Raw genomic sequence first — 57,279 nt, 5'->3', positions numbered from 1 at the left:
GGGTCAAGCACTTGCAGTGTATTGTTAATAGAATCAAAGCCTTGAACGCTGTGCTTCAAGTAAAGCTTCATGCCGAGTTTTTTCAGTTCGTCATGTACAGGCTGCGTCAGTTCGGCGTCGTAGGCCGGCAGGATGCGATACTGAGCCTCGACCACGCTGACCTCGGCACCGAGCTTGCGATAGGCAATCCCCAGCTCCAGACCGATGTAACCGCCACCGACCACGATCAGCCGTTTCGGCACGGAGGTCGGCGCCAGGGCTTCGGTGGAGGAGATGATCGGGCCGCCAATCGGCAGCATCGGCAGGTTCACGCTTTTCGAGCCGGTGGCCAGCACCAGGTGCTCGCACTGAATGCGCGTGTCGCCGACTTCTACGGTTTTACCATCGATAACTTTCGCAAAACCTTGAATGACCTGGACTTTGTTCTTTTTCAGCAATGCCGACACGCCGGTGGTCAGGCGATCAACGATGCCGTCCTTCCACTCGACACTCTTGCTGATATCGAGCGTCGGCGCCGACACGCTGATGCCCAGCGCCGAGTGCTGGCTGTGGTGCTGCGTCTGGTGAAACTGTTCGGCGACGTGGATCAACGCCTTCGACGGAATGCAGCCGATGTTCAGGCAAGTGCCGCCCAGTGATTCGCCTTCGACCAGAATGGTCGAGATGCCCAGCTGACCGGCACGAATCGCCGTCACATAACCGCCGGGGCCGCCGCCGATGATCAGCAGCGTGGTGTTTAAAGTCTGCATGCCTTACTCCACAAACAGGGTGGCGGGTTGTTCGAGCAAACCACGGATGGCCTGGATGAATTGCGCCGCATCCATGCCATCGACCACGCGGTGATCGAAGGAGCTGGAGAGGTTCATCATCTTGCGAATCACGATCTGGCCTTTGACGACCATCGGGCGTTCGACGATTTTGTTGACCCCGACAATCGCCACTTCCGGCAGGTTCAGCACCGGGGTGCTGACGATGCCGCCCAAGGCGCCGAGGCTGGTCAGGGTGATGGTCGAACCGGACAGCTCATCGCGGCTGGCCTTGCCATTACGGGCAGCGGTAGCGAGGCGAGAAATTTCCTGAGCGCTGTCCCACAGGCTACGGGTTTCGGCGTGACGGACCACCGGCACCATCAAACCGATGTCGGCTTGCGTGGCGACGCCGACATGCACCGCGCCGAGGCGGGTGATGACCTGGGCTTCGTCGTCGTAACGGGCGTTGATCTGCGGAAAGTCGCGCAGGGCGACGACCAGGGCGCGGACCAGGAACGGCAGCAAGGTCAGCTTGCCGCGGGTCGCGCCGTGTTTTTCGTTCAGATGAGCGCGCAGTTCTTCCACGGCAGTGACGTCGATTTCTTCGACGTAACTGAAGTGAGCGGCGCGCTGAGTGGCGTCCTGCATGCGCTGGGCAATCTTGCGGCGCATGCCGATGACCGGGATTTGTTCTTCGTCGTTACGCTGGGCGTAAGCGGCGGCAGCGGTCGATTGCGGCTGTTGACCCTGGGCCAGATAGGTGTCGAGGTCTTCGTGCAGCACCCGACCGGCAGGGCCGGTGCCACGCACCAGACGCAACTGGATGCCGAGGTCCAGCGCATGTTTGCGTACAGCCGGGGAGGCCAGCGGACGCTCATCAGCTTCGCGGGCGACCATCGGGCCTTGGCAAACGGCAGCTCGCGGCGCTGCAGCAGCAACCGGTTTGCTTTCAACAGCGGCGGCAACTTTTGGTGCAGCAACCGGCGCTTCTTTAACAGGTGCAGGCTGAGCCGACTCTTTAACGTTGCCCGCGCCTTCGACTTCAATGCTGATCAGGATGCTGCCAACCGCCATGACTTCGCCGGGCACACCGCCCAGCGCAATCACCTTGCCGTTCACCGGCGAAGGGATGTCGACCATCGCCTTGTCGGTCATGACATCGGCGAGTACCTGATCTTCGACGACCATGTCGCCGACTTTGACGTGCCAAACCGACAGTTCAACTTCTGCAATGCCTTCACCAATGTCCGGCATTTTAATAACGTGCGTGCCCATTCAGACCTCCATAACCCGATGCAAAGCCGCGCCCACTCGGGACGGACCAGGGAAATACGCCCACTCTTGTGCGTGCGGGTAGGGAGTGTCCCAACCGGTGACGCGCTCGATAGGCGCTTCCAGGTAGTGGAAGCAGTGCTCTTGCACCAGGGCGACCAGTTCGGCGCCGAAACCGCAGGTGCGGGTCGCTTCGTGAACGATCACGCAACGGCCGGTTTTCTTCACCGACTTGACGATGGTGTCCAGGTCCAGCGGCCACAGGCTGCGCAGGTCGATGACTTCAGCGTCGATGCCGGTTTCTTCTGCCGCGACTTGCGACACGTAAACGGTGGTGCCGTACGTCAGGATGGTCACGTCCTTGCCCGGACGGGTAATGGCGGCGACGTCCAGCGGCACGGTGTAGTAACCGTCCGGCACTTGTGCGGCCGGGTGTTTCGACCACGGGGTTACCGGACGTTCGTGGTGACCGTCGAACGGGCCGTTGTACAGGCGTTTTGGCTCGAGGAAGATCACCGGGTCATCGTTTTCGATGGAGGCGATCAGCAAGCCTTTGGCGTCGTAAGGGTTGGACGGCATCACCGTGCGCAAGCCGCAGACCTGGGTGAACATCGCCTCGATGCTCTGGCTGTGGGTCTGGCCGCCGTAGATGCCGCCGCCGCAAGGCATGCGCAGGGTCATCGGTGCGGTGAACTCGCCGGCCGAGCGGTAACGCAGGCGGGCGGCTTCGGAAATGATCTGGTCTGACGCCGGGTAGACATAATCGGCGAACTGGATCTCGGCCACCGGACGCAGGCCGTAGGCGCCCATGCCCACGGCGACACCGACGATGCCGCTTTCGGAAATTGGTGCGTCGAACACCCGGGAAGTGCCGTACTTGTTCTGCAGGCCTTCGGTGCAACGGAACACGCCGCCGAAGTAGCCGACGTCCTGGCCAAACACCACGACGTTGTCGTCACGCTCAAGCATCACATCCATGGCCGAGCGCAGGGCCTGGATCATGGTCATGGTGGTCGTGGTCATGGCGGTTTCCAACTCGATTTTGTTGTTGTGATCGTTCATGTCAGATCCCCAACTCTTGACGCTGGCGCTTCAAGTGCTCCGGCATCTCTTTATAGACGTCTTCGAACATGGTCGCGGCGCTTGGAATCTGGCCGCCGGCGAGGGTGCCGTACTGTTCGGCTTCTTTTTGCGCGGCGATCACTTCTGCTTCGAGTTCGGCGCTGACGGCGACGTGTTCCTCTTCGGACCACTGACCGATTTTCACCAGGTGCTGCTTCAGGCGCGCAATCGGGTCGCCCAGCGGGAAGTAACTCCAGTCGTCGGCAGGACGGTATTTGGATGGATCATCGGACGTCGAGTGCGGGCCGGCGCGGTAGGTGACCCATTCGATCATGGTCGGGCCGAGGTTGCGGCGCGCACGTTCGGCGGCCCAGGCAGAGGCGGCGTAGACCGCGACGAAATCGTTGCCATCGACCCGCAGGGAGGCAATGCCGCAACCGACGCCACGACCGGCAAACGTGGTCGCTTCACCCCCGGCAATCGCCTGGAACGTGGAGATCGCCCACTGGTTGTTGACCACGTTGAGGATCACTGGCGCACGGTAAACGTGGGCGAAGGTGAGGGCGGTGTGGAAGTCGGATTCAGCGGTAGCGCCGTCGCCGATCCAGGCCGAGGCGATTTTGGTGTCGCCCTTGATCGCCGACGCCATGCCCCAGCCCACACCCTGTACGAACTGAGTGGCAAGGTTGCCGGAAATGGTGAAGAAACCGAAGTCTTTGACCGAATACATGATCGGCAGCTGACGTCCCTTGAGCGGATCACGCTCGTTGGACAGCAGCTGGCAGATCAGGTCCACCAGCGGCACGTCTCGCGCCATCAGAATGCTTTGCTGGCGGTACGTCGGGAAGCACATGTCATCGACGTTCAGTGCCAGGGCCTGGCCGCTGCCGATGGCTTCTTCGCCAAGGCTCTGCATGTAGAACGACATTTTTTTCTGACGCTGGGCGACCACCATGCGGTTGTCATAGATCCGCGTCTTGAGCATGGCACGCATGCCTTTACGCAGGATCTCGACCGGAACGCCTTCGGCCCATGGACCGAGGGCATTGCCCTCGTCATCGAGCACACGAATCAGGCCCTTGGCCAGATCAGCGGTGTCGGCCGGTTCAACGTCGATTGGGGGTTTGCGCACCGTGCCGGCGTCGGTCAGACGCAGGTAGGAGAAGTCGGTTTTGCAGCCAGGACGGCCCGATGGTTCGGGAACGTGCAGTTGCAGCGGTTCGTACGCTTGGTTCATGGCTTCTACGCTCGATCTTGTGAATTTCTTGTAGTGAGCTGACCGTCATTCTTCGATGAAAGAAATCTTGTCCTACAACAATCATAGGCCGGCCCAAGAAGAATATTTCTCTCTGTTTCGTTGCGCTGGAGATCATTTGAGGATAAAAAATCTGCATAAACATAAAAAACAGGTGGTTTTGTCTCATGCGCAAACTGGACCGTACCGATATCGGCATTTTGAACAGCCTTCAGGAGAACGCGCGCATCACCAACGCCGACCTGGCACGCTCGGTCAACCTGTCGCCGACGCCGTGCTTCAACCGGGTCAAGGCGATGGAAGAATTGGGCCTGATTCGTGAGCAAGTGACCCTGCTGGATGCCGAGCTGCTGGGGCTGCACGTCAACGTGTTCATTCACGTCAGCCTGGAAAAACAGGTGGAGGAGGCGTTGCAGCATTTCGAAGAAGCGATCTCGGATCGCCCGGAAGTGATGGAGTGCTATTTGATGGCCGGCGACCCGGACTATTTGATCCGGGTGCTGGTGCCGACCATTCAGTCGCTGGAGCGCTTCATGATGGACTTTTTGACCAAGGTGCCCGGCGTGGCGAATATCCGCTCGAGCTTTGCGCTCAAGCAGGTGCGCTATAAAACCGCGCTGCCGTTGCCGGCCAACGGCCTGACCCTCAACAACTAAACGCAAAACCCCTGTAGCAGCTGTCGTTGTGGCGAGGGGATTTATCCCCGTTCGGCTGCGAAGCAGTCGTGAATTCAGACAACGCGGTGCATCAGATAGACCGTGCGCTCAGGTTTTACGACTGCTTCGCAGCCGAACGGGGATAAATCCCCTCGCCACTATGCGGTGCTCGACAGCTGCTACGAGGTGGAAGTCAGAGTTTATTCAGAGGGATTTTGAGGTAGGTCACGCCATTGTTCTCGGCCGGCGGCAAATTCCCTGCCCGCACATTCACCTGAATCGCCGGCAGCAACAGCGTCGGCATGCCCAACCCCGCATCGCGCCGGGTGCGCATGTCGACGAACGCGGCTTCGACAATCCCGTCATGAATGTGAATATTGCTTTTGCGCTGCTCGCCCACCGTGCTCATGCACTGAGGTTCGCGGCCCGCAGGCGGGTAATCGTGGCAGACATAGAGTCGAACGCTTGCAGGGAAAGCCAGCAGTTTACGGATCGAGGCGAACATCTGGTTGGCGTTGCCGCCGGGAAAGTCGCAGCGCGCGGTGCCCACGTCCGGCATGAACAGTGTATCGCCCACCAGAATCACATCGCTGTCGATCAGATAAGCCATGTCCGCTGGCGTGTGGCCGGGAACATGCAGGGCCGTAGCCTTGAGGTTGCCGATCCTGAATGATTCGTCCGGCGCGAACAAATGGTCGAACTGTGAACCGTCACTGCGAAATTCCGGCTCAAGGTTGAACAGGGTCTTGAACACCCCCTGAACCTTGCTGATGGATTCGCCGATAGCAATCTTCCCACCCAGTTCCCGACGCAAATACGGTGCGGCGGACAGGTGATCGGCATGGGCATGGGTTTCCAGCAGCCATTGCACTTGCAATTGATGTTGGCGAACGAAGGCGATGATCTTGTCGGCCTGAGCGGTGCCGGTTCGCCCGGCGGCGGGGTCGTAATCGAGCACCGGGTCGACGATGGCGCAGTGCCCGCCATCGTGCTCGTAGATGACGTAGCTGTAGGTCGACGAGGCAGGGTCTAAAAAAGCTTCAATCAAGGCGGGCATGGTGGCCGTTTCTTTCTGGACAAGTCATGAGGGTAGTTTCATTTTCCCTGCGCTGACCAGCCCGCATCAATTCAATTAATGAAAAAAGCTGCGCGGGCTCTATCCTGTCAGTCATCGATACCGGGCGCTCCCGGCTTTTTTGCAGATCACGAGTGTTTTATGTTGCTGGCGAGTTTCTTTGGCGTGGTGATGGGGTTGGTACTGGGTTTGACCGGCGCCGGTGGCGGCATTCTTGCGGTGCCGGCCTTGGTGTTGGGGCTGGGTTTGACCATGACCCAGGCTGCACCGGTCGCACTCTTTGCTGTGGGCAGTGCGGCGGCTGTCGGCGCCATTGACGGGTTGCGCCATGGTCTGGTGCGTTATCGCGCAGCCTTGCTGATCGCCCTGCTGGGGGCGGTTTTTTCGCCGGTCGGCATCTACTTCGCCCATCAGTTGCCGGAAAAAATCCTGATGATCCTGTTCAGCCTGCTGATGGTCATGGTGGCCTGGCGGATGCTGCGTCGTGAGCGACAGGAAGAGGGACCAAGCGACCACGGCCACGCCAACTGGGGCCAGAAGAACTGCATGCTCGATCAGCAGACCGGGCGCTTTTCCTGGACCGCCAAGTGCACCGCGACCCTCGCAGCGCTGGGCGCGGTGACCGGTGTGGTCTCCGGGCTGCTCGGGGTAGGCGGCGGCTTCCTGATCGTCCCGGCGTTCAAGCAGCTGACCGATGTGCAGATGCGCGGAATCGTCGCCACTTCCTTGATGGTCATCAGCCTGATTTCCGCCATCGGCGTGATCGGCGCGTTTCAGGCCGGGGTGCGAATCGACGGTCTGGGCGTGGCGTTTATCGTCGCAAGCATCGTCGGCATGATCATTGGCCGAAGACTTTGCGCGCGAGTACCGGCCCGGGGATTGCAGATCGGCTTCGCCAGCATCTGTGTCGTGGTCGCCGCTTACATGCTGTTTAGAGCGGGCGTCTAGCAAGTACCGGTTCCTGTGGAGGCCAGTCCGTTCCACAGGCGTACACCTTAAGTTCCGGGCCTCGTCGACGGACGGTCTTACACCGAACTTGTCGCGCATCACCTGCCACCCCAAAGCACTTCAAAACCGCCTCCAAGGCAGCGTATGACGCCGCCGGTCAGCTTTCGATAATCGCCTCCGACATTCAGTCCCCCGCTGCGGAGCGCGTCATGCACAACAATAAGAACATCAAGCATCGTTTCTTGCCGGCCTTCATCGCCAGCCTGTCGACCCTCGGTTTGAGCTCGATGGCCGAAGCCGAGATCGTGCTGTACGACAAGGACCAGACCACGTTTTCCACCGATGGCTACATCAACGCCTTCTATGTGAACAGCGATGTGGACCGTGCCGGCGACCAGTTCGACCGGAAACAGGCGCGGGTCAAAATGGGTTTTCTGCCCAACTACCTGGGCTTCAACATGAGCAAGCAGGTCGATGACCTCAAGCTCGGCGCCCGGTCCTCCTTCTGGGTGACCATCAACGACAGCGAAACCAACGGCACCGACACCGCCATCGACGTGCGGCAGTTCTACGGCACGGTGGCCAACCCGGAGTGGGGCGAAGTGCTGATCGGCAAGGACTTCGGTCTGTTTGCCCGTTCCAACATCCTGCTGGATGAAATGCTCGCCGGTTACGGACAGGTCAGCGATACCCTGGGGCTGGTGGACGGTGGCGGGGTGTCGTTCGGCAACATCGGCACGGGTTATCCGTACCCGTTCCCGACGTCGCAGATTACCTACCGCACGCCGGTTATGGAGGGTTTGCGGGTGGCCGTGGGGATCATGGACCCGGTGGACACCAACGACAGCAGCCCGACAGGCAAGGCTTACCAAGAAAACCCGCGTACCGAAAGCGAGATCACCTATCAGTTCGACCTCGCCGGGGCGAAGATCTACAGCTGGGTCAACGGCAGCTACCAGACGTCGGACAATACCGATTCCACCGTCGAGTCCGTCACCTCCAAAGGCGTCGGCTATGGCGTGCAGGCGAAAATGGGCGGTTTGTCCCTCACCGGCTCCGGCTTCCAGGCCAAAGGCATCAACCCGTTCTTCACCAACAACGCCGGCGAACCGACCCTGCGCAACGTCGACAGTGACGGTTACCTGCTGCAGGGCTCCTACAAACTGGGCAAGAACCGGTTGGCCTTGTCTTACGGCAAGACCAACGACGACGGCAATGGCGTGGTCGGCAGCGGCGCGGACTACGAAACGCGCGGCGTTGCGCTGTTCCATGACGTCAACGACAACCTCAAACTGGTGGCCGAGTACAACCAGTTCGCAATCAACGGCCACGACACCAATGCCCAGGACGAAGACACCGACACCTTTGCGGTGGGGGCGGTGCTGACCTGGTAACCCTGTAGCGACGCAGATCCCTGTGGTGAGGGGACTTGTCCCCGTTGGGTCGCGAAGCGGCCCCCTTCGGTTGCGCATCAACCGCAGGGGCCTGCTGCGCAGTCCAACGGGGACAAGTCCCCTCGCCACAAAAGCTCCAGCCATGCAATCGTGCAAATCCCGTTCTCATCCCATCGAAGCGGCTACCCGCTACCCAAGTAGCATACGTAGCCGCTCACAGGCTTCGTACACTCGAACCTCATACATGCGCACCTGCGGGAGGCGACGATGCAGCAGGTCCAGAGTGAAGGTGTGGTCAGTGCAATGTCCCAGGCCACCGATGCCCAGCAAGTGGCGCAGGAGCTGGCGCGACAACTGTTGCACCCGCACTTGGGCTTCGTGCTGTTCTTCTGTTCCGCCGAGTACGACTTGCAGGCTCTGGGCCAGGCCTTGCAACAAAGCTTCGGTGGCATTCGCCTGGTGGGTTGCACCAGCGCCGGGGAAATCACGCCCCTTGGCTACGGCCGCAATTGCGTGACCGCGGTCGGATTCGACCACCGACATTTTTCCATCGACGCCGAACTGATCTCCGAGATGGAGCGCTTCAGCCTGATCGACGCCCAGCAAATGGTCGAACGACTGGTCAGTGGCTGTCGCAGCAACACCCTCGCGCCGATCAAGGGCAACAGCTTTGCGTTGACCCTGCTCGATGGTTTGTCCAGTCGTGAAGAAATGGTCCTCGCAGCTCTGAGTGCGGCGCTGGGCGACATCCCGCATTTCGGCGGTTCGGCCGGCGACGACAATTACCTGACCCACACCCACGTCTTTTTTAATGGCGAGTTCCACAGCGGTGCGGCGGTGGTGGTGCTGGTCAACACCTGGCTGGACTTCGAGGTGTTCACCACTCATCACATCCTGCCAAGGGCAGAAAAACTGGTGGTCACCGGGGCCGACAGCGCCTCGCGCCGGGTTTTCGAACTCAATGCCGAGCCGGCCGCCGAGGAGTACGCCCGACACATCGGCGTGCCGGTGGCTGAGCTCGATCATCGGATCTTCGCCGCGCACCCTTTGGCCGTGCGGATCAACGATCAGTATTACGTGCGGGCGATCCAGCAGGTTCACCCGGACCTGAGCCTGAGTTTCTACTGCGCGGTGGAAAACGGCATCGTCCTCACCGTCATGACGCCCGGCCCGATGCTGCCGAATCTGCAAACCCTGTTCGAAGGCTTGCAGGAGCGCCTCGGCGATCTGTTGCTGACCATCGGCTGCGACTGCTTTCTCAGGCGTCTTGAGCTGGAAGACGGCGGCAGTCTGGAGCAGATCGGAACGTTTTTGCGTGACCAGCGGGTGATGGGTTTCAACACCTACGGAGAACAGTTCAATGGCATGCACATCAACCAAACCTTCACCGGGGTTGCCATTGCCCGAGACCGGTCCCCTGGACACCGCTGAGCTTCAGGCACAGATCGCCAGCCTGCAGCGCGACAACCACAAACTGCAGCGCATCAATGGCGCCCTGATCGAGCGGATCGAGTCCGGCATCACCCGCGGCAATGACCCCTACGCGGCGTTCCAGCATTCGGTGGTGCTGGCCGAGCAGGTGCGTGAGCGCACCGACGCGTTGAATCAGGCCATGGCCGAACTCAAGTCGGGCAATCACTTGCTCAGCGAGGCACGCCTGCGCGCGGAAACCGCGCATCAGCATTTGATCGATGCGATCGAGAGCATTTCCGATGCGTTTGTGCTGTTCGATGCGGACCAACGAATCGTCTTGTTCAACAGCCGTTTCAAGGCGTTCTGGGGCAACAGCCGGGTGCGGATCAACGCCGGCATGCGCCTGGCCGAGGTCAAGCGGCTGATGTCCGCCACCGGGCTGTTCACTGAAGAACCGCGCGGGCATGCCGACGAAAACCTGCTCTATCGCCTGCAGGACGGTCGCTGGTTGCAAGTCAGCGAACGACCCACCCAGGAAGGCGGGCGGGTGATCCTGTTCACCGACATTACCGACGTCAAACTCAGCGAAACCGTGCGCCGCGAGCAGGCGGTGGCGCAGAAATCGCATTTGTTGCAACGGGCGGTCGACAACCTGTCTCAAGGCGTGGCCATGGTCAACGCCGAGGGCATTCTGGAGTTGTGGAACCGGCGTTTCCTCGAACTCAGTGGCTTGGCCCCAGTGGCGGCCCATCGTCCGTTTGCCGAAGTGATCGGCGACAGCGAGTTGAACCTGCTGACCCCGGCCAGTCGGGATCTAAACGGGCGGCACGTGCAGGAATGCGAGCAGCGTCTCTACGATGGCCGGGTGCTGGAAATCCGCACCCATCCGTTGCCCACCGGCGGTTTCGTCAACACCTTCACCGACATCACCGAACGTTACCAGCACGCCGAAGCGCTGAGCGAAAGCGAGCGCTGGATTCGCCTGATCACCGACCATGTGCCGGCGCTGATTGCCTACCTGAATGCCGATCTGGTCTACGAGTTCACCAACAAGGTGTATGAAGAATGGTACTGCTGGCCTCGGGGCGTGATGCTTGGGCAGAGCCTGCGCGAAGTCCACAGCGAACAGCATTACCAGCGCCTGGAAGCCTACGTGGCCCGGGCCCTGGCCGGTGAGAGCGTGACGTTCGAGTTCGCCGAAACCAACATCAACAGCCAGGAGCGCTACATGCTGCGTTCCTACGTACCCAATCGCCTGGCCACCGGGGAAGTGGTGGGGATTTTCGTGTTGATCCGCGACATCACCGAACGCCGTCGCACCGCTGAAGCGCTGCACCAGGCCTATCAGAATCTTGAGTTGCGGGTGCGCGAACGGACGGCGGAACTGACTACGCTCAATGACCAGCTGCTGCGCGAGATCGATGAGCGTCGGCGGGCGGAATCGCGCCTGCGTGAAGCCAAACTCGAGGCCGAACAGGCCAACCTGTCAAAGACCAAGTTTCTCGCTGCCGTCAGTCATGACCTGCTGCAACCACTCAACGCCGCGCGGTTGTTTACCAGCGCGTTGCTCGAACGGCGGGAGCCGGTGGCCAATGCGATTTTGGTGCGTAATGTCAGCAACTCCCTGGAAGACGTGGAGAGCCTGCTGGGTACGCTGGTCGATATCTCAAAACTGGATGCCGGGGTGATCAAGGCCGACATTGCGCCGTTTGCCCTGAGCGAATTGCTGGAAAACCTTGCGGCCGAGTACACCCAGGTGGCTCGCAGTGAGGGCCTGGAGCTGCATTTCATCCCTTGTTCCGCACTGGTACGCAGTGACATTCAATTACTGGCGCGGATCCTTCGAAATCTGTTGAGCAACGCCATTCGCTACACCTACAGCGGTCGCGTGGTGCTCGGTTGCCGGCGTCATCACCAGCGCCTGTCGATTGAGGTCTGGGACAGTGGCATGGGGATCGCCGAAAACCGTCTGGAAGAGATTTTTCAGGAATTCAAACGCGGTGATGTGCAGCGTCCTGATCAGGATCGCGGTTTGGGCCTGGGGCTGGCGATCGTGGAAAAGATTGCCGGGATTCTCGGTCACCGCATTCACGTGCGTTCTTGGCCGGGCAAGGGCTCGATGTTCTCGGTCGAAGTGCCGCTCAGCGCCACGGCACCCAAGGCGCTGCCGAGTCTGCTGATGAGTGAACCGATGCTTGAACGTCTGCGTGGGGCGCGGGTGTGGGTGCTGGACAACGACGCGGCCATTTGCGCCGGCATGCGCACGTTGCTCGAAGGGTGGGGGTGTCTGGTGGTCACGGCACTGTCGGAGCAGGACCTGGCGCGGCAAGTGGACAACTATCACGAAGAAGCCGATTTGCTGATCGCTGACTATCACCTGAATGACGATCAGAACGGCGTCGATGCCGTGGCCCGGATCAACGCCCGACGCGGCTCGGCGATTCCGGCGATGATGATTACTGCTAATTACAGCAACGAGCTGAAGCAGCAGATCCGCGAACTGGGGCACACCCTGATGCACAAACCGGTGCGGCCGATGAAGCTCAAGACCGCGATGAGTCATTTGCTCGGCAGGCCTTGAGGCGTCTGGTGTGTTCACTGGCCCCTTCGCGAGCAAGCCCGCTCCCACAATTGACCGAGTTCACTCAGATCCAATGTGGGAGCGGGCTTGCTCGCGAAAGGGGCGACTCGGTCTCAACGCCGTAAATACGATCCGAAATCTATGTCGCCGGCACTCAAAATCGCCTGCACCCGGTTGTGCACATTGAGTTTGCGCAGGATTGCCGAGACATGCGCCTTGACCGTGGTTTCAGCGATTTCCAGGGTGTAGGCGATCTGTTTGTTCGACTCGCCCTTGGTCATGCGTTCGAGCACCAGCAACTGCTTGCGGGTCAAGGCCTGGAGCAGTTCCGGCGGAAAGCTCGGGGCATCGTTCATGCGCCTTGTGCCGCATTTTTGCGTGCGGATGATGTCCGGCGGCAAGTAGACATTGCCGTTGAGGATCTGCTGGATGGCTTCGGTCATTTGCACCCGTGGCGAGGATTTGGTGATGAAACCCACTGCACCATAAGTGATGGCTTGCAGCACGATTTGTTTGTCCTGTTCGGCCGAGACGATCACCACCGGTATGGTCGGCGCCTCGTTGCGCAGGTTGATCAGGCCATTGAGGCCGTGCATGCCGGGCATGTTCAGGTCGAGCAGGATCAGGTCCAGGTCGTCGTGTTCCTGCGTCAGCACCAGGGCGCTGTCCAGGTCGGCGGTTTCCATCACTTCGCTGCCGGGGAAACCGTCGCTGATGACGTTATGAATGGCTTCGCGAAACAGCGGGTGATCGTCGGCAATCAGAATTTTGTACATAGCCTTTCACCTCATTATTTTGTTCAGGGTGTGGCAACAACTCGCACGCGTAAAGGTCAGGGGAAGGGCTCGGGCTGGGCGGGCGATACGGGCAGGTTGGCGGTCTGCCAGGCGTCCAGGCCGTCGCGATACCAATACAGAGTCTTATAGCCCATGGCGGCGGCGCGCTTCACGGCGTTCCAGCTCAGCCAGCAATCGGAGCGGCAGTAGAAGACCAGCGGTTGCGCGAGATCACCTGCGGTCAATGTGTTCAGCTTACGCGCAAAATAGTCCTGCCAGTCGGGCGTCAGGTCACCGTCGCCGGTATTGGCCAGCCAATGGCTGCCGGGGAGGTTTTCGTGGGGCTGGTCCTCGATGAAACGTCCTTGCAACCATTGGCGGCGGTAGACGTCGATCAGCACCGGACGCGGTGTCTGGGTCAGCAGGGTTTGCAGGGCGGCGGTATCAATGATGCCGGCGCCTTGTACTTGATTCGGGGTCGGGCTGCGGTACAGACCGATGCGATAGCCGTCGGCGGAGAACAGCGGTGTTTCGGCCTGCGCGACGCCCAGCAACAGGCTCAGCGATAGCGCGGCGAGAGAAGGGCGTAGCAGACGACGTCGGGCACGCGGCATGGGGTTCAATCCTTATAGTTATGAACCTATTACATGCCAGTCTCGGTGCGATTGGAATGCGACGATAGACAGGAAAACCAGTACTAAAGTAGTAATTTCACCCTGTTCAACACAAATCCCCTGTGGGAGCACTGTGTTGCTAGTTGGTTTTGCGCAGGGCAGCGTGTTGCGGGTTGAAGGTGAACACGGCGAGCAGCGCGAATACCAGTGTCAGCCCGATGCACACCGCCAGCGCCAACGGATTGAAGCGTTCATACAGGGCAAACCGCACCAGTTCCACCGCATGGGTGAACGGGTTCAACGCGCACAACCAGTACAGCCACTCACTGGATTCGCGCATCTTCCACAGCGGATACAGCGCCGATGACAGGAAAAACAGCGGGAAGATCACGAAATTCATCACCCCGGCAAAGTTCTCCAGCTGACGGATCGCGTTCGACAGCAACAGGCCCAACGCGCTGAGCATCAACGCCACCAGCAGCAACGCCGGCAAGGCGATCAACAGCCCCATGGCGGGTGGTTGCACGCCGTACACCCAGGCAATCGCCAGAAAGGCATACACCTGCAACAGCGAGATCAACGAGGTGGCCAACAGTTTGCTGCACAGCAGGAAAGTCCGGGGCAGGGGACTGGTCAGCAACACACGCATGCTGCCCATTTCGCGGTCGTAGACCATCGACAGCGAACCTTGCATGCCGTTGAACAGCAGGATCATGCAAGCCAGCCCGGGGATGATGTAAACCTCATACGGAATGTAGGTGTCGTAGGGCTCGATGATCGCGATCCCGAGTGCGGCGCGAAAACCGGCGGCGAACACCAGCAGCCACAACAACGGCCGCACCAGCGCACTGAGAAACCGCGTGCGTTGCAACACAAAGCGCAGCCATTCACGCAGCACGATGCCGCTGAAACATTGCCAGTAGGCATTCATTGGGCGGCTCCTGAAGTCGTCAGTCGAGAGAAGGCCGAGCCGAGGTCGCCGCCGTGTTCCAGGCTCAGGGCGTCCGCCTGTCCGCTGGCGACCAGCCGACCCTGATGAAGGATTAACAAGTCGTCGCTGGGCTGTACTTCATCGAGTAAGTGAGTGGTCCAAAGCACGCTGATGCCTTGCTCGAGGCACAGGCTGCGGATGTGTTGATTGAGTGCCAGACGACTGGCCGGGTCGAGGCCGACGCTGGCCTCGTCGAGCAGCAGCAGGCGCGGTTCATGCAACAACGCTCGGGCGATTTCCACCCGGCGACGGTGGCCGCCATTGAGTTCGCGAACCCGCTCGCGACGGCGTTCGGTCAAGGCCAGACGAGCCAGTTCGGCGTCGACCCGCAGGCCGGTCTGGCGCCGGGACATCCCATGCAGCGCGGCGTGATAACGCAGGTTTTGCTCGACGCTGAGGTCCAGGTCCAGCGTGCTTTGCTGAAACACCACACCCAATTGCTTGAGCGCCGGACGCGCCGCGTTGCGCAACGAACAGCCTCCGACCCGGATGTCACCGCGCTGCACATCGTAGAGTCGAGTGAGCAGGGCGATCAGCGTCGATTTGCCCGCGCCGTTCGGCCCCAGCAGCGCCGCGAAACGGCCGGGTGCCAGGCTGAAACTCACCTGACGCAACGCCTCTTTCGCACCATAAGCGAAACTCAGCTCGCTGACTTCGAGTGCGTTCATGGCGTCACCACCACGCCCCACGGATAGCGCCCGACCTTGATCGATCGGGTGACCTTGAGGTTGTCGACATCGATCACCGATACATCGCCGCTGACGCCGTTGGTGGCCAGCAATTGTTTTTGATCCGGGGTAAACGACATCTGCCAGACCCGTCGTCCAACCAGCAGATAATCAAGAATCTCGAAGGTCTTGGCGTCGATCACCGCCACATGATTGGCCGGGCCGAGGGCGACGAAACCGTACTTGCCGTCGGCGCTGAGCTTGATCCCCACCGGTTGGACTTTGTCCGGGTGCACGCCCTTGATCTGGAAGGTCAGGGTCTTGAGGGTCTTGCGGGTGGCGACGTCAAGAATCGTCACCGTGCCGCCAATTTCCGCCGACGCCCAGAGCTTTGAGCCATCCGGCGTGAACTCGACGAAACGCGGCCGCTGATCCACCAGGGTGCTGTCGGCCAGGGTCTGGGTGCTGGTGTCGATCCAGTGCAGCATGTTGGTGGTTTCGCTGGTGTTCACCGCCCACTTGCCGTCGGGGCTGACGGCCATGCCTTCGGGTTCGACGCCGACGTTGATCTGGCTCAGCACCTTGGAGGTTTCGGTGTCGATCACTGTCACCAGCGCATCGTCTTCGTTGGAAACGTACAGCCAGCGATTATTCGGGTGCAGGGCGAATTGTTCAGGATCCTTGCCCGAGGGCAGTTCCTTGATGATCTTGCGCGTGGCGATGTCCATCACCTGGACCCGGTCCGAGTCGCTGGCGCAGATGTACAGCAGCCTATTGTCGTGGGACAGCAGCAGACCGCGCGGGCGCTGGCCGACGGGCAGGGTGTCGGTGACTTGCAGGGTCTGCAGGTCGATCAGGCTGAGGCTGTTGTCCTTTTCGTTGGAGACCCAGGCGGTGCTGGCCGCGGCGTGCCCGGCGGCGAGCAGCAGGGCGCAAGAGAGCAGGGTGCGGCGCATGGCGGATTCCTTTTTTGTAATTGTTGTGGAGGTGGGATCAGGGAAAGCGGCAGCTGACCTCGGGCTTGTCGTAACCGAGGCTGTCCATCTCGTTGAAGGGGTGCAGGAAGCCGTCTTGCGGCGACGTGCTGACTAGCGCCCGTGGCTGCACGATGGGAATGGGTTGGCGCAACTGGCCGTTCCACGGCCGATAACTGAGCTTGCGACCCTTGAAGCCGTCCAGCGGTAATTGATCGCTGATTTCAAGCGTACGGATCGCCATCGCATCGACCTGACGCAGTTTGCTCACGGCACTGGCAATGCTGCGCACCGCGATCCAGGCCGCGAAATCGCGGTCATTCATCCAGCGCCCGGTCAGGGCTTCGAAGCGTTTCTGCAACTGGGCGGCGCCGTAGGTTTCCACGGTTTTGTGCCAGCCCACCGGGGTCAGCCCCTGCGTGCCGGCGACCGGCCGTGGGTACCAGGTCTGGTAGGGCACGTATTCGCCGAAATCACCGCGCTCATCCGCCACCAGCACCACGTCGTACTCAGCGGTTTGGGTGAACAGCGGCATGTCGGCCTGGGCGCTGCGACGCTGATCGTTGTCGAAACTCCAGGCTTTTTCCGCGACCAGTTTCAGGCCGAAGCGTTTGGCCGCGCGGCGCAGGGCGGCGGCATAGGCTTGATCGTCCGGGGTCGGGCCGACGATCAGCAGCGCCCGTTGCCATTTGCGCACCACCAGAAATTGCGCCAAAGCATCGGCGAGCATCGCCCGACTCGGCAGGCTGTGCAGCACGTTCGGCAGGCAATCGGTGGTGCGCAGGCTGTCGTCGGGGCTGCCGGCGTTGAACAGCAAGCTGTCGGGCAGCACGGCGCTGAGCCGGCGCAGGCTGGCGGCCGGTGCGTTGACGACAAACAGACGCAGACCTTGTTCATGTTGAGCCTTGGCCGCTTCGACCAGGGCATCCGGATTGTCGACGTTGGCGCTCACCAGGCTGTAGCTCTGGTTGAGGAAACGCCCGGTGCTGTTGCTGTCAGTGATCGCCAGTTCGGCGCCACGCAACCCGGCATCGACCGGCTCGGGAATGACGTTCGACAGCAACGGGCCCGGATCAGGGCGATAGCCCAGGTAACCGATCTGCACCTGCAACGGCGCGTCCGCAGCCTGGCTCTGGGTCGCCAGCCCGGCGGCGCAGGCAATCGCCAACAGGTAGATCAGGGCGTAAGGGGCAAGCTGGCGCATAAGGCACTCCATTACAGGTAGCGCCAGCATAGGAACGCTGTGAGGCAGAAGGAAATATGCAGAAAGTACCAGTGAGCCAGTACCAAGGTAGTAAATCGCCCCGCGCCGTTGCTGGTTTTGCCCGCGACACCGGGGCGATGATCGTTCCCACGCACTTCCCTTACGGCACCTGATTCAGGTGTGCGCCACAAGCCCTACTACCAAGGAACTAGGCGGCGGCCACCAAAGCAGCATGGGGCTTGTGCGAAGCCCTTCCTAAGATGGGTGCCATAGCCTCTTCAAAGAGGTTTTGCGTGCAATCAAGAGGGCATAACAATGACAACAAAACGCAACGCCTTACTCGTTGCTGGTCTGCTGGCCGGCTTTATCAGCGCAGGTTCCGTCTGGGCTCACGGCAACGTGGTCCCCCAGGCTGTCGCCACCCCGGGCCTGACTCCGATCAAGGACGCTGGCGTACCGGTCGATGCCGATGGTTGGGCATCGGTGAACCCTTACCGCACTTCGCCGGAACATGATAAGGCCCTGGAAATCGGCTCCTCGGCGTACAACCAGAACTGTGCGGCCTGCCATGGCCTGGAAGCCAAATCCGGCGGTATCGCCCCCGATTTGCGCATGCTCGATGTCGCTGATGCCGGTGATGAGTGGTTCGTCGAACGCGTGCGCCACGGCGCCGTGCGTGACGGCCGGGTCTACATGCCGAAGATGGCCGACTACCTGAGCCAGGAAGCTTTGTGGGCGGTACGCACTTACCTGGACAGTGTTCACGTCGAGGAATAACCCATGCGCCTGCTCGCTGTGTTGATCAGTGCTGTGTTGCTGTGCTGCCAGGCAGTGCAGGCGCAGGTCCGTACCTATGACGAAATGATCGCCGCCAGGGAACTGAAAGTGGCGGTCTACAAGGACTTCGCCCCCTACAGTTTTGAAGACGCCGGCCAGGCCCGTGGCGTTGATGTCGAACTCGCCGAAGCGTTGGCCAAGGCTCTCGGCGTGCGCCTGACGTTGATTTGGGCACCCGCCGGCGAGAAGCTCGACGATGACCTGCGCGATTACATCTGGCGCGCCAGTCAGTTGCACGATCTGCAACTGGCCGACCTGATGATGCGCGTGCCGTACGACCGCGACTACGCGCAGAAACGCAATGAACTGGGTGAGCTGGAAAACGGCCATGTGGTGATGTTCGGGCCGTACCAGAACGAACAATGGCAGGTCGCCTATGATCGCCGTCGCCTGGACAAGGTCGGTAGCGTCGCGGTGTTCGAGCACCACCCGATCGGCGTCGAAGTCGATAGCGTGCCGTCGTTCTACCTGACCTCGGTGTTCAGCGGCATGCTCGCCGCCAAAACCCATCACTACCCCGGGGTGCCCCAGGCATTTGCCGCCATGAAGGCCGGTGAAGTCGACGCGGTCATGGCCATGCGCGGCGAGATCGATTGGCAAGTGCATGAAGCGGCGGACCCGCAAGTGGCGCTGGCGGAAAACGCCTACCCGAACATGGGCAAGCAGCTGTGGGAGATCGGCATGGCGGTGCATGAAAGCAACCGTCAACTGGCCTATGCCGTGGAAGAGGCGCTGGAAGCCTTGATCCGTGAGGGCGCTGTCAAAACCATTTATGGCCATTACGGCCTGCGCTATGACGTGCCCGAGATGTATCAATAGTGAACTGGCGAGCGAGTTGTCTGTTGGCCTGTTGGTTACCCATCGCCGCGCACGCCGTGGACATCGACCCGGGCAAAGACCCGGTGCCCTCGGTGATGTGGGCCTTCTATCACAAGCAGATGCTCGGCGATGCGCCGTTCGTGTTCGACGATCGGGTCAAGCTGCTGGCGCCGCCGTTCGCCGAAGACGCCCGGCAAGTGCCGCTGGAAATCGACGCGCGAGCGTTCAAGGGCGAGGTGGTGAAAATCCTCGCCTGGGCTGAACTCAACCCTTTGCCGAAAATTGTCGATTTCCAGCCGCTGGACCGCGTGCTGCCCTGGCTGTCGATCCGTATCCGTATCGAACAGGCCACGCCGTTGCGCGCGGCAGTGCTGACCCGTGACGGGCTGTGGCATGTCGGCTCGACGTTGATCGATGCAGCGGGCGGCGGTTGCACGGCGCCGAGTGTGGTGCGCACTCAGCCGGGCTGGGAAGACCACATCGGCGAAGTGCTGGGCGGTCGTTATCCCCGTGGCGAATTCAGTCGCGTGCGCTTGCAGGTGGCGCACCCGATGGACAACGGCATGGTCAGCGGCATTCCGGAATTCTTCATCAACCATGCCGAACTGCGGGATCAGAACGATCAGCTGTTGGCCCGTCTTGAGTTGTTTCCCGCCGTTAGCGAAAACCCCAACCTGGCCTTTGATATAGAAGGGGCAGGGCAGACGCGTCTGATACTGCGCGACAACAGCGGCAATCAATTCGATGCGGCCATACCCTGACCCAAAGGAGCGCGTGATGCGCTGGATACTGCTGCTGTTCATGAGTTTGAGCCTGCCGGTTCTGGCCGAGCTCGACTACTCACTCAAGCCCCGGCAGATCGCCGAAGACACCTGGCTGCTGGAAGGCAGCACCGACAATTTTGCCAAGACCAATGGCGGCAACATCGTCAACACCGCGTTCATCGTCACCGAACAGGGTGTGGTGGTGATCGACACCGGGCCGTCGAAACGCTACGGCGAAGCGATGCGCAAGGCGATTGCCTCGATCACCGATAAACCGGTGATCGAGGTGCTGCTGACTCATCATCATCCTGATCATGTACTCGGCAACCAGGCCTTCAGTGATGTGCCGATCGGTGCGCTGGCCGGCACCACCGAGCTGTTGCAGCAGCAGGGCGACGCCATGGCCGAGAACATGTATCGCCTGGTGGGCGACTGGATGCGCGGCACCGAAGTGGTGTTGCCGACCCGCACGCTGACGCCTGGCGTGCAAAGTTTTGGGAATCACGATTTTCGTCTGTTGGGCCTGGGTGGGCACACGGGCGCGGATCTGGCTATTCTCGACCAGAAAACCGGTGTTCTGTTTGCCGGGGATCTGGTGTTTTACCAACGGGCGCTGACCACGCCCAACAGTCCGGGGTTGGCAGTGTGGCTGGCGGACATCGCCACCCTTCAAGGCCTGCCGTGGACGCTGATCGTTCCCGGCCATGGACCTGTGGCCAGCGATCAGCAGCCGTTCGAGCAAATGCGCGACTACCTCGGCTGGCTCGACCAGTTGATGCGCGATGGCGCCGCCAACGGTAGTGATATGGCCGAAATGATCCGCAGCCCCATTCCCGAACGGTTTGCCGGGATCACTCTGAGCCGCTACGAGTTGATCCGCAGCGTCAGCCATTTGTACCCGCATTACGAGCGCGCACAAATGCCCCGTGTCGATTCCGCCGCGAGCAAATGATCAACACAAATCCCCTGTGGGAGCGGGCTTGCTCGCGAAGGCGGTGTATCAGCCGACATCATTGTTGAATGTGAAGGCCCCTTCGCGAGCAATCCCGCTCCCACATTAGATCACTGTCGATCACGAATTTCGGTGTCCATCTCCTCCGACCCGGTACTAAGGAACTAGCAATCTCAGCACTGCGGGCAATTGTTCCAAGGGCGGCGGCGCCCAAGAATCTGCACCAGACCGGGAAAATTTCCCGGGTATAACAAAAACTGCAGAGGTAGCCGTCATGACCCAACCCGCACGTCGCCAACCCTTCGTCTTGAGCGTGCTGCTCAGTGCCATGCTGTTGTCTGGCTCGGCATTGGCCGGCGTCACTGATAAAGACATCCTCCAGGACCCCAAGAACCCGGAGCAGATCGTCACCAACGGTCTGGGCGTCCAGGGTCAACGCTACAGTCCGCTGGATACGCTCAACGTCAACAACGTGAAGGACTTGCGGCCGGTCTGGGCGTTCTCCTTCGGCGGTGAAAAACAACGCGGTCAGCAAGCACAGCCGATGATCAAGGACGGCGTGATGTACATGACCGGTTCCTACTCGCGGGTGTTTGCGGTGGACGCACGCACCGGCAAGAAGCTCTGGCAATACGATGCGCGCCTGCCCGATGACATCCGCCCTTGCTGTGACGTGATCAACCGTGGTGTCGCGCTGTACGGCGACCTGGTGATCTTCGGCACCCTCGACGCCAAGCTCGTGGCCCTGAACAAAGACACCGGCAAAGTCGTCTGGAGCAAGAAAGTTGCCGACCACAAGGAAGGCTATTCGATCAGTGCCGCGCCGTTGGTAATCAACGGCAAACTGATCACCGGTGTCGCCGGCGGCGAGTTCGGGGTGGTTGGCAAAATCGAAGCCTACGACCCGAAAAACGGCGACCTGCTGTGGACCCGGCCAACCGTCGAAGGCCACATGGGCTACACCTACAAGGACGGCAAAGCGGTAGAGAACGGCATCTCCGGCGGCGAAGCCGGCAAGACCTGGCCCGGCGATCTCTGGAAAACCGGCGGCGCCGCCCCTTGGCTTGGCGGTTACTACGACCCGGAAACCAATCTGCTGCTGTTCGGCACCGGCAACCCGGCGCCGTGGAACTCGCATTTGCGTCCTGGCGATAACCTCTACTCGTCGTCGCGTCTGGCGCTCAACCCGGACGACGGCACTATCAAGTGGCACTTCCAGAGCACGCCTCATGACGGCTGGGACTATGACGGCGTAAACGAGCTGGTCTCGTTCAACTACACCGAAGGCGGCAAAGAGATCAAAGCCGCCGCGACCGCTGACCGTAACGGCTTCTTCTACGTGCTGGACCGCACCAATGGCAAATTCATTCGCGGCTTCCCGTTCGTGGACAAAATCACCTGGGCTACCGGCCTGGATAAAGACGGTCGGCCGATCTACAACGAAGCCAGCCGCCCAGGCGCGCCCGGCACCGAAGCCAAAGGCAGTTCGGTATTCGTAGCACCGGCATTCCTCGGCGCGAAAAACTGGATGCCGATGGCCTACAACAAGGACACCGGACTGTTCTACGTGCCGTCCAACGAATGGGGCATGGACATCTGGAACGAAGGCATCGCCTACAAGAAAGGCGCGGCGTTCCTCGGTGCCGGTTTCACCATCAAGCCATTGAATGAAGACTACATCGGCGTGCTGCGCGCCATTGACCCGAAAACCGGCAAGGAAGTCTGGCGCCACAAGAACTTCGCGCCGCTGTGGGGCGGAGTGCTGACCACCAAGGGCAACCTGGTGTTCACCGGCACGCCGGAAGGTTTCCTCCAAGCGTTCAATGCCAAGACTGGCGAGAAAGTCTGGGAATTCCAGACCGGCTCCGGCGTACTCGGCTCGCCTGTGACCTGGGAAATGGACGGCGAACAATACGTCTCGGTGCTGTCCGGTTGGGGCGGTGCTGTTCCTTTGTGGGGCGGCGAAGTGGCCAAGCGCATCAAGGACTTCAACCAGGGCGGCATGCTCTGGACGTTCAAGCTGCCGAAAGACCTGGTCGCCAAGCACTAACCCCAGTCCACCACATAACCCTGTGGGAGCGAGCCTTTGTGGCGAGGGGGCTTGCCCCCGTTGGACTGCGCAGCAGTCCCATTTTTTGGGGCCGCTCCGCGACCCGACGGGGGCAAGCCCCCTCGCCACACAAGCTCGCTCCTTCAAGGGGATTTGCCACATAGATGTGGGCAAATCTACTACCAAATAACGAGAGTCCTCCTGCCAACGGCGCATTCGTCTGACGCGCAGGGCTCTCTACTATCGGTTCATCGCCTGTTTGCCCGACAGGCATCGACCCAGACAGAGGCCCACCATGATCTACGCACAACCCGGCACACCTGGCGCCGTCGTTACCTTCAAACCGCGCTACGGCAATTTCATCGGCGGCGAGTTCGTCGCCCCGGTCAATGGTGAGTACTTCACCAATTCTTCGCCGGTCACCGGCGAAGTGATCGCCGAGTTTCCGCGCTCCAGCGCCGCCGACATCGAAAAAGCCCTCGACGCAGCGCATGCCGCCGCCGATGCCTGGGGCAAAACCTCGGCGCAGGACCGCTCTCTGGTGCTGCTGAAAATCGCCGACCGCATCGAGCAGAACCTGGAAATCCTCGCCGTCACCGAAACCTGGGACAACGGCAAAGCCGTGCGCGAAACCCTCAACGCCGACGTGCCGCTGGCCGCCGACCATTTCCGTTACTTCGCCGGTTGCATCCGTGCTCAAGAGGGCGGTGCCGCCGAGATCAACGAGCTGACCACGGCCTATCACTTCCACGAGCCATTGGGCGTGGTCGGACAGATCATTCCGTGGAACTTCCCGCTGCTGATGGCTGCCTGGAAACTCGCCCCGGCCCTGGCCGCCGGTAACTGCGTGGTACTCAAACCCGCCGAGCAGACGCCGCTGTCGATCATGGTTTTCGCTGAGCTGATCGCCGACTTGCTGCCGGCCGGTGTGCTGAACATCGTTCAGGGTTTTGGTCGCGAAGCGGGTGAGGCGTTGGCCACCAGCAAGCGCATCGCCAAGATCGCCTTCACCGGTTCCACCCCGATTGGCGCGCACATCATGAAATGCGCGGCCGAGAACATCATTCCGAGCACTGTCGAATTGGGCGGCAAGTCGCCGAACATTTTCTTCGAAGACATCATGCAAGCCGAGCCGCAGTTCATCGAGAAGGCCGCCGAAGGTTTGGTGCTGGCGTTCTTCAACCAGGGCGAAGTCTGCACCTGTCCATCGCGAGCGCTGGTGCAGGAGTCGATCTACGACGACTTCATGAAAGTGGTGATGAAGAAGATCGTCAACATCAAGCGCGGCAACCCGCTGGACACCGACACCATGGTCGGCGCCCAGGCGTCCGAGCAGCAATACGACAAGATCCTTTCGTACCTGAAAATAGCCCAGGAAGAGGGCGCCGAGCTGCTCACCGGCGGCGCGGCCGAGCGTCTTGAGGGCGACTTGTCGACGGGTTATTACATCCAGCCGACCCTGCTCAAGGGCCACAACAAAATGCGCGTGTTCCAGGAAGAAATCTTCGGCCCGGTGGTGGGTATCACCACCTTCAAGGACGAAGCCGAAGCCCTGGCGATTGCCAACGACAGCGAGTTCGGCCTCGGCGCCGGTCTGTGGACCCGCGACATCAACCGTGCCTACCGCATGGGCCGGGCGATCAAGGCCGGGCGTGTCTGGACCAACTGCTACCACCTGTACCCGGCCCACGCCGCGTTTGGTGGCTACAAGAAGTCCGGCGTCGGCCGTGAAAACCACAAGATGATGCTCGACCATTATCAGCAGACCAAAAACCTGCTGGTGAGCTACGACATCAATCCGATGGGGTTCTTCTAACCTCGCAAGCACACTGAAGAACCTGTGGGAGCGAGCTTTTGTGGCGAGGGGGCTTGCCCCCGTTGGACTGCGCAGCAGTCCCATTTTTTTTTGGGGCCGCTTCGCGACCCAACGGGGGCAAGCCCCCTCGCCACACAAGCCCGCTCCCACATTGGTTTTGTGTGTACCGGAAAACCCCGCGCACCCCCTACCAATGCACGCCGCCACCTCGTTCGAAAGTAGCATTCGGGTGCATGGCGCCCCGTGCATTAATGGCTTTACCGGAATCGTCCGGCATAAGAAGAGGATTGACCCATGTGGACTAAACCCGCGTTTACCGATCTGCGCATTGGCTTCGAAGTGACGATGTATTTCGCCAACCGCTGATTGTTCACCCGGCCAGCTGTTGCGTTGGCCGGGCCTGCCTTTTGGAGCATTGCCCATGCACATTCGCGTTCTCGGATCCGCCGCTGGCGGTGGTTTTCCGCAATGGAATTGCAACTGCCGCCAGTGCGCCGCGATGCGCAATGGCAGCCTGCGGGCCCAACGCCGGACCCAGTCCTCGATTGCCCTGAGCGACAACGGTGTGGATTGGGTGCTTTGCAATGCTTCACCGGACATTCGCGCGCAACTCGAGAGTTTCGCGCCGCTGCAACCGGCGCGCCGGGTTCGTGACACGGCGATTGCCGGCGTCGTCCTGCTGGACAGCCAGATCGACCATTGCACCGGCCTGTTGAGTCTGCGCGAAGGCTGCCCGCATTCGGTCTGGTGCACCGAACGCGTCCATGAAGACCTGAGCAGCGGCTTCCCGTTGTTCACCATGCTCAAGCATTGGAACGGCGGGTTGCAGTGGCAACCGGTCGGGCTCGACCGCGAGCCGTTCAGCATCACCGCTTGCGCACACCTGCGATTTCGCGCGATCCCCTTGGTCAGCAACGCACCGCCGTACTCCCCCAATCGCGGCAATCCGCAGCCGGGCGACACCATCGGCTTGTTTATCGAAGACCGACGCAGCGGTGCTTCGCTGTTCTATGCGCCGGGCCTGGGACAGGTCGACGACGAGGTGCTGAGCTGGATGCAACGCGCCGATTGTCTGTTGCTGGACGGCACCTTGTGGCGCGACGACGAGATGCGAGTCTGCGAAGTCGGCCAGAACCTGGGCAGTGAAATGGGTCACCTGTCGCAAAGCGGCCCTGGCGGCATGCTCGAAATCCTTGAAGGCTTCACCCGCCAGCGCAAGGTGCTGATCCACATCAACAACACCAACCCGATCCTTGATGAAGACTCGGCCGAGCGGGCGCTGCTGGAGCGGCGCGGGATCGAAGTGGCGTTTGACGGCATGAGTATTGATCTGTAGCGGATGGCCCCTTCGCGAGCAAGCCCGCTCCCACAAGGGTGCCGCGTTCCACTGTGGGAGCGGGCTTGGTCCGGGCGGCGTTCCGACGAAGGCGCCAGAGCAAACACCGCAGAGCTACCAGGAGAACCGCAATGACTGACAAAGCAATGACCCCCACCGAATTCGAAGCGGCCCTGCGCGCCAAAGGCGCCTTCTACCACATCCATCATCCGTTCCACCAAGCCATGTACGCCGGGCGCTCCAGTCGCGAGCAGATTCAAGGCTGGGTTGCCAATCGCTTCTACTACCAGGTGAACATCCCCCTGAAGGACGCCGCGATTCTTGCCAACTGCCCGGACCGCGACGTACGCCGGGAATGGCTGCAACGAATCCTCGATCACGACGGCGTGCCCGGCAGCGAAGGCGGCATCGAAGCCTGGCTGCGGCTGGGCGAAGCGGTGGGGCTGGATCGCGAGCAAATCCTTTCACAGGAATTGGTGCTGCCCGGTGTCCGTTTCGCCGTGGATGCCTACGTCAATTTCGCCCGTCGCGCCTGTTGGCAGGAAGCCGCCAGCAGTTCGCTGACCGAGCTGTTTGCGCCACAGATCCACCAATCCCGGCTTGATGCCTGGCCGACCCATTACCCGTGGATCGACGTCGGCGGTTATGACTATTTCCGTAATCGCCTGAGTCAGGCGCGAAGGGATGTCGAGCATGGTTTGCGCATCACCCTGGCGCACTACGTCACAGTCGAAGGCCAGCAACGCATGCTGGAAATCCTGCAATTCAAGCTCGATGTGCTGTGGAGCATGCTCGACGCCATGAGCATGGCCTACGAGCTGGAGCGCCCGCCGTATCACACCGTCACCACGGACCAAGTCTGGCACCGGGGGATTGCCCTGTGAGCCTGATTAACCGCGAGCAATCACCGTCGCTGCGCCAGGGTTTTCGCCTGCAATGGGAACCTCGTCAGGACTGTCACGTGCTGCTGTACCCCGAAGGCATGATCAAACTCAACACCAGTGCCGGGCAGATCCTCGATCTGGTGGACGGCCAGCGCAGCGTTGCGGCGATCATTGATCGACTGTCTGAGAGTTTCCCCGGCGTACCGGGGATCGACGAAGATGTGCTGGCGTTTCTGGAGGTGGCCCATGCTCAATTCTGGATCGAGTGACTCGCGTCCGGGTCCGCCGCTGTGGCTGTTGGCGGAGTTGACCTATCGTTGCCCGCTGCAATGCCCGTATTGCTCCAACCCGCTGGACTTTGCCCAATCAGGCGAAGAGTTGAGCACCGAAGAATGGATCCGGGTGTTCCGCGAAGCCCGGGAGATGGGCGCCGCGCAACTGGGTTTTTCCGGCGGCGAGCCGTTGGTTCGTCAAGACCTGGCCGAACTGATCAAGGCTGCCCGGGACATGGGTTACTACACCAACCTGATCACCTCGGGCATCGGCCTGACCGAGCAGAAAGTGCGCGATTTCAAGGTCGCGGGGCTGGACCACATCCAGATCAGCTTCCAGGCCGCCGACGAAGCGGTGAACAACATGCTCGCCGGCTCGCGCAAGGCCTTCGCGCAGAAACTCGCGATGGCCCGGGCGGTAAAGGCCCAGGGCTACCCGATGGTGCTGAACTTCGTCACCCATCGGCACAACATCGACCAGATCGCACAGATCATCGATTTGTGCCTGGAACTGGAAGCGGATTTCGTCGAATTGGCGACCTGCCAGTTCTACGGCTGGGCCGAGCTCAACCGGGTTGGCCTGTTGCCCACGCGCGAACAATTGCAGCGTGCCGAGCGCATCACCCACTCATATCGCGAGCGTCTTGAGGCGCAGGGCCACCCGTGCAAGCTGATCTTCGTCACCCCGGATTACTACGAAGAACGCCCCAAGACCTGCATGAACGGCTGGGCCAATCTGTTTCTCGACATCACCCCCGACGGCACAGCGTTGCCTTGCCACAGCGCCCGACAGTTGCCGGTGCAGTTTCCCAACGTGCGCGAGTACAGCATCGAGCACATCTGGACTGATTCTTTCGGTTTCAATCGCTTTCGTGGCGACGACTGGATGAAGGAACCGTGCCGCTCCTGCGATGAAAAGCACAAGGATCTGGGTGGTTGCCGCTGCCAGGCATTCATGTTGACCGGTGACGCGGCCAATGCGGACCCGGTGTGCAGCAAGTCATCGCATCACGGTGTGATTCTCAAGGCCCGCGAGGAAGCCGACGCACCGGGGCTGGGCATGGAACACCTGACGTTGCGTAACGAGAAGGCTTCGCGACTGATCTACCGAGGATGAATCCAGACGTTGCGTCCAACGCGAATCCCTGTGGGAGCGGGCTTGCTCGCGAAGGCTGCATTACATGCAACATTGATGTCGACTGACCCACCGCTTTCGCGAGCAAGCCCGCTCCCACAGGGGATCTGCGGTGGGTACAAGATTTGAGTACACCCCAGCCTGCTACCCATTGGTCTGATTGCATTCACAGCCGGATGCTTTAGTGTGGACGTTACCTTCCAAAACAATAAAAACAGGCTTTTCCAATGAGCCAGAGTCTTAGTCAGCTGCGTAAATTCGTTTCGCCTGAAATCATCTTTGGTGCCGGCTGCCGGCACAACGTCGGCAATTGCGCCAAAACCTTTGGTGCCCGCAAGGTCCTGCTGGTCAGCGATCCCGGTGTGATTGCCGCCGGTTGGGTCGCCGATGTCGAGGCCAGCCTGCAAGCCCAGGGTATCGAGTACGTCCTGTACAGCGCCGTCTCGCCCAACCCTCGGGTCGAAGAAGTGATGCTCGGCGCCGATCTGTACCGGGAAAATCATTGCGATGTGATCGTGGCCGTCGGTGGCGGCAGCCCGATGGATTGCGGCAAAGGCATCGGCATTGTCGTCGCCCATGGGCGCAGCATCCTCGAATTCGAAGGCGTGGACACCATCCGTGTCCCCAGTCCGCCGCTGATCCTGATTCCGACCACCGCCGGGACCTCGGCCGATGTCTCGCAATTCGTGATCATCTCCAACCAGCAAGAACGCATGAAGTTCTCCATCGTCAGTAAGGCGGTGGTCCCGGACGTGTCGCTGATCGACCCGGAAACCACCCTGAGCATGGACCCGTTCCTGTCGGCCTGTACCGGCATCGATGCGTTGGTGCATGCCATCGAAGCGTTTGTTTCCACCGGTCACGGGCCATTGACCGACCCCCATGCGCTGGAGGCGATGCGCCTGATCAACGGCAACCTGGTGCAGATGATCGCCAACCCCAACGATATCGCCCTGCGCGAGAAAATCATGCTCGGCAGCATGCAGGCCGGGCTGGCGTTCTCCAACGCGATCCTCGGCGCGGTGCACGCCATGTCCCACAGCCTGGGCGGTTTTCTCGATCTGCCTCATGGGCTGTGCAACGCGGTGCTGGTGGAACACGTGGTGGCGTTCAACTACAGCTCCGCACCTGAGCGCTTCAAGGTGATCGCCGAGACCTTTGGCATCGATTGCCGTGGCCTCAATCACCGGCAGATTTGCGGGCGTCTGGTGGAACATCTGATTGCGTTGAAACACGCCATCGGCTTCCACGAAACCCTCGGACTGCACGGGGTCAGCACTGCGGACATTCCGTTCCTGTCGCAACACGCCATGCACGATCCGTGCATCCTGACCAACCCGCGTGAGTCCAGTCAGCGTGATGTCGAGGTCGTCTATGGCGAAGCCCTCTGACGAACAGCAACGGGCGCTGGCGGGGTTACTGGGATTAGGCAGCCACTCGGCGCGCAAAAGTCATTACCCGGAACTGGCTGCGCGCCTCGACGAGCTGGAAACCGAGCGCAATCGCTATAAATGGCTGTTCGAGAACGCGGTCCACGGGATCTTTCAGGCCAGCCTCCTGGAAGGCATGCGCGCCGCCAATCCGGGACTGGCGCGGATGCTCGGCTACGATAATCCCCAGGAGGTGCTGTTTTCCCTGGCGGATCTGGCGAGCAACCTGTTTGTCGGTGGTGCACAGGAACTGGAAAATATCGGCGAAATCCTCAGGCACCAGGGCAGCCTGCATGGCTATGAAACCCAATTGCGGCGCAAGGATGGCAGCAGCCTCGACGTGCTGATGAACCTATTGCTCAAGCCCGATCAGGAAGGGCTGGTGGAAGGGTTTGTCGCCGACATCACCGAACGCAAACTCGCCCAGCAACGCTTGCAGCAACTCAACGACGAACTGGAGCAGCGCGTCACCGCGCGCACCGACGAGTTGCTGGAAGCCAACCGTAACCTGCAACAGCAGATCACCCAGCGTAAACAGATCGCCGAAGCCTTGCGCGATGCCCGGGACGCCGCCGAGGCCGCCAATCGCAGCAAGGACAAATACCTCGCCGCCGCCAGTCATGACCTGCTGCAACCGCTCAATGCCGCGCGTTTGCTGATCTCGACCCTGCGCGAACGCAAGCTGCCCGATGTCGAGCAGGTGCTGGTGGAGCGTACGCATCAGGCGCTGGAAGGGGCGGAAGATTTGCTCACCGATTTGCTGGATATTTCCCGGCTCGATCAGGCGGCGGTCAAGCCGGACATTGCGCTGTACCGCCTCGATGAATTGCTCGCGCCGCTGGTGTCGGAGTTCCAGTCAGTGGCGCAAGCCGCAGGGTTGAACCTGCGCGTGCACATGGGCGATTACGCCATCAGCACCGACTTGCGCCTGATGACGCGGATTCTGCGCAACTTCCTCAGCAACGCCTGCCGCTACACCGACGAAGGCAGCATTCTTCTGGGTGCCAGACGCCGGGGTGAAATGCTACGCTTGGAAGTCTGGGACACCGGGCGCGGGATCGCGGCGGACCGACTGGATTCGATCTTCCTCGAGTTCAACCAACTGGACGTCGGCCGTGCCGCCGACCGCAAGGGAGTGGGCCTGGGGCTGGCCATCGTTGAACGCATCGCCAAGATCCTCGGCTATAAAGTCGGGGTTCATTCGCTGCCGGGGCGTGGTTCGATGTTCAGCATCGACGTGCCGATTTCCCATGAAATTCCGCTGCCGATCAGCCTGGCGGCACCACAACCCGGCACCGGCAATCCATTGCCGGGCCGGCGCTTGCTGGTGCTGGACAACGAAGTGAGCATCCTCGAAAGCATGAGCGCGCTGCTCGGGCAATGGGGTTGCGAAGTGGTGACGGCCACCGACGAATTCTCCGCACTGGCCGCCTTGCAGGGGCGACCGCCGGAACTGATTCTGGCGGATTACCACCTCGATCACGGGGTGGTGGGCTGTGATGTGGTCAGGCATTTGCGTGAGCATTACCACCAGGCGATTCCGGCGGTCATCATCACCGCAGACCGCACGGATCAGTGTCGGCGCTCATTGCAGCGGCTCGACGCACCGCTGCTGAACAAACCGGTGAAACCCGGCAAGTTGCGCGCGGTGCTGAGTCAGTTGCTGGGGTAGCGATAGTGCAAGCTGAAACCGAGCTCGGCTGACTCGCCTTGCTCCAGCAATCGCAACCCCGGACGACCGGGCAGGTGATGCGCGTTGACCGGGTGGCTCACCGGTTCGATACAGAAAAAATCCAGGTCCGCCGGGCAGTAGAGCAGGTAGTAATCGCTGCCGGTGGCCCGGCATTCCAGCTCATAGCCCAACGCTGGCTGGCGGATCAGGCAATGGCCGTCCCATTCGCAGAAGCCGTTGTCGACCAGTGTGTCGGGCAACGTCTTGAGTGACTGGAAATCCCATTCGGCCGGCAAGGCACTGAGGTGTGTCGGCAGTTTGGTCCCGTCACACAACCAGACTTGCCGGGCTTGTGCCTGCAACTGGGTGCCCGTGGTACGCGGAAAGTAGGGATGCAAACCGAGCCCATGCCAGGCCGGGCTTTCGGCCAGATGGGTGACCTTAAGCTCAATGCTCAGCTTGCCTTCGCTCAGATGGAATCGTTGCCGGGCGCGGTAAGCGAAGGGCGTGGTGCTGTCGAGTTGCAGGACGACTTCATCGCGCGTCTGCGAAACCACCTGCCACGGCTGTTGCCAGGCGCTGCCGTGAATCGGCATGGGATCGGTGAGGCTGTTGGGTGTCAGTGCCAGCCAGCCCTCGGGGCAGTCGAAACCTCCTTCGGAAATTCGGTTCGACCACGGTGCCAAGGGAAAACAGCCGAGCTTGCCGGGCAGACCGGTGTTTAACGCGTGAACGTCACTGTGGCGCAACAGCGGCAGACCCGTGCCGCACACGCTCCAGTTGACGATGCTGCCACCGAGTTGCGGGGCGAGGGTGAGGTGGGTGAATTCGTCTTCGAGTTCCAGAATTTTTGGCGTCATGTTGATTTTTACTGGCTCATTGAATGGCTTTTGTGGCGAGGGAGCTTGCTCCCGCTCGGCTGCGAAGCAGTCGCAAATCAAATAACTCGGTATATCTGAACGACTGCAAAGGGCCGCTGCGCGACCCAGCGGGAGCAAGCTCCCTCGCCACAGGGAGACCTCACCAGCCAAGTCATATCATTCATGATCAGCAATCCTTGAACAACGGCTCCGGCAAACCTTTCACCCCGGGATTGAGGGCGAACACACCGCCGGCCGGTGACTGTTCGTCATGGTCGTCGCCGGGACGGATCGAGGTCACGAACAATGTGTCCAGGCGACTGCCGCCGAAGGCGCACATGCTCGGTTTTTTCACCGGTACGGCGAGGGAACGGTCCAGTCGGCCATCGGGCGTGAAACGGTGAATCAGCCCGGCGTCATTGGCGCAAATCCAGTAGCCGCCTTCGGCATCGACCGCCGCCCCGTCGGGACGACCGGGGAATTGATGCATGTCGACAAACAGCCGGCGGTTGGACGGCGTGCCGCTGTCGATGTCGTAATCAAAGGCCCAGATTTGCTGGACCAAGGGATGAGAGTCAGACAGGTACATCGTTCGCCCGTCCGGGCTGAAACCCAGGCCGTTGGGCACGATAAACCCGCCGAGTTGCGCCTCGAGTGGCCCGCGTTGCCCGGCGCTGTAGCGATAAAGCGTGCCGTCGGCAGCGTTGGCGCCCATGTTCAGCACCATGCTGCCGGCCCAGAATCGCCCCTGACGATCGCACCGACCATCGTTCAGGCGCATATCTGTGCGGGCGTGTTCGACCGGTGCCAGGAGATTGCTGTCGAGGCTGCCGTCATTGTGCGGGTGCAGATGAAAGAACCCGCTTGCCATCCCGGCAACCCAGCCGCCGTTGCTGTGACGTGCAATGCAGGCGAGCATTTCTGGTGCTGTCCAGGCGTGAACATGGCCGGTTTCGGCGCTCCAGCGCTGAAGTCCGCCGGCAGGAATATCAACCCAATACAGGGCGTTTTCCTCGGGCACCCAGACCGGGCATTCACCTACCGCGTTGCGGGCATCGACAATCAATTCGGCTTGCATGACAGCTCATCCCCTCAGGTTTTTGTTGTCGGGATCAAGTGATGTGCGCGGGTTCAGTCGCCGAACGGGCCGGACGCGACAAACGCTCCACCCTGGTAAACCCGTGCCGGGTCATCAGCGGCCGGCATCGGTTGGGCTTCGACTTTTTCGCGGAACACTTCGGAGCTGTCCTGAGGTTCATAACCCAGGCAGGTGGCGAATCGGTTGTCCCACCAGACGTTCTTGTTGTCGGACATGCCGTAGACCACGGTGTGGCCGACATTGGGGGCGTACAGCGCGCATTCGAGCAATTGAGTCAGGTCGCCGAAGCTCAACCAGGTGCTCATCATTCGGCGGTTGAGCGGTTCCGCGAACGAGGAGCCGATGCGCACGCTGACGGTCTCGATGCCGTAGCGATCGAAGTAGAAACTGGCCATGTCTTCGCCGTAGGACTTGGACAAGCCGTAGTAGCTGTCCGGGCGGCGAGGGGAGTGGGCGTCGATGACTTCATCCTGCTTATAGAAGCCGATCACGTGGTTGGAACTGGCGAAAATCACCCGCTTCACACCATGGCGGCGAGCGGCTTCATAGATGTGGAACACGCCGCAGATGTTGGCGCCGAGGATCTCTTCGAACGAGTGCTCCGTCGATACGCCACCAAAGTGCAGGATCGCGTCCACGCCTTCAACCAGCTGATGGACTGCTTGCTTGTCTGCCAGGTCGCAGGGCACGACTTCTTCACGGTCATCGATGGCCGGGGCAATGTCAGCGATGTCCGACAGGCGAATCACATTGGCGTAGGGGCGCAGGCGTTCGCGCAGGACTTTGCCGAGGCCACCGGCGGCACCGGTCAGGAGGAGACGATTGAAAGGAGCGCGGGCGTTAGTTGTGATGGTCATGGAAGTCCCTGAACAAGCAGTCAGTTGTTATTGAATTTGTTGTAGGTTGTCGTACGACTAGGTCGAAGTATCGTTAGCCTTTCTGGTGGTTGTCAACGCACATCAATTGAAATTGACGAAGGGTCTGGCCGCCCCGCGCTCGATGTAGCAGCTGGCGAAGCCTGCGTTCGGCTGCGAAGCAGTCGTAAACCCTACACAGGTGATTTTCCTGATGCACCGCGTCGGCTGATTTTACGACTGCTGCGCAGCCGAACGCAGGCTTCGCCAGCTGCTACAAAGATCCGGCTTACAGCAACGAGATCGGGTAGTTGATGATAATGCGGTTTTCGTCGAATTCGTTGGTGCTGAAGTCCTTGCGGATCGACGCGTTACGCCATTTGACGTTGAGGTTCTTCAGCGCGCCGCTCTGTACGGTGTAAGCCAGTTCTGACTCGCGGCCCCATTCCTTGCCGTCGGTGATGGTGCCTGTGTGCACGTTATCGCCGCTGATGTAGCGGTTCATCATCGTCAGGCCGGGAATGCCGAGCGCCACAAAATTGTAGTCGTGGCGCAGTTGCCAGGATCTTTCCTTGGCGTTGTCGTAGCTGGAGTTGTAGCTGTCGTTGGCCAGGGTGCCGCCGCTGGTGCCGTTGACCCGCATCCAGACATCGTCGCCGGTGAGTTTTTGCAGGCCGACGAAGAAGGTGTTGCCGCCGTATTTGGCCGAGAGCATGGCGAACGCGGTTTTGTTGTCGAGGTCGCCAGCCAGGGCGCTGCCGTCTTCCTTGCCGATGAAGTAGCCAAGGTTGGCGCCGAGGGTCCAGTCGCCGATGGGCTGGCTGTGGCTCAGGTTGAAATACTGCTGCTGATAAATGTCGCTGAGTTGCGCGTACCAGACACCGACCTGGGTGCGCTTCTCGTTGAACGCATATTCGCCGCCGCCAAAGTTGAAACGGTCCGAGGTGAAGGCCGCGGATTTGCCGTTCATGAACATGTCTTCCATGCTCGCATCGTTGCGCGGGCTGTTGGCGCGGAACTGGCCGCCGTAGAGCGTCAGGCCACTGATCTCGGTGGACGTCACTTGACCACCGCGGAAGGTTTGCGGCAGCGAGCGACCGTCGTCGGAGCGCAGGATCGGCAACACCGGCATCCATTCGCCGACCTTCAATTCGGTTTTCGAGATTTTCCCTTTCAGCGCCACACCCAGGCGCCCGAAGTTGTCGGCCGGGCGGCCGTCGTCATGAATCGGCAGCAACGAGGTGCCGCCCGTGCCTTTGCCGCCGTCGAGTTTTTCCGAGTACAGGCCCAGCACATCCATGCCGAAACCAACGGGGCCTTGGGTGAATCCGGATTTGGCGTCGAGGATGAAGCTTTGCGTCCACTCTTCAGCCTTGCCCTGCGGGTAGGCCGGGTTCGTGAAGTTGCGGTTGATGTAGAAGTTGCGCAGGTTCAGCGTGGCTTTGGCGTCATCGACGAAACCTTCGGCATGACTGGTCATGGGCAAGGCGAGGGCTAGGCTGCTGCAACCGATCAGGCTCAGGGTGTGACGGCGTGCGAAGGTTGGGCGAGGGGTGCAGGCGGAGGAATTGCGGACGAGCTTGCTCACAGTGACGCTCCCGTGTTTCTTGTTGTTTTTATTCTTGTTATACGTCGTCGTACAACATAGGGGCGGATTATTTGCAAGTGTTACGGGGAATGTCAATCAGAAGTTGTACGATGACTTGGCTCCGTTTTATGGTTTGTCGCAGAAACCCTGTGGGAGCGGGCTTGCTCGCGAAGGCGGTCTGCCAGTCAGCCAATGTGTTGAATGTGACGCCGCTTTCGCGAGCAAGCCCGCTCCCACAGGGATTGGCGTTTTAGCCAGTGATCATCGGCGGCATCGTGCCGAGTAAAGAAACGGCAGCCACCGCTCCCATTCCCAGCAACCATTCAAGAATTACACTACTTGTCAGAGCAGTCGGACGCTGCTCGCAGTCGTTGATCCGCAGCCGATTGAACAACGCCAGCCCCAGCATCGCGGCGACCAACACAACCTTGATCAACAGAATCAGCGCAAACCCGGACAGCAACGGCGTCGGCCAGAACTGCCCGGTGAGGACCCGAACATTGATCAGCCCGGTCATCACCAACCCCGCCACCAAGACGTAACCAACGCCGCTGAAGCGTTGCAAGGTCGCTTTGATTGAATGCTCTGTCGGCTGCCGCAGGATCATCACCAACAGCATCAAGCCGCCGAGCCAGGCGCCGACGCAGGTCAGGTGAATGATTTGATTGAGGATCAGCAATTGGCCGTTGAGGCCGTCGAGCATGGCTCCGTGGCCGACCGGGGCGAGGGTGGCCAGCAGCAGGCTGGCGAGGCCGATTCGCAGGGGCAGGTTTGAGCGCAGGGGCGTCATCAGCAGCGCGACCAACAACGCATTGAGCAGCAGGTGCCAGCGCCAGACCTGGCCGAAAAATGTATTGCCCAGCACCAATCGCAGGGTCGATGGATCGAATGCCGCGTCCCACGAACCGGCCATGCTGGCGGTGATCAGCAGCAACCAGCTAACGCCAGTGACCAACGCCACCGCCGCCATCCAGCGGCTTGTCTTCGTCAGTCGCTGATCCAGATTTCCAGCGTCGCCATTAACCAGCAGAGGCCTGAACACCCAGACCCCGAACAGCATCAGCACGACGGTGAAATGCAGGAAGCGGCACAGCACCATCGCGCTCGTCATGAATTACTGGCCAACCTTGAAGTTATAGGCGCCTTCGCTTTTGTGGGTATCGACCGACACCGCGTGCCATTCGACTTTGTAAGCACCCGCTGCCAATGGTGCGGCCGGGGTGACGATCAGGGTTTTCTTGTCGCTGCCTTCGGTGGCGAGGCTTTTCACCGCCACGTCGGCACCGTCCTTGCTGATCGTGACTTTGGAAAAGGTCGCTTCAACGCCTTCGGAAAACACCAGGCGCAGTTCCGACGGCGCGGTCACCGTGCTGTCGGCGGCCGGGGTCTGGCTTTTCAGATGGGCGTGGGCAAACACCGACGAAGCGACGAACAGCGAGCCGAGCAGGGCGACGGTGGTCAGGGTTTTCTTGAGCAGCATCGTGGAATACCTCTGAGGCGGGTTCGAAAAGGCGGTCAGTTTACCTGCGCGAAGCTGTGTGTACGAAGTTTCGTTTTCCCTTGTCGCCGCGAGCTAGAGCGGATGCTAGTCTTGAGCAACGCTGTTGTCAGGGAGCCCTCATGGGCAATCACAAGATCGAGATTCGTCGCAGTAACGTCGAGAAAATTCTGTTGGGGGCCGAAAAGGTGTTCGCCGAAAAAGGTTTCGGCGGCACCGCCATGGCCGACATCGCCGCCGAAGTGCAACTGCCGCGCTCCAACCTGCATTACTACTTCAGCACCAAGAGTGAGCTGTACAGCGCGGTGCTGTTGGGTTTGCTGGAAGTGTGGAAACAGGACGCGCTGTGCTTCGAGATGTTCGACGACCCGCGCGTGGTGCTCAGCAGCTACATCCGCGCCAAGATGAACCACTCCCGCAGCCGGCCTTACGGCTCCAAAGTCTGGGCCAACGAAATCATCCACGGCGCGCCGACTCTGGGTGAGAAGCTGGACGTGAGTCTGTACGACTGGGCCAAGATGAAAGAAGCGAAAATTCGCCAGTGGGTGGACGACAAACGCATCCTGCCGGTGGAGCCTTCGAGCCTGCTGTACATGATCTGGGCGTCGACCCAGCATTACGCCGACTTTGATCATCAGGTGAATATTCTGAATGATCATCAGCCTTTGTCGGACATGCAGTTCGAGCGGGCGGTGCAGACGGTGACGAGTGTGATCTTGCGCGGGATTGGGTTGGAACCTTGAGCTTTGCGGTGTTGCTGCTGGCCTCATCGCGAGCAGGCTCGCTCCCACATTTGAAATGCATTCCAATGTGGGAGCGAGCCTGCTCGCGATGGCGTCGGTTCAGGCGCCGCTGAGCTCAAGGGCTGACATGGTAGGGATTGCGCGGATCATGATTCCAATCCAGAAACGGCTTCCCGTTCTCCATCGGCACCATCTCGATACAGTCCTGCACCGGGCATGTGATCTGACACAGATTGCACCCCACGCACTCATCATCAATCACTTCATATTTATGCGTCCCGTCCGCCTGCTTCAGGCTCGCAATCGCCTGGTGCGAAGTGTCTTCGCAAGCAATGTGGCAACGACCGCAACCAATGCAGGCCTCCTGGTCGATCTTGGCAATCACTTGATAGTTGATGTCCAGGTACTTCCAGTCCGTGGTGTTGCCCACCGCACGCCCGGAAAACTCTGACACGCTGGCGTAGCCCTGACTGTCCATCCAGCGTGACAACCCGTCCTTCATCTCCTCGACAATCCGGAAGCCATGCAGCATCGCCGCCGTGCACACCTGCACCGAGCCGCTGCCTAGCGCAATAAACTCCGCCGCGTCGCGCCAGCTGCTAATGCCGCCAATGCCGGAGATCGGCAGGCCTTGCGTCTGTGGATCGCGGGCGATTTCGGCGACCATGTTCAGCGCAATCGGCTTCACCGCCGAACCGCAATAACCACCATGAGTGCTTTGGCTGCCCACGGCGGGATTGGCGACCATGCGCTCCAGGTTGACGCTGGTGATCGAGTTGATCGTGTTGATCAACGACACCGCATCGGCACCGCCGCGATGGGCCGCGCGGGCGGCGACGCGAATGTCGGTGATGTTCGGCGTGAGCTTGACGATCACCGGTAGCGAGCAATACGTCTTGCACCAACGGGTGACCTGCTCGACGTACTCCGGCACTTGGCCGACGGCCGCGCCCATGCCGCGCTCCGGCATCCCGTGCGGGCAACCGAAGTTCAGCTCGATGCCATCGGCGCCGGTGGCTTCCACCAGCGGCAAGATGAATTTCCAGGATTCTTCAACGCAGGGCACCATCAGCGACACAATCAGCGCGCGGTCCGGCCAGTCCTTTTTGACTTGGGTGATTTCCCGCAGGTTGATCTCCAGCGAGCGATCGGTGATCAGCTCGATGTTGTTGAAGCCCACCACTTCGCGGTTGGCACCGAAGTGCGCCGAGTAACGTGACGACACGTTGACCGCCGCCGGGTCTTCACCCAGGGTTTTCCAGACCACGCCACCCCAACCGGCCTCGAAGGCGCGGACCACGTTGTAGGCCTTGTCGGTCGGTGGTGCGGAGGCAAGCCAGAACGGATTGGGGGCTTTGATGCCGGCGAAGACAATCGAGAGATCGGCCATTTACGCAGCCTCCACGTTGAGCATGAGTTGGGCGTTGATGGCCTCGGCGGCCCGTTTGCCGTGCTGCACGGCCTGCACGGTGAGGTCCTGATCGAGACTGGTGCAGTCGCCGCCGGCATACACGCCGGGGATGCTGGTGCGCAGGTTTTCGTCCACTTGAATCCGCTCGCCCTGACGCTTGAGTTCACGGGCCAGCGGATCAGCGAGGGCGCTGCTATCAAAGGCCTGGCCGATGGCTTTGAAGATCGCATCGGCGGCCAGTTCGAACGTTTCGCCAGTGGTTTGCAGGCGACCTTCGACTAACCAGGTCCGGGCGAAGCGCATGCCGCGTACTTGGCCTTGAGCATCGAGCAGGATTTCTTCGGGTTGTGCCCACGTCAGCAAACGCACTTGATTGGCTTTGGCGATGTCCTGTTCGTGGCCGGTGGCGCCCATTTCCTCGACACCGCGGCGATACACCAGGTTGACATCGCGTGCTCCGAGACGAGCCATTTGCACGGCCATGTCGATGGCGGTGTTGCCGGCGCCCAAAACGATGCAACGGTCAGCGAGGGGGAGTTGGGTCAGGTCATCGGCCTGACGCAGTTCGCGGATGTAATCGGTGGCGGCCAGCAGACCGGGTGCATCTTCATGAGCAAGCCCCAGCTGTTTGCTGGCGGCCAGACCGAGGCCAAGGAACACTGCGTCGAACTGCTGATGCAGGTCGCTAAGTGTCAGGTTTTCACCGAGTTTCTGCCCGTGTCGGATTTCGATCCCGCCGATTTCCAATAGGAATTCAAGCTCCTTCTGCGCGTAGTCATCCACCAGTTTGTACTTGGCGATCCCGTATTCGTTGAGGCCACCAGCCTTTTCCCGCGCCTCGAAAATCACCACGTCATGACCGTGCATGGCACTGCGGTGAGCGCAGGACAAACCGGCCGGACCGGCGCCGACCACGGCGATGCGCTTGCCGGTTGATGCCGCACGGGTGAAGGGGTGTTCGCTGAAGTGTGCGTTGTCGACGGCGTAACGTTGCAACAGGCCGATCAGCACCGGTGCGCATTCATGGTCGTTGTTGCGCACGCAGGCTTGCTGGCAAAGCACTTCCGTCGGACACACCCGAGCGCAACTGCCGCCGAGGATGTTCGCCGAGAGGATTTTCTGCGCGGCGCCCTGAACGTTTTCCTGATGGATATTGCGGATGAACGACGGAATATCGATCTCGCTCGGACAGGCATTCACGCACGGTGCGTCGTAGCAGTACAGGCAACGCGAGGCTTCCAGATGGGCCTGACGGTCGTTGAGTGGCGGCGCCAGATCGGTGAAATGGCCGGCGAGGGCGGCCGCATTCTCGTGCGGATGCGGGAGGTGGTTCAGGGTCTTGATCACGGTGTTGGCCTCACGGTTATTGAGGTACTGCCTCTGATGGGCATTGAGTTTTTCGTCGTCAGGGCTGCCGCCTTCGCGAGCAAGCCCGCTCCCACATTTGAAATGCATTCCCATGTGGGAGCGGGCTTGCTCGCGAAGGCCGAAGGCCTCGATTTCAGCGTTTCACAGCTGTCGGCTTGTTCATCTCAGCCCGCTTGCTCAGCAAATCAAACACCGCCGGATACGCCGGCCGTTCGACATACCGCCCGGCACCACGCTCGGCCCGCAAATCACCATCGGCCCACACCACCCGGCCCTGGCTGACGGTGTGGCTCGGTACGCCGCGCACGGTCTTGCCTTCGAAGATGTTGAAGTCCACTTGCTGATGGTGAGTCTTCGCCGAAATCGTCCGCGTACCTTCCGGATCCCACAGCACCAGATCCGCGTCCGCACCGACGCGAATCGCGCCTTTGCGCGGGTAGAGGTTGAAGATTTTCGCGGTGTTGGTGGAGGTGAGCGCCACGAAGTGCTGCATCGACAAACGCCCGGTGTTCACCCCTTCATCCCAGAGCACCGCCATGCGGTCTTCGATACCGGCCGTGCCATTGGGGATCTTGCTGAAATCGTCACGGCCGGCGGCTTTTTGTTCGGCGCAGAAACAGCAGTGGTCGGTGGCGGTGGTGTGCAGGTTGCCCGATTGCAGGCCGTGCCAAAGTGCTTCTTGATGGCCGCGCGGACGGAAGGGCGGGCTCATCACGTAACCGGCGGCGGTCTGCCAGTCCGGGTGTTGATAGACGCTATCGTCCAGCAGCAAATGCCCGGCCAGCACCTCGCCGTAGACTTGTTGGCCCTTGCTGCGGGCGTAGGTGATTTCGTCGAGGGCTTCCTTGGTCGAAACATGCACCAGGTACAACGGCGTGCCCAGGGTTTCGGCGATGCGGATCGCCCGACTGGCCGCTTCACCTTCCACCTGCGAAGGGCGCGACAACGGATGCGCTTCCGGGCCGGTCATGCCCTGGGCCATCAACTTGCGTTGCAGGTGATAGACCAGCTCACCGTTTTCCGCATGCACGGTCGGCACCGCGCCCAATTCCAGGCAGCGCTCGAAACTCGCCACCAGCGTGTCATCGGCGGCCATGATCGCGTTCTTGTAGGCCATGAAATGCTTGAAGCTGTTGACCCCGTGCTGGCTGACCAGCTCGGCCATTTCCTCGCGGACCTGTTCGCTCCACCAGGTGATCGCGACGTGGAAACCGTAATCCGACGCCGACTTCTCGGCCCAGCCGCGCCACTGATGAAAGGCTTCCATTAAGGATTGCTGCGGATTGGGAATTACAAAGTCGATGATCGACGTGGTGCCACCGGCAAGTCCCGCCGCAGTCCCGCTGAAGAAGTCTTCACTGGCCACCGTGCCCATGAAGGGCAGTTGCATGTGCGTGTGCGGGTCGATGCCGCCGGGCATCAGGTATTGGCCGCTGCCGTCGAGCACTTCGGCATCGGCGGGAACATCAAGGTTTTCACCGATGGCTTTGATCACGCCGTCGGCGCAATAGACGTCGGCGCGATAACTTTCATCATGGGTAATAACGGTGGCGCCACGGATCAACAGAGACATTCCGAGTTCCTCGCAGGCAATGACCGACTTGTGCCGGTTCTAAATGTTTTATATGAAGCCGACGCAAACAGGTGTATTCCTGTCAGCGCTGTCAGGAATAAACGCTAGTCTGAGTTTGAGGATTGAGCAAGAATATTTTTTATAAGCTTATATCTGTTTTAACATATTGATAAATAACGATTAAATACGTAAATCACCAAAATGGTGAGGCCTCTCACCATTTTGACGCACTTGACAGGTTCTAAAAATAGACGAGATTTCTTATGTGAAATCAGCCGCTTGAGGATGGTCTATGGTTGATGCGCAACGTTGAAAAAAAGTGGTATGCACCAGATTGAGTCCTGACGGTTCGGACAACTTGCCTGGCATTTGGCCTGAGTGAACAAGCAAGTAACCGGTGACTCATCGGCTATATAAATAAAACTGATAAACATCAGTTGGTTACAAAGTTTTTATGGAACTGCCCGATGCGCAACCGGGGTAACCGGCACGTTAATTGATGCCGCCAGCCCCTGATGAGCAACAATAATCAAAAGAACAGTGGAGCGGCCATGCAACAGATCAGATCGCAAGTGACCGAGCGCGACGGCTTGTTTGAACTCGAAGCCGGCAGTGACGTCCTCGACAGCCCCCGTTACAACCACGACATGGCACCGACCAAGGTGCGTGAACGAACCTGGAACAAATGGCACATCACCGCATTGTGGGTCGGCATGGCGATCTGCGTGCCGACCTACACCCTCGGCGGTGTGCTCACCGCGTATTTCGGCCTGAGCGTCGGCGAAGCGCTGCTGGCGATTCTGTTCGCCAACATCATCGTCCTGATCCCGTTGACCCTGAACGCCTTTCCCGGCACCAAGTACGGCATTCCGTTTCCCGTGTTGTTGCGTTCGTCCTTCGGCATCCTCGGCTCCAACATTCCGTGCCTGATCCGGGCACTGGTGGCGTGCGGCTGGTTCGGCATTCAGACGATGTTCGGCGGACTGGCCATTCACCTGTTTCTCGGCTCGGTGTTCGACGGTTGGAAATCCCTCGGCGGTACCGGTGAAGTGATCGGGTTCATGGTGTTCTGGGCCTTGAACCTGTGGGTGGTGATTCGCGGCGCGGACTCGATCAAATGGCTGGAAACCCTCTCGGCGCCATTGTTGGTGCTGGTGGGCGTGGGGCTGTTGGTATGGGCGATGCCGAACGTGTCGATGACCGAGTTGCTGGCGATCCCGGCCAAGCGTCCGGAAGGCGCGAGCGTTGTCAGTTACTTTGCCGCCGGGCTGACCGCCATGGTCGGGTTCTGGGCCACCTTGTCCCTGAACATTCCTGATTTCAGCCGCTATGCGAAAAGCCAGAAGGATCAGATCGTCGGGCAGATTATCGGCTTGCCCCTGACCATGTTCCTGTTCGCCTCCCTCGGTGTGGTGATGACCGCCGCCTCGGTCAAACTGGTGGGCGTCACCGTCTCCGATCCGGTCACCCTGATCGGCCATATCCAGAGCCCGGTCTGGGTCGCACTGGCCATGGCGCTGATCATCATCGCCACGCTGTCGACCAACACCGCGGCCAACATCGTTTCGCCGACCAACGATTTCCAGAACGTTGCCCCCAAGTTCATCAACCGCACCAAAGCGGTGATGCTCACCGGTCTGGTCGGCTTGGCGCTGATGGCCCATGAACTGTTGAAGAAGCTTGGGTTGATCGTCTCGGATTTGAGTCTGGAGACGGTGTATTCCAACTGGTTGCTGGGCTATTCGAGCCTGCTGGGCCCGATCGCCGGAATCATGGTGGTGGACTATTTCCTGATCAAGAAACAGCAATTGGACCTGGCCGGCCTCTATCGCGATGACGTTTACCCGGCGTGGAACTGGTTCGGGTTTATCGCGTTCGGCGTGCCGGTGGCGCTAACGCTGCTGTCGCTCGGCAGCGATGCATTCAGCTGGTTCTACGACTATGGCTGGTTCACCGGCTCGGCACTGGGCGGGCTGATTTATTACGGGTTGTGCTCGATGCGACCCAGCCCGTCAATCGCGAAATCCACGGTGTGAGGGACGGCCCCTTCGCGAGCAAGTCGAATCGTCGCACCGCCGCTCCCACAGGGGAATGCATTTCAACTGTGGGAGCGGGCTTGCTCGCGAAGGCGGCCTCAAGTGCACCAAAAAAATTTCCTGAAGAAATCCATAAGAACTGCCTGAGGAGATCATCATGAACGCTGCCGTAGACGTTCTGCAGTCCACCCATCAGCACATCAACCGCGACCGCTTGTGGCAGTCGCTCATGGACCTGGCCAAGCTCGGCGCCACGGTCAAGGGCGGCGTCTGTCGCCTGGCCCTGACCGACCTCGACCGCCAGGCCCGGGACATTTTCGTCAACTGGTGCGAGGAGGCCGGTTGCACCGTCAGCATCGACGCCGTCGGCAACATCTTCGCCCGTCGTCCGGGTCGCAACCCGAACCTGCCACCGGTGATGACCGGCAGCCACATCGACACCCAACCCACCGGCGGCAAGTTCGACGGCTGCTTCGGCGTACTGGCCGGCGTCGAAGTGCTGCGCACCCTCAATGACCTGGGCGTGGAAACCGAAGCGCCGCTGGAAGTGGTGGTCTGGACCAACGAAGAAGGCTCACGCTTCGCCCCCTGCATGATGGGCTCCGGTGTGTTTGCGGAAAAATTCACCCTCGAAGAAACCCTGGCCAAGGTCGATGCCGAAGGCGTCACCGTCGGTGAAGCCTTGAACGCCATTGGCTATGCCGGCGAGCGCAAGGTCAGTGGTCATGCGGTCGGCGCCTATTTCGAGGCCCATATCGAACAAGGCCCGATCCTTGAAGACGAACACAAAACCATCGGCGTGGTGATGGGCGCCCTCGGGCAGAAATGGTTTGACCTGAAACTGCGCGGCGTCGAAGCCCACGCCGGCCCGACGCCGATGCACCTGCGCAAGGACGCGCTGGTCGGCGCCTCGGTGATCGTCGGTGCGGTCAACCGCGCCGCCCTCGGCCATCAACCCCACGCCTGCGGCACCGTCGGCTGCCTGCAAGCCTATCCAGGTTCACGCAACGTCATCCCCGGCGAAGTGCGCATGACCCTGGATTTCCGTCATCTGGAACCGGCACGCCTGGACTCGATGATTGCCGAAGTCCGTGAAGTCATCGAAACCACCTGCGAGGAACACGGCCTGACCTTCGAACTGACACCCACTGCGGATTTCCCGCCGCTGTACTTCGACAAAGGCTGCGTCGAAGCGGTACGCGGCGCCGCCCAAGGCTTGGGCCTGTCGCACATGGACATCGTCAGCGGAGCAGGGCACGACGCAATCTTTCTCGCCGAACTTGGCCCGGCCGGGATGATCTTCGTACCGTGCGAAGGCGGAATCAGCCACAACGAAATCGAAAACGCCGCGCCGGATGATCTGGCGGCCGGGTGTGCGGTGTTGTTGCGGGCGATGCTGGCGGCTTCGGCAGCGATTGCCAATGGTGAATTGGCGGCTTGAAATGCATGACGTGCGCTGAAAAAAAACAGTGCACGTCACAAACCCGAATCCTCAATCGTCATCCTGTTGAATCCCTCAAACAGTGGAGCAACACGATGTCGTCCAACACCCAACCGGTCAACCTGCTGCAATCGATTCCTCAGGTGTTCGAGAGCCTGACCCAGGTCCACGTCACCCTCGACAGCCACGACCTGGCTCCGACCCTCAAACACCTGCTGCACCTGCGTGCGTCGCAGATCAACCAATGCGGCTTCTGCGTGAAGATGCACACCCGCGAGGCCCGTGAAGCCAATGAAACCAACGAGCGCCTGGACCGCTTGATCGTCTGGCGTCACGTCAGCGATTTCAGCGCCTCCGAACGCGCCGCACTGGCCTGGACCGAAGCCCTCACCATACTCGATGAAAAGACCGACTACGCCAGCCTGCGCGGTGACTTGCGCGAGCACTTCAACGACGCACAAATCGGTGCCTTGACGGCCGAGATCGGCATGATCAACCTGTGGAACCGTTTGCAGGTGTCGAGGCACTGATTGATGAACTCCGCTGAGAATGCCGCCGCTGAGTTCGAGCAGCGCCGGCCCTTTTTGCTTGGTCTGGCGTATCGCATCCTCGGCACCCGCGCCGAAGCCGAGGATGTCGTGCAAGAGCTGTTCATCAAATGGCTGGAGGCCGACCGCGCCGCCATTGCCACGCCGGCCGCCTGGCTGACCACAGCGTGCACTCGGCACTGCATCGATCTGCTGCGCTCGGCTCACAAGTCGCGGGTTGATTACGTCGGCACCTGGTTGCCGGAACCGATTCACACCACCCACCAGGATTCACCCGAACACCGGCATGAACTGGCCTCGTCGCTGTCCACCGCGTTTCTGTTGTTGCTGGAACGGCTAACCCCCAAAGAGCGTGCGGCGTACCTGCTCTACGAAATATTCGACATGGATTACGCACAAGTGGCTGACGCGGTCGGGGTTCAAGAGGCTGCGTGCCGCAAACTGGTGTCCCGAGCCAAGGCTAGCCTGGGCAACGGACAAACGCGCTTTCAACCGGAAACGGCGCGTCAGGACCAATTGCTGAGTGCTTTCCATAGCGCCATCGCCAGTGGCTCGACCGCTTCCTTGACCGCGATGCTGAGCGAAGACGTCGAACTCTGCGCCGACAGCGGCGGCAAGGCCTCGGCCATCCGCGAAACGTTGTCCGGCATTACCCGCGTGCTGGATTTCATTGGCCAGTCGTTGCACGTCTATTGGCAGACTTGCGAATGGCTGCCCAGCGAAATCAATGGGGCACAAGGCGTGATCATCAAGGCGGACGGGGTTATCACTGCGTCGATGACGTTTGGTTTTGACGAAGCGGGGCGGGTGAGGCGGATTTTTATCATGCGTAACCCGGAGAAGTTGGCGGGGTTGCAGGGTTCGTTGGATGTGCAGTGACTCAGTGCAGAGCGTGGGAACGATCGAACGAGTGAAGACCTGTAGGAGCTGAGCTTGCTCGCGAAGGCGGCGGATCAGTCAATAGAGATGTTGAAGGTGATGGCCTCTTCGCGAGCAAGCTCAGCTCCTACAGGGATGGACGAGATGTCCGGGGATGTTTGCTGCACTATCCCAACCCCTCGCGGTCGTAATCTTCACAGGGCGGCGCATGTATGCGCCGCCGTACGCGTGGAGATCCAATGAGCCAGGACGTCCTGACCACCGAAACCAATCGCCGTCAGTTGCAGCAGATTATCGCCGGCCTGTCCGATGGGGTGATTCTGCTGGAGCTCGACCAGACCCTTCTCTGGGCCAATGACGCGGCGTTGGCCATGCACGGCGTCGGGCAACTCAGCGAACTGGGGGCGAATGCCAAGGAGTACGCCAAGCGCTTCGCCTTGCGTTATCGCAATAATCACCCGGTTCAGGCCGACAATTATCCGATCAGTCGCGTCGCCCGAGGCGAGTCCTTCAGCGATGTGTTGGTTGAAGTGACGCCTGCCGACGACGAAGAGCACACCTGGGTCCACAGCGTGCGCAGCATGGTACTGGCCGACAGTACTGGCGCGCCGGAGTCGCTGGTGCTGATCATGAACGATGTCACGGAGTGGGCCAGCGCCGAACAGCGTTTCGAAAAAACCTTCAGCGCCAATCCGGCCCCGGCGGTGATCTGTCGCCTCAGTGATTTGCGCTACATCAAAGTCAACCCGGGCTTCCTGGAGATGACCGGCTATACCCGTGATCAGGTGATCGGCCGTTCGACCTATGAACTGGACGTGCTGGAGGGGGCCGAAAACAAAGACCTGGCCAAGCAACGGTTGCGCGAAGGGGCGACGATTCCGCAAATGCAGGCTCAGCTGCAGTTACCCGAAGGTGGCAGCAAACAGGTGATCGTCGCCGGCCAGCCCCTTGAATTGAACGACGAAGCCTGCATGCTGTTTTCCTTCGTCGACATCGAGCCTCGGCATAAGGCCGAAGTCGCCCTGCGCCAAAGCGAGGAACGTTTTGCCAAGGCTTTTCGGCTGACCCCGGTGCCGATCCTGGTGTGCAGCGCCGGCGATCAGGTGGTGATGGACGTCAATGAAGCCTTCCTCGATACGCTCGCGTATTCCAGTGACGAAGTGCTTGGAAAATCGGTGACGCAGATCGATTTTATCGATGACACAGGCGCGCGCTCGCGACTGTTTGCGGCGCTGGAGAAAACCGGAAGCGTGGATCGTGTCGATGTTCGGGTGCGCAAGAAAGGCGCCGGGCTGATTGATTGCGCGGTCTCGGCCGACACCGTGAACATTCAGGACAGTCCCTGCTACCTGCTGGTGTTTATGGACATCACCGAGCGTAAACGCACGGAGCTGGAGCTGGTGTCGGCGATCGAAGAGGTCATGAAGGACGCTTCCTGGTTCAGTCGCACGCTCATCGAGAAGCTCGCTAACGTGAAAAACGTCAACTCGCCGCAGTTGCCTGGCGTGTCTTTCACTGACCTGACTGCCCGCGAGCGCGATGTGCTCGGCCTGATCTGCGAAGGCCTGGCCGACAAGGAAATCGCCGCGCGGCTCAAGCTCGCACCCAATACGGTGCGCAACCATGTGTCGACGGTGTATTCCAAGCTCGACGTTCACAGTCGTAGCGAGGCGATTGTCTGGGCTCGCGAGCGCGGTTTGTTCTCCAACGAGTGGCGGCCCAAGGCCCAGCGTTAGGTGCAAATGCACTACTCGAGGGGGTGCAAATTCATGTTCTGACCGAGTGCGGCAGTTCTTAGGCTGTAAGGGTGCGATACAGGTCTTCGGGTATCGCGTCCCTTTTAAAACAGCGACAGGAACCGCGGGATGATTTATGTGGCGCAATTGCGTATGCAACTGGAGCGGAGCTTTTCGCCGTTGGCCTGTGACTGCAGTGTTACGGGGGATCATTCACTGACGGTGAAGCTCTATCATCCGGTGTCGGGGGAGGTGGATCTGGTGGTCAGCGGGTTGAGCGTAACCAACCTCAGAACGCCGGAGGCGGTGGCAGCGTTGATCGAAGAGCTGCGTTATGAACTTGAGAGCAACACGTTGCATCGTCCCGAAACGTCCTAGGAACTGTCGGGTTTTGTCGGCGGTCGTATAAAGAATACGAGAGTATTTTTTCTGTGACCGGTCCGCGGGTACGCGGTGAGAGTGTTGGGTCGCGGAAATTTGTCGATCACTTACCGCGGGTCAACCTATGAAAAGTCTCTGGAAACGCATTTTTACAACACTGTCGTTCGCGCTCTGGATAGCGATTCTGGGTGGTTGTGCCAGTCCTCCACCGCCACCTCCCGCTGCACCGCCTCCAACCCCTGTGCGCACCTGCCAAACCACTGAAAGCACCGATGTGCAAGGCGATGTGAGGGCTGAGGGGCAGGTGACCCGGGAAACGACGCTCACGCGTTGCATCACTCAGTAAGCGTCCATCTGCTCAGGTTGAACCGCCAGCGGCGCTGTGCTGCTGGCGGGTATCCGTGCGTTTCGCTCAGACTTCCTCGATCCTGACCCACCGCGATTCCTGCGCTGCCAGTCGAATGGCCGTCGCCAGCCGTTCGACTTCCCACGCCTGTTCGAAATCTGTTCCGTCCTGAGATAAGCCTGCCAGCGCCATCACCAAATCATGGACTTCCAGTGTCTTGAGTTCGTTGTAGCCGAGCTGATGCCCTGCCGCCGGACTGAACGCCGCATAGCCCGGCAGATTCGGCCCTGCCAGCAAGCGCTGGAAACCGTCCTGACCGGCACGAAATAGTCGCAGCTCATTCAGGCGTTCCTGATCGAAAACCAAAGTCCCTCGGGTGCCGCTGATTTCAAAACTCAGGTGATTCTTGTAGCCGTGCTTGAGCCAGCTGCTGCTGAACGTGCCCCGGGCGCCATTCGCAAACCGCAACAAGGCGTGGACCTGATCGTCGACCGCGATACTGCGTTGTTCCAGGCTGCCAGCCGTGGCGGGGCGTTGCCGGTGCACGGTCTGGGTGTCGGCGCTCACTGACTCGACATCGCCCACCAGATAACGGGCCATGGCCAACAAGTGGCTGCCCAGATCGGCCAGTGCGCCACCGGCATGATCGGCATCGCAACGCCACGACCAAGGTGACGCTGGATCGGCCATGAAGTCTTCGCTGAATTCACCCTGGAAACTGATGATCTGACCCAAGTCGCCGTTCTCAATCAGCTGCCGGGCGAGCCCGATCATCGGGTTGTGCTGATAGTTGTAACCCACCCGCGTCACCACGCCCGCCGCTTTGGCCGCCAGCCGCATGGCGTCGGCCTGTTGCAGATTCACCGCCAACGGCTTTTCGCAATACACCGGTTTGCCGGCGGCGAGGGCGGCCATGGCCATGGGGTAGTGCAGGTGATTGGGCGTGGTGATTGCGATCAGATTGACCTTGGGGTCATCGATCAGTTGCTGCCAGTCGCTATGAGCAGTGTCGAAACCCCAGGCATCGGCGCAGTGGCGGGCACGCTGCGGATCGGCGTCGGCCAGAGCGGCGAGTTTGAGCTTGAGGGGCAGTTCGAAAACCGCACTGACGTTACGAAACGCCAAGGCATGGGCGCGGCCCATGAAACCTGTGCCGATGAGTCCGATACCGAGTTCGCGCATAGCCGGGGTCCTTTTTGGATTTTATTTTCAGGAGGGCTATTTATGGAATAAATGTTCTCTTTGTGCAACGTGTTGGAATAAAAATTCTTTTTGCTGTGCGGTTTCAGAAAGCACGGAGAACGGCTACACCGCTTTGCTCCATTGCCTACAACTACGCCGGAATCCGCCGGCTTGTGCGTCTCGCTATCGACCTCTATCGTTTCCAAGTGCTCAGATCAACGACAAATCGCGGGCTTTGATGACGGGACTCAGACTATATTGGCCACCAATTAATCAAATTTGAGCGATGCAACGAAGCTCGAATAGAGGTGGCTATGTCGAAGGATCTCGAAAAAACAACCTGTGTTTTCGTTGACGGTGATCGTCACGAAGCTAAGGCTGTGCGTGATTCTGTCGGATTCCAGCACGGCGGCATCATCCGCCTGGCGAATGGAAAAATCGTTAGCGGTCGTGCCAGTACTGTCAAAACCAATTCCGAGAAGGCATACGGATTTATCGCAGCTGCGGTTGCAAAAAGTGGCTCAGGAGTGAGGATCGATATGGATAGCGAAGGATACAAAACAGCGGCTGAGAGTGGCTGGGTCATGGTCGGTTCTAACGGCACCAAGTTATCAGCCGCCACGTGCACTTCTGTGCGGATCGATGAATACGCTGCTGAAATGCTCAAGGACCCGAACAAGGTTCGAGCGTTTTTCGAACGTGTGAATGGGGATGCCAAGGCTCGCTGATGTATTGCATTTCTCCTTCTTTTGTTCTTGGTTTCCATGGGTGCGAACGAGAAATTGGCGAGCGCGTACTGGCTGGCGAAGCAACGCTACTTGATAGCACTAATGACTATGATTGGCTTGGTCGCGGCGCCTATTTTTGGGAAAACAACCCGCAGCGCGCACTGAGCTTTGCGACGAATGCGCAAAAGCGGAGCTCTATCAAAAATCCCTTTGTGATTGGCGCAGTGATTGACTTGGGTCGTTGCCTGGATTTCACAGCCGAGAGTGCGTTGCGTGAAATCCGTCAGACCTACCTCTGGCTTGAAGCCGCCTCTAAAGAAGAGGGCGGTCAACCACTTAAGAAAAATAATCCCTACCTACGTCGTTTGGATTGTCAGGTCATTGATGCCTTACATACCTTCCGGGAGGTTACGGAGGCACCTGCGTACGATTCTGTCCGTTCACCATTCTGGGAGGGTGAACGTCTTTACCCAGGCACAGATTTTATGCATGAAACGCATGTTCAGCTGGCGATCCGTAATGTAAAGAGCATCAAGGGCTATTTTAGAGTTCTGGATCTGACTGGTAAGCCGGTTGAGTTTGTTCGCGCTGAGTAGTGTCCTTGCTTTATCCAGCTGACGATCACCATCAGAACAATAAAAAGGCAGCCCGAAGGCTGCCTTTTGCTCATCCAGTAAATCGGATCAGGACAAGAACCCACCATCCACATTCAACGAAACCCCAGTGGTGTAACTCGACGCATCACTCGCCAGATACAACACCGCTCCCGCCATTTCACTAGGATCCGCCACACGCTTGAGCGGAATCTGTTGCAATGCGGTGTTCAAAATAGCCTCGTTCTTCACCAGCGCCGAAGCGAATTTGGTGTCGGTCAGACCTGGCAGCAGGGCGTTGCAGCGGATGCCGAACTGCGCGCATTCCTTGGCGAACACTTTGGTCATGTTGATGACCGCCGCTTTGGTCACCGAGTAGATGCCCTGGAAGATCCCCGGCGAGATGCCGTTGATCGAGGCGACGTTGATGATGCTGCCGCCGCCGTTTTCGCGCATCAGCTTGCCGGCTTCCACCGACATGAAGAAGTAGCCACGGATGTTCACGTCGACGGTTTTCTGGAAAGCGCTGAGGTCGGTGTCCAGTACGTTGCAGAACTGCGGGTTGGTCGCCGCGTTGTTGACCAGGATGTCCAGTCGCCCGAACTGTTCGCGGATGCCGGCGAAGACCTGGCTGATCTGTTCCATTTCACCGATGTGGCATGCCACGGCAGTGGCTTTGCCGCCGGCGGCGATGATCGCGTCAGCCACGTGCTGGCAGCCGTCGAGTTTGCGGCTCGAGACGATCACGTGGGCGCCTTGCTGGGCCAGCAGTTTGGCGATGGCTTCACCAATGCCGCGGCTGGCGCCAGATACGAATGCGATTTTGCCGTCGAGGTCGAACAACTGAGTCTTGGACATGGTTTTTCCTTGTTGTTGGGGCCAGTGGCGTGATCAGAGGCTGGATTTCGAAATGACTTGCAGGCTCATCTGCTCCAGCAGTTTGTTCATGTGAATGAACTGCGCGAAGCGTTTGTCCTGGGTCTGACCATGGAAGAAGCGGTAGTAGATCTGTTGCACGATGCCGGCCAGGCGGAACAGGCCGTAGGTGTAGTAGAAGTCGAAGTTGTCGATCTGGATACCTGAACGCTCGGCATAGTAATCGACGAACTCGCGGCGGGTCAGCATGCCCGGCGCGTGGCTCGGCTGGCGGCGCATCAATTGCACCGGTGCCGGGTCGTCGGCTTCGATCCAGTAGGCGAGGGTGTTGCCCAGGTCCATCAGTGGGTCGCCGAGGGTGGTCAGTTCCCAGTCGAGCACGCCGATGATGTCCATCGGGTTGTTCGGGTCGAGGATCACGTTGTCGAAGCGGTAGTCGTTGTGGACGATGCTGGAGGCCGGGTGATCGGCCGGCATCTTGTCGTTGAGCCAGGCTTTGACCGCTTCCCACTTCGGCGCGTCCGGGGTCAGTGCTTTCTCGTAGCGATCGCTCCAGCCTTTGATCTGCCGCGCGACATAACCTTCGGGTTTGCCGAGGTCGCCCAATCCATAGGCGTTGTAGTCGACCCGGTGCAGTTCAACGAACTTGTCGATGAAACTCTTGCACAGCGTTTCGGTTTTCGTCGAATCCAGACCCAGTTCCGGCGGCAGTTCGGAGCGCAGGATGATCCCCTTGACCCGTTCCATCACATAGAATTCGGCGCCGATCACCGATTCATCGGTGCAGTGAACGTAGGCTTTTGGGCAGTACGGAAAACCATCACGAAGCTGATTGAGAATGCGAAATTCGCGGCCCATGTCGTGGGCGGACTTGGCCTTGTGGCCAAAGGGCGGGCGACGCAGGACGAACTCCTGTTCGGGGTATTCCAGCAAGTAGGTGAGGTTCGACGCACCGCCTGGAAACTGGCTGATCTGCGGCAAACCACTCAGGCCCGGAATGTGGGCCTTGAGGTACGGATCGATCAGGCTGGCATCGAGTTCTTCGCCGGTGCGGATACGGGTGGACTGGTCAGTAAGCGCCATGCTTATCCCTTCTACTTATTCTGGAGGCCTGAGACTATTGGCTAATCTAATGCGCACACCCGACACCCACAACCACGAAACGCCCTTATAGGTGAGCGTGTTGCCGGGCAATCATTGTTTTTGATACATCTGTTTGAATGGTGGTCAGATCATGCTCGTCGACGATGGCAGGGCAATCGGGGTCAATACCGGATTACCTGAGAAGAACGCCACCAGATTGCGACCTGCCAGCTCCACGGTGCCTTGAGTGGCTTCCGGGGACAAACCGGCGACATGCGGGGTGAGGATCACATTGGCCAACGTCTTGAAGGCATTGGGTACTTGGGGTTCTGTGTCGAAGACATCCAGCGCAGCGCCGGCAATCCTGCGCTGCTCAAGCGCGCTGATCAGGTCAGCAGTGACGATCACACTGGCTCGGGCGATGTTGACGATGAACCCCTGAGGGCCCAAGGCGTCGAGTACTTGTCGGCTGATCAGGTGTTTGGTGCCTAGCCCGCCGGGGGTGGCGACGACCAAAAAGTCTGATTCCCGTGCCAACTCGGTGGGCGTCGAGCGGAAGCTGTACGGCACATCGCTGCGATGCTGGCGGTTGTGGTAACTGACCGTCATGTCGAAGCCGTGGGCGGCGCGTTTGGCGATGGCCATCCCGACTGCACCGAGCCCCAGGATGCCCAGGTGCTTGCCCGCCAGGGAAGGGCGCATGATTTTCGGCCACTCACCCCGGCGCACGGCGGCGTCGCAACGGGGAATGTCACGTACCAGCGACAGCAGCATCGCCATGGCATGGTCGGCGACTGAAGAGGCATTGACTCCGGCGCCATTGGTGACCGTAATGCCCCGGTTGGCGGCGGCTTGCAGGTCGACGTGTTCGTAGCCGGCGCCGATCACGCAGATGATCTTGAGATTGGGCAGGGCGGCGATTTCGTCGGCATACAGGCCTAATGGGCCGCGGGTCAGCACCGCATCGATCTGGGCTCCATGCCGTGTAATGGCATCGGCGCGCTCGGCCGGCGTGGGCGCCAGAATCAGGTGAAAACCCTGATGTTCGAGAATCGGCAGGTAATCATTGATGGTTTCAACAAGTACCAGAACGGTTGCGGGCATGCTGGGCTCCTGTGGGCATCGGAAAATCGGGACTCGAAAGTGGCTTCAAAACGTTGCTTCAAATTGCTGATCCGCAACGGTTTGGTATTTACCAAAGATAGCAGGCTTGTGGCCTGCGACCTCAGTGTAGGAGCGTTCCGTAGCGCTTACATATCCACGGTGTTCAACACCGTTGCGAAGGCACCGTTCAACGTCGCGTTATGGTGTTCGATGATCGACGGGGCCGGCAGCGCCGGTGTGTCCATGCAGGTATGCGCATCGGCCACGAGTATGGGCTTGAACCCCAGTTCGGCCGCCGCCCGGCAGGTGCTGTCGATGCAATATTGGGTTTTCATGCCGGCGATGAACACCTCATTGATGCCGCTAGCCTGCAGTTGCTCCGCCAGCGCGGTGGCGTAAAAGGCGTTGGGTCTGGTTTTGTCGAACAGGATGTCGGTGCTGGCATCCAGATCCAGTGCGGGCAATAGCTGCCAGAAGGGGCTACCGACTTCGATGGGCGAACCTTGAGGGCCGGTATGGCGCACCGCGAAGATCGGCATGTTGCGCTCCCTGGCCCGACGAATGAGTTGCTGGATGTTCGCCAATACCCGTTCACCGTCGTAGGGTTTTTCCGGGCCGTGGAACAGACCGACCTGCATATCGATGATCAACAGCGCTGATGACATGGGTGTTTCTCCTTGAGTGTCGTACGAAAGACGCCGAACGGACGGGAGAAACAACAAGGCCCCGTCCATTGCTGGCGGGGCCTTGGGTTCACTGCGCTGTGTTTATCTCAGCCAGCCACCGCACGACCCGCCGTTAGCGGTCGTGGTGGTGCGGGTGAGGTTCAGCGCTGGAATATTCATGAGGCTGATCATGCTGTCGGCGTCGCGGGTGTGTCAACGGCCGTGTCCGAGGTGAGGAATGTCCGGGCTGCGTCGAGAATTTCATCGGACAACGCATTGCCACGGGTTGCGCGGGCCAGGGTCAGGGCTCCGACCATCAGCGAATAATCCACCAACGCTTTTTGCCGATTGGTGTCGGGCTGATCCGCGCCCATCAGTGGTGCCAGCATCTGCAACAATGCCTCCAGCCCTTGGGTGTAGGTCTGGTGCAATCCGCTTTCAGCGGTTTCATGACACATGTCGCCGGCAAACGCGGTCACCGGGCAGCTTTCGCCCGGGTTATCGCGATTGGCTGCGGACAGGTAGGGCGCGATGATGCTCTCGCGAGCCGAGAGGTTGTCGTCGTTATCCTCTATTTTCTGCTTCCAGCGTTCCATTGATTGGGTGAACGCCCGGCTGCACGCCTCTTTTGCCAAGGCTTCCCTGGATTCGAAATGACCATAGAACCCGCCATGGGTGAGGCCGGCTGCGCCCATCACATCGACGACACTGATCCCGTGCAGGCCACGTTCGCGAAACAGACGCGTGGCGGCCTCGACGATGATCTCGCGGTTGAGTTCGGCTTGTTTGCGGGAGACTCGGGGCATTGGCGGCTCACAGGTATATAAAAGGCAGAAATCAGCTGGCGTACTGGGCTATGCCGTTGCCAAACGACCAGTTCTCTTTCTTTACCTCCACTAGATTGATGAATACATCTTCCAGGCGCACCGCCAGTTCCGCGTTAAGGCTCTCGGCAATGGTTTTGTAGAGGAGTTTTTTCTGCTCGATGGTGCGGCCTTCGCTCAGAGTGATCTGAATCACCACCAGATTGTCGGTGCGATTGATGCCCAGGTAGCCTGGATCAAAGATGAAATGCTGTTCATCGTGCT

The 57,279-nt window shown here is 60.0% G+C and carries 54 protein-coding genes (2 of these 54 only partly in view); 27 read left to right on the top strand and 27 right to left on the bottom strand.

The features are described from left to right. The 4 genes in view from lpdA to KGB23_RS09940 are tightly spaced (at most 3 nt apart) and all read right to left on the bottom strand, a layout consistent with a single transcriptional unit that may run on beyond the window. A protein-coding gene (gene lpdA, locus KGB23_RS09955) for a dihydrolipoyl dehydrogenase (protein WP_223430903.1) crosses the window boundary here: on the bottom strand, window positions 1-749 show its 5' portion. The gene continues 634 nt to the left of window position 1, outside the view; 749 of the gene's 1,383 nt are visible here — the first part of the coding sequence; its start codon is at window positions 747-749; its stop codon lies off the left edge, out of view. A 3-nt stretch (window positions 750-752) separates the two neighbouring features. Next, complete coding sequence (locus tag KGB23_RS09950) at window positions 753-2,024, bottom strand: dihydrolipoamide acetyltransferase family protein (RefSeq protein ID WP_223430902.1); 1,272 nt, start codon at window positions 2,022-2,024, stop codon at window positions 753-755. Next, a complete protein-coding gene (locus tag KGB23_RS09945) occupies window positions 2,025-3,083 on the bottom strand; it encodes an alpha-ketoacid dehydrogenase subunit beta (protein ID WP_033054499.1) in 1,059 nt (352 codons plus the stop codon). Window position 3,084: 1 nt separating this feature from the next. Beyond that, window positions 3,085-4,320 (bottom strand): 3-methyl-2-oxobutanoate dehydrogenase (2-methylpropanoyl-transferring) subunit alpha, encoded by a 1,236-nt coding sequence (locus KGB23_RS09940; protein ID WP_223430901.1) that lies wholly within the window; start codon window positions 4,318-4,320, stop codon window positions 3,085-3,087. Window positions 4,321-4,505: 185 nt separating this feature from the next. Here KGB23_RS09940 and bkdR point away from each other — a divergent pair, with 185 nt between their 5' ends. Continuing rightward, the gene (gene bkdR / locus KGB23_RS09935; RefSeq protein ID WP_033054503.1) at window positions 4,506-4,994 is read left to right on the top strand and encodes a Bkd operon transcriptional regulator BkdR; all 489 of its coding nucleotides are present in this window, start codon (window positions 4,506-4,508) and stop codon (window positions 4,992-4,994) included. 193 nt (window positions 4,995-5,187) lie between these two features. Here the strand turns inward: bkdR and KGB23_RS09930 are convergent, their stop codons facing one another. Further along, the gene (locus KGB23_RS09930) at window positions 5,188-6,051 is read right to left on the bottom strand and encodes an MBL fold metallo-hydrolase (protein WP_223430900.1); all 864 of its coding nucleotides are present in this window, start codon (window positions 6,049-6,051) and stop codon (window positions 5,188-5,190) included. 159 nt (window positions 6,052-6,210) lie between these two features. On the opposite strand from KGB23_RS09930, the gene KGB23_RS09925 reads away from it, so the two are divergent. The 4 genes from KGB23_RS09925 to nahK all read left to right on the top strand — a co-directional run bounded on the left by KGB23_RS09925 (window position 6,211) and on the right by nahK (window position 12,405). Then, window positions 6,211-7,017, top strand: coding sequence for a sulfite exporter TauE/SafE family protein (locus KGB23_RS09925; RefSeq protein WP_095128172.1), 807 nt, complete (start codon window positions 6,211-6,213; stop codon window positions 7,015-7,017). Between the two features lie 209 nt (window positions 7,018-7,226). Beyond that, window positions 7,227-8,411 carry a porin gene (locus tag KGB23_RS09920; RefSeq protein ID WP_223430899.1) on the top strand — a complete coding sequence of 395 codons (1,185 nt, stop codon included), beginning with the start codon at window positions 7,227-7,229 and terminating at the stop codon, window positions 8,409-8,411. Between the two features lie 267 nt (window positions 8,412-8,678). Continuing rightward, window positions 8,679-9,842: a nitric oxide-sensing protein NosP gene (nosP, locus tag KGB23_RS09915; protein WP_223430897.1), complete on the top strand. Its 1,164-nt coding sequence runs from the start codon at window positions 8,679-8,681 to the stop codon at window positions 9,840-9,842. Beyond that, window positions 9,811-12,405 (top strand): hybrid sensor histidine kinase/response regulator NahK/ErcS', encoded by a 2,595-nt coding sequence (nahK, locus tag KGB23_RS09910; protein ID WP_223430957.1) that lies wholly within the window; start codon window positions 9,811-9,813, stop codon window positions 12,403-12,405. The genes nosP and nahK overlap by 32 nt, the downstream gene beginning before the upstream one ends. A 113-nt stretch (window positions 12,406-12,518) precedes the next feature. On the opposite strand, the gene KGB23_RS09905 is transcribed toward nahK, so the two are convergent. The 6 genes from KGB23_RS09905 to KGB23_RS09880 all read right to left on the bottom strand — a co-directional run bounded on the left by KGB23_RS09905 (window position 12,519) and on the right by KGB23_RS09880 (window position 17,632). Continuing rightward, complete coding sequence (locus KGB23_RS09905) at window positions 12,519-13,181, bottom strand: response regulator transcription factor (RefSeq protein WP_150657489.1); 663 nt, start codon at window positions 13,179-13,181, stop codon at window positions 12,519-12,521. A 56-nt stretch (window positions 13,182-13,237) separates the two neighbouring features. Beyond that, entirely contained in the window at window positions 13,238-13,795 is a 558-nt protein-coding gene (locus tag KGB23_RS09900; protein ID WP_223430896.1) for a PQQ-dependent catabolism-associated CXXCW motif protein, read from the bottom strand. A gap of 139 nt (window positions 13,796-13,934) precedes the next feature. Further along, window positions 13,935-14,726, bottom strand: a complete 792-nt coding sequence (locus KGB23_RS09895; protein WP_033054522.1) for an ABC transporter permease — start codon at window positions 14,724-14,726, stop codon at window positions 13,935-13,937. After that, window positions 14,723-15,454: an ABC transporter ATP-binding protein gene (locus KGB23_RS09890; RefSeq protein WP_223430895.1), complete on the bottom strand. Its 732-nt coding sequence runs from the start codon at window positions 15,452-15,454 to the stop codon at window positions 14,723-14,725. Before KGB23_RS09890 ends, KGB23_RS09895 begins: the two co-directional genes overlap by 4 nt. Continuing rightward, window positions 15,451-16,410: a YVTN family beta-propeller repeat protein gene (locus tag KGB23_RS09885; RefSeq protein WP_223430894.1), complete on the bottom strand. Its 960-nt coding sequence runs from the start codon at window positions 16,408-16,410 to the stop codon at window positions 15,451-15,453. The genes KGB23_RS09890 and KGB23_RS09885 overlap by 4 nt, the downstream gene beginning before the upstream one ends. 37 nt (window positions 16,411-16,447) lie before the next feature. Further along, a complete protein-coding gene (locus KGB23_RS09880; RefSeq protein WP_223430893.1) occupies window positions 16,448-17,632 on the bottom strand; it encodes an ABC transporter substrate-binding protein in 1,185 nt (394 codons plus the stop codon). 315 nt (window positions 17,633-17,947) lie between these two features. On the opposite strand from KGB23_RS09880, the gene pedF reads away from it, so the two are divergent. The 13 genes from pedF to KGB23_RS09815 all read left to right on the top strand — a co-directional run bounded on the left by pedF (window position 17,948) and on the right by KGB23_RS09815 (window position 31,599). Beyond that, on the top strand, window positions 17,948-18,409 hold the full coding sequence (gene pedF, locus KGB23_RS09875) for a cytochrome c-550 PedF (protein WP_223430892.1): 462 nt from the start codon (window positions 17,948-17,950) through the stop codon (window positions 18,407-18,409). Between the two features lie 3 nt (window positions 18,410-18,412). Further along, on the top strand, window positions 18,413-19,288 hold the full coding sequence (locus KGB23_RS09870) for a substrate-binding periplasmic protein (protein WP_223430891.1): 876 nt from the start codon (window positions 18,413-18,415) through the stop codon (window positions 19,286-19,288). After that, on the top strand, window positions 19,288-20,049 hold the full coding sequence (locus tag KGB23_RS09865; RefSeq protein ID WP_223430890.1) for a quinoprotein dehydrogenase-associated SoxYZ-like carrier: 762 nt from the start codon (window positions 19,288-19,290) through the stop codon (window positions 20,047-20,049). The genes KGB23_RS09870 and KGB23_RS09865 overlap by 1 nt, the downstream gene beginning before the upstream one ends. Before the next feature lie 16 nt (window positions 20,050-20,065). Further along, a complete protein-coding gene (locus KGB23_RS09860; RefSeq protein WP_223430889.1) occupies window positions 20,066-21,004 on the top strand; it encodes a quinoprotein relay system zinc metallohydrolase 1 in 939 nt (312 codons plus the stop codon). Window positions 21,005-21,278: 274 nt separating this feature from the next. After that, complete coding sequence (locus KGB23_RS09855; protein WP_008149753.1) at window positions 21,279-23,054, top strand: PQQ-dependent methanol/ethanol family dehydrogenase; 1,776 nt, start codon at window positions 21,279-21,281, stop codon at window positions 23,052-23,054. A gap of 295 nt (window positions 23,055-23,349) precedes the next feature. Beyond that, a complete protein-coding gene (locus KGB23_RS09850; protein WP_223430888.1) occupies window positions 23,350-24,870 on the top strand; it encodes an aldehyde dehydrogenase family protein in 1,521 nt (506 codons plus the stop codon). A 294-nt stretch (window positions 24,871-25,164) separates the two neighbouring features. Further along, a complete protein-coding gene (pqqA, locus tag KGB23_RS09845; RefSeq protein WP_003253598.1) occupies window positions 25,165-25,236 on the top strand; it encodes a pyrroloquinoline quinone precursor peptide PqqA in 72 nt (23 codons plus the stop codon). A 55-nt stretch (window positions 25,237-25,291) separates the two neighbouring features. After that, window positions 25,292-26,206 (top strand): pyrroloquinoline quinone biosynthesis protein PqqB, encoded by a 915-nt coding sequence (gene pqqB, locus KGB23_RS09840; RefSeq protein WP_223430887.1) that lies wholly within the window; start codon window positions 25,292-25,294, stop codon window positions 26,204-26,206. A 131-nt stretch (window positions 26,207-26,337) separates the two neighbouring features. Next, a complete protein-coding gene (gene pqqC / locus KGB23_RS09835) occupies window positions 26,338-27,090 on the top strand; it encodes a pyrroloquinoline-quinone synthase PqqC (RefSeq protein WP_223430886.1) in 753 nt (250 codons plus the stop codon). After that, entirely contained in the window at window positions 27,087-27,359 is a 273-nt protein-coding gene (gene pqqD, locus KGB23_RS09830) for a pyrroloquinoline quinone biosynthesis peptide chaperone PqqD (protein ID WP_046048900.1), read from the top strand. Before pqqC ends, pqqD begins: the two co-directional genes overlap by 4 nt. Next, window positions 27,337-28,479: a pyrroloquinoline quinone biosynthesis protein PqqE gene (gene pqqE, locus KGB23_RS09825; protein ID WP_223430885.1), complete on the top strand. Its 1,143-nt coding sequence runs from the start codon at window positions 27,337-27,339 to the stop codon at window positions 28,477-28,479. The genes pqqD and pqqE overlap by 23 nt, the downstream gene beginning before the upstream one ends. A gap of 245 nt (window positions 28,480-28,724) precedes the next feature. Beyond that, window positions 28,725-29,888, top strand: coding sequence for an alcohol dehydrogenase-like regulatory protein ErcA (gene ercA, locus KGB23_RS09820; protein ID WP_008149766.1), 1,164 nt, complete (start codon window positions 28,725-28,727; stop codon window positions 29,886-29,888). After that, window positions 29,872-31,599, top strand: coding sequence for a NahK/ErcS family hybrid sensor histidine kinase/response regulator (locus KGB23_RS09815; protein WP_223430884.1), 1,728 nt, complete (start codon window positions 29,872-29,874; stop codon window positions 31,597-31,599). Before ercA ends, KGB23_RS09815 begins: the two co-directional genes overlap by 17 nt. Here the strand turns inward: KGB23_RS09815 and KGB23_RS09810 are convergent. The 6 genes from KGB23_RS09810 to copC form a co-directional block, all read right to left on the bottom strand. Next, a complete protein-coding gene (locus tag KGB23_RS09810; RefSeq protein ID WP_223430883.1) occupies window positions 31,584-32,459 on the bottom strand; it encodes an aldose 1-epimerase in 876 nt (291 codons plus the stop codon). The two genes, KGB23_RS09815 and KGB23_RS09810, sit on opposite strands and share 16 nt — an antisense overlap. 187 nt (window positions 32,460-32,646) lie before the next feature. Then, the gene (locus KGB23_RS09805) at window positions 32,647-33,537 is read right to left on the bottom strand and encodes an SMP-30/gluconolactonase/LRE family protein (RefSeq protein WP_223430881.1); all 891 of its coding nucleotides are present in this window, start codon (window positions 33,535-33,537) and stop codon (window positions 32,647-32,649) included. Between the two features lie 53 nt (window positions 33,538-33,590). Continuing rightward, window positions 33,591-34,415, bottom strand: coding sequence for an NAD-dependent epimerase/dehydratase family protein (locus KGB23_RS09800; RefSeq protein ID WP_046048895.1), 825 nt, complete (start codon window positions 34,413-34,415; stop codon window positions 33,591-33,593). A gap of 286 nt (window positions 34,416-34,701) precedes the next feature. Next, complete coding sequence (locus KGB23_RS09795; RefSeq protein WP_223430880.1) at window positions 34,702-36,000, bottom strand: OprD family porin; 1,299 nt, start codon at window positions 35,998-36,000, stop codon at window positions 34,702-34,704. Between the two features lie 250 nt (window positions 36,001-36,250). Beyond that, window positions 36,251-37,111, bottom strand: coding sequence for a copper homeostasis membrane protein CopD (gene copD / locus KGB23_RS09790; protein WP_223430879.1), 861 nt, complete (start codon window positions 37,109-37,111; stop codon window positions 36,251-36,253). Window positions 37,112-37,114: 3 nt separating this feature from the next. After that, on the bottom strand, window positions 37,115-37,480 hold the full coding sequence (gene copC, locus KGB23_RS09785) for a copper homeostasis periplasmic binding protein CopC (RefSeq protein WP_223430878.1): 366 nt from the start codon (window positions 37,478-37,480) through the stop codon (window positions 37,115-37,117). A gap of 140 nt (window positions 37,481-37,620) precedes the next feature. Between copC and KGB23_RS09780 the strand changes: the two genes are divergently transcribed. Continuing rightward, a complete protein-coding gene (locus KGB23_RS09780) occupies window positions 37,621-38,241 on the top strand; it encodes a TetR/AcrR family transcriptional regulator (protein ID WP_008149783.1) in 621 nt (206 codons plus the stop codon). A 115-nt stretch (window positions 38,242-38,356) separates the two neighbouring features. On the opposite strand, the gene preA is transcribed toward KGB23_RS09780, so the two are convergent. From preA to hydA, 3 genes are all read right to left on the bottom strand, one after another. After that, the gene (preA, locus tag KGB23_RS09775; protein WP_223430877.1) at window positions 38,357-39,631 is read right to left on the bottom strand and encodes an NAD-dependent dihydropyrimidine dehydrogenase subunit PreA; all 1,275 of its coding nucleotides are present in this window, start codon (window positions 39,629-39,631) and stop codon (window positions 38,357-38,359) included. Beyond that, a complete protein-coding gene (locus KGB23_RS09770) occupies window positions 39,632-40,999 on the bottom strand; it encodes an NAD(P)-dependent oxidoreductase (protein WP_223430956.1) in 1,368 nt (455 codons plus the stop codon). 154 nt (window positions 41,000-41,153) lie between these two features. Next, the gene (gene hydA / locus KGB23_RS09765) at window positions 41,154-42,593 is read right to left on the bottom strand and encodes a dihydropyrimidinase (RefSeq protein ID WP_223430876.1); all 1,440 of its coding nucleotides are present in this window, start codon (window positions 42,591-42,593) and stop codon (window positions 41,154-41,156) included. A 551-nt stretch (window positions 42,594-43,144) separates the two neighbouring features. Between hydA and KGB23_RS09760 the strand changes: the two genes are divergently transcribed. From KGB23_RS09760 to KGB23_RS09735, 6 genes are all read left to right on the top strand, one after another. Next, a complete protein-coding gene (locus tag KGB23_RS09760; RefSeq protein ID WP_223430875.1) occupies window positions 43,145-44,629 on the top strand; it encodes an NCS1 family nucleobase:cation symporter-1 in 1,485 nt (494 codons plus the stop codon). 157 nt (window positions 44,630-44,786) lie between these two features. After that, window positions 44,787-46,070, top strand: coding sequence for a Zn-dependent hydrolase (locus KGB23_RS09755; RefSeq protein ID WP_223430874.1), 1,284 nt, complete (start codon window positions 44,787-44,789; stop codon window positions 46,068-46,070). Window positions 46,071-46,165: 95 nt separating this feature from the next. Continuing rightward, a complete protein-coding gene (locus KGB23_RS09750; protein WP_223430872.1) occupies window positions 46,166-46,600 on the top strand; it encodes a carboxymuconolactone decarboxylase family protein in 435 nt (144 codons plus the stop codon). 3 nt (window positions 46,601-46,603) lie between these two features. Next, window positions 46,604-47,497: an RNA polymerase sigma factor SigJ gene (sigJ, locus tag KGB23_RS09745; RefSeq protein ID WP_223430871.1), complete on the top strand. Its 894-nt coding sequence runs from the start codon at window positions 46,604-46,606 to the stop codon at window positions 47,495-47,497. 239 nt (window positions 47,498-47,736) lie between these two features. After that, window positions 47,737-49,233 carry a helix-turn-helix transcriptional regulator gene (locus KGB23_RS09740; protein ID WP_223430870.1) on the top strand — a complete coding sequence of 499 codons (1,497 nt, stop codon included), beginning with the start codon at window positions 47,737-47,739 and terminating at the stop codon, window positions 49,231-49,233. Window positions 49,234-49,362: 129 nt separating this feature from the next. After that, complete coding sequence (locus KGB23_RS09735) at window positions 49,363-49,611, top strand: DUF1652 domain-containing protein (protein ID WP_223430869.1); 249 nt, start codon at window positions 49,363-49,365, stop codon at window positions 49,609-49,611. A 415-nt stretch (window positions 49,612-50,026) separates the two neighbouring features. Here KGB23_RS09735 and KGB23_RS09730 read toward each other — a convergent pair whose 3' ends face one another. Beyond that, window positions 50,027-51,142: a Gfo/Idh/MocA family protein gene (locus KGB23_RS09730; protein ID WP_223430868.1), complete on the bottom strand. Its 1,116-nt coding sequence runs from the start codon at window positions 51,140-51,142 to the stop codon at window positions 50,027-50,029. Window positions 51,143-51,456: 314 nt separating this feature from the next. On the opposite strand from KGB23_RS09730, the gene KGB23_RS09725 reads away from it, so the two are divergent. Then, a complete protein-coding gene (locus KGB23_RS09725) occupies window positions 51,457-51,870 on the top strand; it encodes a hypothetical protein (protein ID WP_223430866.1) in 414 nt (137 codons plus the stop codon). After that, the gene (locus KGB23_RS09720) at window positions 51,870-52,466 is read left to right on the top strand and encodes a hypothetical protein (protein WP_095128209.1); all 597 of its coding nucleotides are present in this window, start codon (window positions 51,870-51,872) and stop codon (window positions 52,464-52,466) included. The genes KGB23_RS09725 and KGB23_RS09720 overlap by 1 nt, the downstream gene beginning before the upstream one ends. 87 nt (window positions 52,467-52,553) lie before the next feature. On the opposite strand, the gene KGB23_RS09715 is transcribed toward KGB23_RS09720, so the two are convergent. The 6 genes from KGB23_RS09715 to KGB23_RS09690 all read right to left on the bottom strand — a co-directional run. After that, complete coding sequence (locus KGB23_RS09715; RefSeq protein WP_008149805.1) at window positions 52,554-53,321, bottom strand: SDR family oxidoreductase; 768 nt, start codon at window positions 53,319-53,321, stop codon at window positions 52,554-52,556. A 33-nt stretch (window positions 53,322-53,354) separates the two neighbouring features. Beyond that, a complete protein-coding gene (locus KGB23_RS09710; RefSeq protein ID WP_223430865.1) occupies window positions 53,355-54,422 on the bottom strand; it encodes a phosphotransferase family protein in 1,068 nt (355 codons plus the stop codon). A 144-nt stretch (window positions 54,423-54,566) separates the two neighbouring features. After that, window positions 54,567-55,526, bottom strand: coding sequence for a 2-hydroxyacid dehydrogenase (locus KGB23_RS09705; RefSeq protein WP_223430864.1), 960 nt, complete (start codon window positions 55,524-55,526; stop codon window positions 54,567-54,569). Window positions 55,527-55,672: 146 nt separating this feature from the next. After that, entirely contained in the window at window positions 55,673-56,191 is a 519-nt protein-coding gene (locus KGB23_RS09700; protein ID WP_223430863.1) for a cysteine hydrolase family protein, read from the bottom strand. A gap of 188 nt (window positions 56,192-56,379) precedes the next feature. Continuing rightward, window positions 56,380-56,997: a TetR/AcrR family transcriptional regulator gene (locus tag KGB23_RS09695; RefSeq protein WP_223430862.1), complete on the bottom strand. Its 618-nt coding sequence runs from the start codon at window positions 56,995-56,997 to the stop codon at window positions 56,380-56,382. Between the two features lie 31 nt (window positions 56,998-57,028). Further along, window positions 57,029-57,279: the 3' portion of a tautomerase family protein gene (locus KGB23_RS09690; RefSeq protein WP_223430861.1), read on the bottom strand. Its footprint extends 133 nt past the window's final position; 251 of the gene's 384 nt are visible here — the last part of the coding sequence; its start codon lies off the right edge, out of view; its stop codon occupies window positions 57,029-57,031.

This window comes from Pseudomonas sp. GL-B-26 (assembly GCF_019947405.1).
In the GTDB taxonomy this organism is placed as follows: Bacteria; Pseudomonadota; Gammaproteobacteria; order Pseudomonadales; family Pseudomonadaceae; genus Aquipseudomonas.
Note: the sequence above shows the minus strand (reverse complement) of the source record. Positions and strands in the feature narration are given on the sequence as shown.

Coding starts and splice junctions, on each gene's coding strand:
- KGB23_RS09950 (WP_223430902.1), bottom strand. CDS start 2,024: ATGGGCACGCACGTTATTAAAATGCCGGACATTGGTGAAGGCATTGCA.
- KGB23_RS09945 (WP_033054499.1), bottom strand. CDS start 3,083: ATGAACGATCACAACAACAAAATCGAGTTGGAAACCGCCATGACCACG.
- KGB23_RS09940 (WP_223430901.1), bottom strand. CDS start 4,320: ATGAACCAAGCGTACGAACCGCTGCAACTGCACGTTCCCGAACCATCG.
- bkdR (WP_033054503.1), top strand. CDS start 4,506: ATGCGCAAACTGGACCGTACCGATATCGGCATTTTGAACAGCCTTCAG.
- KGB23_RS09930 (WP_223430900.1), bottom strand. CDS start 6,051: ATGCCCGCCTTGATTGAAGCTTTTTTAGACCCTGCCTCGTCGACCTAC.
- KGB23_RS09925 (WP_095128172.1), top strand. CDS start 6,211: ATGTTGCTGGCGAGTTTCTTTGGCGTGGTGATGGGGTTGGTACTGGGT.
- KGB23_RS09920 (WP_223430899.1), top strand. CDS start 7,227: ATGCACAACAATAAGAACATCAAGCATCGTTTCTTGCCGGCCTTCATC.
- nosP (WP_223430897.1), top strand. CDS start 8,679: ATGCAGCAGGTCCAGAGTGAAGGTGTGGTCAGTGCAATGTCCCAGGCC.
- KGB23_RS09905 (WP_150657489.1), bottom strand. CDS start 13,181: ATGTACAAAATTCTGATTGCCGACGATCACCCGCTGTTTCGCGAAGCC.
- KGB23_RS09900 (WP_223430896.1), bottom strand. CDS start 13,795: ATGCCGCGTGCCCGACGTCGTCTGCTACGCCCTTCTCTCGCCGCGCTA.
- KGB23_RS09895 (WP_033054522.1), bottom strand. CDS start 14,726: ATGAATGCCTACTGGCAATGTTTCAGCGGCATCGTGCTGCGTGAATGG.
- KGB23_RS09890 (WP_223430895.1), bottom strand. CDS start 15,454: ATGAACGCACTCGAAGTCAGCGAGCTGAGTTTCGCTTATGGTGCGAAA.
- KGB23_RS09885 (WP_223430894.1), bottom strand. CDS start 16,410: ATGCGCCGCACCCTGCTCTCTTGCGCCCTGCTGCTCGCCGCCGGGCAC.
- KGB23_RS09880 (WP_223430893.1), bottom strand. CDS start 17,632: ATGCGCCAGCTTGCCCCTTACGCCCTGATCTACCTGTTGGCGATTGCC.
- pedF (WP_223430892.1), top strand. CDS start 17,948: ATGACAACAAAACGCAACGCCTTACTCGTTGCTGGTCTGCTGGCCGGC.
- KGB23_RS09870 (WP_223430891.1), top strand. CDS start 18,413: ATGCGCCTGCTCGCTGTGTTGATCAGTGCTGTGTTGCTGTGCTGCCAG.
- KGB23_RS09860 (WP_223430889.1), top strand. CDS start 20,066: ATGCGCTGGATACTGCTGCTGTTCATGAGTTTGAGCCTGCCGGTTCTG.
- KGB23_RS09855 (WP_008149753.1), top strand. CDS start 21,279: ATGACCCAACCCGCACGTCGCCAACCCTTCGTCTTGAGCGTGCTGCTC.
- KGB23_RS09850 (WP_223430888.1), top strand. CDS start 23,350: ATGATCTACGCACAACCCGGCACACCTGGCGCCGTCGTTACCTTCAAA.
- pqqB (WP_223430887.1), top strand. CDS start 25,292: ATGCACATTCGCGTTCTCGGATCCGCCGCTGGCGGTGGTTTTCCGCAA.
- pqqC (WP_223430886.1), top strand. CDS start 26,338: ATGACTGACAAAGCAATGACCCCCACCGAATTCGAAGCGGCCCTGCGC.
- pqqE (WP_223430885.1), top strand. CDS start 27,337: ATGCTCAATTCTGGATCGAGTGACTCGCGTCCGGGTCCGCCGCTGTGG.
- ercA (WP_008149766.1), top strand. CDS start 28,725: ATGAGCCAGAGTCTTAGTCAGCTGCGTAAATTCGTTTCGCCTGAAATC.
- KGB23_RS09815 (WP_223430884.1), top strand. CDS start 29,872: ATGGCGAAGCCCTCTGACGAACAGCAACGGGCGCTGGCGGGGTTACTG.
- KGB23_RS09810 (WP_223430883.1), bottom strand. CDS start 32,459: ATGACGCCAAAAATTCTGGAACTCGAAGACGAATTCACCCACCTCACC.
- KGB23_RS09805 (WP_223430881.1), bottom strand. CDS start 33,537: ATGCAAGCCGAATTGATTGTCGATGCCCGCAACGCGGTAGGTGAATGC.
- KGB23_RS09800 (WP_046048895.1), bottom strand. CDS start 34,415: ATGACCATCACAACTAACGCCCGCGCTCCTTTCAATCGTCTCCTCCTG.
- copD (WP_223430879.1), bottom strand. CDS start 37,111: ATGACGAGCGCGATGGTGCTGTGCCGCTTCCTGCATTTCACCGTCGTG.
- copC (WP_223430878.1), bottom strand. CDS start 37,480: ATGCTGCTCAAGAAAACCCTGACCACCGTCGCCCTGCTCGGCTCGCTG.
- KGB23_RS09780 (WP_008149783.1), top strand. CDS start 37,621: ATGGGCAATCACAAGATCGAGATTCGTCGCAGTAACGTCGAGAAAATT.
- preA (WP_223430877.1), bottom strand. CDS start 39,631: ATGGCCGATCTCTCGATTGTCTTCGCCGGCATCAAAGCCCCCAATCCG.
- hydA (WP_223430876.1), bottom strand. CDS start 42,593: ATGTCTCTGTTGATCCGTGGCGCCACCGTTATTACCCATGATGAAAGT.
- KGB23_RS09760 (WP_223430875.1), top strand. CDS start 43,145: ATGCAACAGATCAGATCGCAAGTGACCGAGCGCGACGGCTTGTTTGAA.
- KGB23_RS09755 (WP_223430874.1), top strand. CDS start 44,787: ATGAACGCTGCCGTAGACGTTCTGCAGTCCACCCATCAGCACATCAAC.
- KGB23_RS09750 (WP_223430872.1), top strand. CDS start 46,166: ATGTCGTCCAACACCCAACCGGTCAACCTGCTGCAATCGATTCCTCAG.
- sigJ (WP_223430871.1), top strand. CDS start 46,604: ATGAACTCCGCTGAGAATGCCGCCGCTGAGTTCGAGCAGCGCCGGCCC.
- KGB23_RS09740 (WP_223430870.1), top strand. CDS start 47,737: ATGAGCCAGGACGTCCTGACCACCGAAACCAATCGCCGTCAGTTGCAG.
- KGB23_RS09735 (WP_223430869.1), top strand. CDS start 49,363: ATGATTTATGTGGCGCAATTGCGTATGCAACTGGAGCGGAGCTTTTCG.
- KGB23_RS09730 (WP_223430868.1), bottom strand. CDS start 51,142: ATGCGCGAACTCGGTATCGGACTCATCGGCACAGGTTTCATGGGCCGC.
- KGB23_RS09725 (WP_223430866.1), top strand. CDS start 51,457: ATGTCGAAGGATCTCGAAAAAACAACCTGTGTTTTCGTTGACGGTGAT.
- KGB23_RS09720 (WP_095128209.1), top strand. CDS start 51,870: ATGTATTGCATTTCTCCTTCTTTTGTTCTTGGTTTCCATGGGTGCGAA.
- KGB23_RS09715 (WP_008149805.1), bottom strand. CDS start 53,321: ATGTCCAAGACTCAGTTGTTCGACCTCGACGGCAAAATCGCATTCGTA.
- KGB23_RS09710 (WP_223430865.1), bottom strand. CDS start 54,422: ATGGCGCTTACTGACCAGTCCACCCGTATCCGCACCGGCGAAGAACTC.
- KGB23_RS09705 (WP_223430864.1), bottom strand. CDS start 55,526: ATGCCCGCAACCGTTCTGGTACTTGTTGAAACCATCAATGATTACCTG.
- KGB23_RS09700 (WP_223430863.1), bottom strand. CDS start 56,191: ATGTCATCAGCGCTGTTGATCATCGATATGCAGGTCGGTCTGTTCCAC.
- KGB23_RS09695 (WP_223430862.1), bottom strand. CDS start 56,997: ATGCCCCGAGTCTCCCGCAAACAAGCCGAACTCAACCGCGAGATCATC.